This window comes from Candidatus Clostridium eludens, assembly GCF_045310515.1.
GTDB classification, from domain to species: domain Bacteria; phylum Bacillota; class Clostridia; order Clostridiales; family Clostridiaceae; genus Clostridium_B; species Clostridium_B eludens.
Map to the genome: position 1 here is coordinate 1 of NZ_JBJHZX010000011.1, position 57,671 is coordinate 57,671.

Below are 57,671 nucleotides of genomic sequence, written 5' to 3' on the forward strand. Positions count from 1 at the left end.
CAGCGTCATTTAGGCGCTGGAAGTATTACGCCCTTATAGGGCTGAGCAAGCCACCTCTTTTAGGGGTGGTCATGACTATTTTTTTGTGTATCCTTCTCTGTGTGTAATATTTAATGTGAATTATGATGAATTAAATGGTTGAAATGATTTTTGGCAATATCGGGTTAGGATATCCTCATTCCATAAAGTTTAGTGGGCTTTCAGTAGAATTTGATGAGTTAAATTTATAATAAGCAAAGATAAGCCTGTCCAGTTCTTGACTTACAGCCAATATTTCTTCATTAGTAAATTTGTCCGAATCTAACATAGAATTCAATTTATCTCTTACTTTTTCTAATATTTCCTTCATACAATTTACATCCTTACCAATTTATTATTAATTTACAATAACCTAAACATTATATTATAAAAATACAAATTATTCAAAACTATATATAGAAAAAATACAAAAAATTTCCTATTGGGCAATGCATGAGAAGCTTAAAGCTCCCTCTGTCTATATGGCTTTAATAAGTAAATTCGGAAAAGGAAAAATTGAATGGTTTTTAGAATCATGGCAAAAAGCATAAAAATATATTATTACATCAGGTAATAAATATTGAAAAAATAAAATTTTCTTTCTTCTAAGAGAATTTTATGTTATAATATAAAAAATATTATTTTTTAATTATAAATATTAAGGAGGAATAATTATTATGGAAGTTAAACAAGTATACAAATGTGAAGTTTGTGGCAATATAGTTGAGGTTCTTCATAATGGAGGAGGCGCTTTAGCTTGTTGTGGGCAACCAATGAAGCTTATTGAAGAAAATACTGTAGATGCAGCTCTTGAAAAGCATATACCTATAATTGAAGAAATAGATGGAGGTGTAATAGTTAAAGTTGGATCAGTTGAACACCCAATGCTCCCAGAACATTATATTCAATGGATTGAAGTTCATACTGAAGATAAAATTTATAGAAAGTATTTGAAACCAGGAGAAAAGCCAGAAGCTATCTTTAAATTCGATGAAAAAGTAATAATGGCAAGGGAATATTGTAACTTACATGGACTCTGGAAGAAACAATAAAAACTTAAATTTTTAAAAAATAAAGATTTATTATCATAAATTATATATTTTTAACTACAAATAGGAGGTAATTTTATGGCATCTTTGAGAGGTACAAAAACTGCTGAAAATTTAATGAAGGCCTTTGCTGGAGAATCTCAAGCAAGAAATAGATACACTTATTATTCATCTACCGCCAAGAAAGAGGGGTATGTTCAAATTTCTAACATATTTTTGGAAACTGCAGAAAATGAGAAAGAACACGCCAAGAGGTTTTTTAAATTTTTAAATGAAGATTTAGAAGGAGAATCTATAGAAATAAATGCTTCTTACCCAGTTACTCTGGGAGACACTAAAACAGTTCTCAAAGTAGCTGCAAAAGGTGAGAATGAAGAATGGTCAAAACTCTATCCGGAGTTTGCCAATACAGCTGATAAGGAGGGTTTCTCTAAAATAGCTGAAGTTTTCAGGAACATAGCTGAAGTTGAAAAACATCATGAAGAAAGATATTTAGCGTTACTTAAAAATATAGAAGATAATACTGTATTTAAAAAACAAAAAGCACACAAATGGAAGTGCATTAACTGTGGATATATTTATGAAGGAGTATTTGCTCCTGAAATTTGTCCTTCCTGTGCACATTCTCAATCCTACTTTGAAATATTTGTAGAAAATTATTAATACTTTTTTTCTCAAAAACAAAACTGTATAGGATTTACTTTGACATTCCAAAGTTCACAAAGGTTAAAGTGAATCCTATAATAAAATATAAATATTACATATTCAATGTAATACTAAACATTAACAGTTCACTTTTTTGGAGAGCTTAAAAACATCTAGAAAGGAGTATAAAATGATATTTGAACAGTTAAATCCACATGCTTGTCGTACTTATCTTATTGGAAATAACAACCTGGCTGTCATGGTTGATCCAGTTATTGATCACTTTAATGATTACCTACAAACTTTAAAATCAAGGGAGCTAAAATTAACTCACGTAATTGATACTCATACCCATGCTGATCATATTTCTGCATCCTCAGTTCTCAAGGATGCTACTGGCTGTGAGTATATAATGCATGTTAATGCGCCAGCAAAATGTGTAAGCATACATGTTAGTGATGGTGATATGTTAACTTTAAATGGTTTAGAATTTAAGTTTTTATATACTCCAGGTCATACCAAGGATTCTATTAGTATAGTCGTTGGAGATAAGTTTTTAACAGGAGATTTTTTATTTCTTGATGATGGAGGGGCGGGAAGAGATGATCTTCCAGGCGGAGATCCTGAAGAACATTGGGAAAGCTTAAATAAGCTAAGCTTATTACCTGATAGTATTATCATATATCCAGCTCACGAATATAGAAATCGTGTACCATCTTTCTTATCAAAACAAAGAAAAACCAATCCTCATTTGAAAAAATCAAATAAGGAAGAATTTATTGAATATATTGAAGACTTAAAGTTAGGACCAGCCGATTGGATGAAGGATGTTCTAAAAGCCAACTATACTTGTGCTAAAGATCCCAATGCTGCATGGATACCTATAGATGTTCCAGCCTGTGAAGTTAAAGGCACAATGGAAAAGGGTGTTAATGAAATTGATGTCAATTATATTGAAGTAGGAACATTAAAAAATATGATAGAAACTAACCTGAAAAATATTTTTCTTATTGATGTTCGAGAAAAATATGAGCTTTCTGATCAACTTGGCCATATTGAAGGCGTAATTAACATACCTATAGGAAGTCTTTCTCATAAACAAAAAGAATTACATCAGTATAAGGATAAAGATATGATTGTAATTTGTCGCTCAGGTGCACGGGCTACTACTGGAGGTCAAATTTTAATGCAAGCAGGCTTTAAAAATGTTTATGTTCTTCAGGGAGGAATGCTAGCTTGGAAAACAATGCAGGGAGAGTGATAAAAGCATTCTTCTCTCTGACATTGACACTGCATTATAAGTCCCTTGAATTTTATTATAAAATCCTCCTATCTGATGAGACATACAATGAACATATTCTAACCTTGCATTATTGAAAGTAATTCAAGCTATAACATTAGTAAACATCATTTTTTCCCCTAGTCTCTAAATCATTACCATTTTTATATGCTCTCTTTAGATACTCCAAATAATTTTAAAGCATCAATTGCTGGGACACCTATAATGGCTATGCATTAAATAAATGTTTTTAAAAAAAACTTGATATTTAACAATTATTATTGTATAATAATAATTGTTAAAAGATAAAGGAGATGATATTATGTCAGATGATAAAACTAAGAAGAAACCTCAAGATTCTTCAAGAATCAGTTTAGAAGAACCCCATGAAATTATTTATTGGAAAGATAAGTTTGGTTGTACAGAGGAAAAGTTAAGAATAGCAGTAGATGAAATGGGGAATTCTGCTAAAAAGGTAGAAGAATATTTAAAAAATCATTAGAGCCAAAAGAGCTTTATACAAGCTCTTTTGGTACACTAAAAGTGTAATTTCAAATTAACTTACAAAACAAGTTAATTTGAAATTACATACTTTCTTTAAATTGTTATGTTAATTTATTTTATCGAGGAGTGATGTTTATGAAATATACTATAGGTAATAAACCAGGTAAAGGCAGCTATAAATGTACTACATGTGGTGAAATAGTAGTTCTTGAAAAGGATACGGATTTTTTACATCGTTGTCCTAGATGTCATCGTATAGAATTTGAAAAAATTTAAATCATTATTAGGTTATAAATAGGAAATAAGAAAATTAATCTTGTAAATATAGAAAAAATTACTTATATATTTATTTAAACCAATGGATTATATAATTGATTAAACATATTAAAATTTTAATCGAATTAGGGGAATTGCTGATTGCAGATGATTCCTCTAGTTATTGTTTTAACAGCAGTTTATGAACCTTAAAAGAGGAAATGCACCTTTTTCTTGTTGCTTATTATTGTTTCAAAAAATAATCACAATATTTCTTTAATTTTACCTTACTGTTATTCGATACATTTTTAGATGCTTCATGTACTTTTACTGAGGAAAAGGATAAGTTATTAAATGAAGCTATTCAACTTGGTAATTGGGATACCAGAAGATAAACTCTAGGTTATTTTTGATAGATTTAAACAGATAGATAAATCCCTTTCCAGAAATCGTGAAGGAAGTGGTCTAAGTTTATCTATTGCAAAAGTGCTTGTAGAACTACATGATAGAACCATATCTATAAAAAGTAAGATTGATAAGGGCAGTGAGTTTATAATAGATCTTCCTATTAAGTCATTTTTTGATTGTCTTTTATAGTGTTATTATATTTATAAATCTGTTATTTGTACCTATTATGACTATATATGTAAAAATAGTTTTCGACAATCCTAGCTTGACTATTTTGTATATTTATTAATATATCTGATACTTTTATTCCCATAGCTTCACTGATTTGAACAATTCTTTTCTCTGGTACTGATACCGATCCTGTACCAGAAATAGTATTTACTGATATTACTGGCAGGGCAATTTAATAACTTCTTTCGGTTCTTCTTTTATGCTTTTACAGTTATTTGAATAATCTTTTCATTAATATACAATAATAAGAATTATAAGAAAAATTAAAAATTTAGAAAGTATGTTATTATGCAGTCTAACATTGATACTTTCCAGCGGCAACTGAGATTCACTCCAGTACCATGAAATGTTTCACATTAATGAAATATAAAAATAATTATATAAATATTAATAATATTAGAAGGAATTTATAATGAAAAAATTTGTTTGTACAGTATGTGGTTACGTTCATGAAGGAGACACACCGCCTGAAAAATGTCCTGTTTGTGGTGTAACTGCAGATAAGTTTATAGAAAAGACAGAAACTGGAGCAATCAGTTGGGCGGATGAGCATGTAGTTGGGATTGCCAAAGATGCAGATCCAAAGGTAGTAGAAGGGATAAGAGCTAATTTTACAGGAGAATGTTCAGAGATTGGAATGTATTTAGCTATGAGCCGTCAGGCGGATAGGGAAGGATATCCTGAGGTGGCAGAAACATACAATCCAATAGCTTTTGAAGAAGCAGAGCATTCGGCTAAATTTGCGGAATTATTAGGAGAAGTGGTAGTGGCAGATACAAAGAAAAATTTACAAATGAGAGTAGAGGCAGAAGAAGGTGCCTGTAAGGGCAAAAAAGATTTGGCGACCCTTGCTAAAAAATTAAATTACGATGCAATTCACGATACAGTACATGAAATGTGTAAGGATGAAGCAAGACACGGAAGTGTATTTCAGGGACTGTTAAATAGATATTTTAAATAAAGACTAAATGGATTATAGGTTTTTGCTTCTATGGAAATTGTTTTAGAGTGATGTACTAGTTTTATATAAGGTCATTATATAAAACTAGTATACTTAATTAATTTTATGATCCTTCCAATACCATTTAGGAAATTAAATTTACTAACATATCATCTTTATGAATGCATTTCCCAAGGGTTTTTGTCCAACATGTAAAGCATCCGCTGCAGTGTTTAATATTCTTATCTTTAAGATAGATTGTCTCAATTTTTGAGCCTGCTTTTTCTGTACCTTTAAGAAATGGTTTCAAAGAACTTCAGTATTTCCTTTTTCTCCTCTTGGCCTTCCATTTAAAGCCAAAATTTTCATTTAACTTCCTTCCAAAGTTTACTTTTTTATAACTCTTTTAAGGACTTAATAGTTTCTTCACACCACTCTCGACTTTTCTTTCAAGTCTTGTTCTTTCTATAGGTGAAAGTAATGGGGTTGATATTTGGAATAATAAGGATTTTTATTTATTTTGTATAAAATAGTGCTATTATACTGGGATAATGGTAAATTTAAATAAAGGATAATGGTGTTGTATATAAGAATAAAAAATAAGCACTAATTAAAGGGAGCATTAACAAATAAATTGAGTTTTAGAGGCACAGAAAGGAATTATAATAAGTATGGAAGATGGTACAAGTATTTTTTCCGGGTTAGAAGACTTAGGATTTGTGGATATAGACAGTATTGAAGTATATAAAAAATATGAAGAAAAAAAGACAGTGAAAGAAGAACCAAAAATAACAGAAGATATGCTTTTGTATGATAAAGAAGTGACTTGTCCAGTATGTGAACACAAGTTTTTAGTTCGTACAGTGAAAACAACTGGTTATAGAATGAAAAAGAAGGAAAGTGATCTTTATATAAAATATGACATTATAAATCCGTACTTTTATGATGTTTGGGTATGCAATATATGTGGATACGCTTCTATGAAGACTGATTTTCATAAGTTAAGGGAATTTGAGATAGAAATCATACAGAAAAATATTACTCCAAAATGGCGAGGAAGAAAATATCCAGCGATATACGATATTAATATAGCAATAGAGAGATATAAGCTATCGTTACTTAATTATACAATCATTGGCTCGAAATCCAGTAAAAAGGCTATGAATTGTTTGAAAATTTCATGGTTATACAGAGAACTTGGAGACATAAACAACGAGGAACTATTCAGAAAACAAGCTCTTATAGGCCTTAAAGATGCTTATTTAAATGAGCAACTTCCTGTATATGGTATGGATAATTTCACAATCTTGTATTTAATAGGTGAATTAAATAGACGTTCAGGTAATTATGATGAAGCGTTAAGGTATCTAGGGGAGGTAATAGCTTCCAGAAGCGCACATAGGAAGATAAAAAATTTGGCAATAGACCAAAGAGATTTAATAAAAGAAACATTAGAGAATAATGAAGAGAAGAATAATGAAGATGTTGTGGAAAGTAAGAAAAAAGCAGGCTTATTTTCAAGATTTTTTAAATAAGGTTGAATTTAATAATTTAATTATAGGACTACATTATTTATTTATAGAAAAATTATTTAAAAAACTTTTCATTGGAAAGGATAATATTTAGTGATTAATGTATGTGTAATAAGAAAAAGGTTATCTAATAATTTTCCAGCGCTTAAAGAAAAAAATTTCAGGTATTTCTGGATAGGACAATGTGTATCTTTAGTTGGAACTTGGATGCAGAGAACAGCCCAACAATGGTTAGTGTATAGTCTTACAAAATCTTCATTATTGTTAGGAATTTTAGGGGTGGTACAATTTACTCCAATGCTTATATTCTCTCTTTTTGCAGGGGTATTTATAGATAGGTTTAATAAGAAAAGAGTTCTTATTGTCACCCAGAGCATTTTAATGTTGTTGGCTTTTATACTATCTTTTCTAGTATGGAGTGGCGAAGTACGATATTGGCACATACTTGTTCTTGCAGGAATAATGGGTTTTGTAAATACCGTAGATATGCCTACAAGACAATCTTTTATACCAGAAATTGTGGAAAAGGGAAGTATGGTAAATGCTATTGGATTAAATTCTTCAGTAGTAAATGTGGCAAGAATATTAGGTCCGGCAGTGGCGGGATATGTAATGGTACAATTTGGCTCTGCCTTGTGTTTTTTCTTTAACGGAATAAGCTTTATGGCTGTAATTCTAGGCATTGTTTTAATTAAACCAACTCACTTATATATGAGGAAGCAAATTGGAAATGTTTTTTTAGGTGTAAGTGAGGGTATAAAATATATTAGATCAAATAATATAATTCTAGCCGCAATGTTATCTATGTTTGCAGTAGGAACTTTTTCAATGAACTCAGATGTTATTATTCCTGCTTTTGCAAAGGTAGTGCTTCACCAAGAAGCATCAGGTTACAGCATTCTCTTATCTGTAATGGCAATAGGTTCTTTTGTAGGAGCTGTTACTGTTGCGACTAGAGCCAGAAAAGGTCCAAGTAAAAAGTTGCTTTATGGAAGTTCGATATTAGTATGCTTTTTTCAAATCGTTTTGCTATTTGCACATTCCTACGTAATATCGGTAGTACTGTTAGTAGTACTCGGCTTCTTTACAGTAGTTTTTATAACTTCGGTAAATTCAACAATTCAGTTAAATACAAGTAATGATTACAGGGGAAGAGTAATGAGTGTTTATACTTTGGCTTTTAATGGAACCACACCTATTGGCAATCTTTATGCAGGGGACATTACAGAAAAATTTGGACCTAATTTGGGTTTTTTTAGTTGCGGCTTTATAACCTTAGTTCTTGTAATGGTGGTAATTGGATTGTTCAAAGTTAGTGTGTTTTCTAATACTAAAAGTAAGTAGGGTTCAACAAAATATTTGCATTAATAGTAATCCGCTTATAGAAAATTTGAAAAAATTTGAATAATATGCTTGACTTAGAGTTAACTTTAAGTGGTAGAGTATAAATAGTTATATTTTTTTATAAACCTTATAAAAAAGAATAGGAGGACTTAAAGATGCCAAAAAGTCTTATTGCATTTTTTTCATATTCGGGAAACACAGAAGTTATTGCAAATACCATAAAAGAAAATGTTGGTGGTGAGCTTTTTAAAATAGAAACAATTGAATCTTATCCAACTAATTATAATGGAGTTGTGGATAAAGCTAGACAGGAACAAAATGCCCACTACAGGCCGGAACTAGCAGCAAAAGTCACTGATATGGATTCTTATGATATAATTTATATTGGTTATCCTAATTGGTGTAGTACAATACCAATGGCGGTCTTTACATTCTTGGAATCATATGATTTTTCTGGAAAAACGATTATACCATTCTGCACACATGGCGGAGGTGGCATGGGCAGAAGCGCATCAGATATCAAAAAACTTTGTCCGAATTCAAATGTCTTAGAAGGCGTAGCAATCAGCGGAAGTAGTGTTAATAAAGCAGGAAAAGATGTATCAGCATGGTTGAGTGAAATTGGTGTTATTTAAGAACGCTAAGTCAAACCTTAAAAGAACTTATCCAGACCCGTAGCACCTCTTATCCCCCCACTTTGATAGAAAAGCAGAGAACCAAAATTTTTAATTTTGTGTGAATCGCTTTCACAGAGTGCGATGGGGGTTAGCAATGATAGCGATGGGATAAATTTATTAAATCAATATTTTTTAAAACAGGAGTGATTAAATATGGAAAAATCAAAAGTTTATTTTACAGATTTTCGTACAAAACTTGGAGAGGGTCTGCCTACCAAGCTAAAAAGGCTGATTAAAGATGCGGGTATCGGACAAATCGACATGGATAATAAGTTTGTTGCTATCAAGATGCACTTTGGTGAACTTGGTAACTTAAGTTATCTTCGTCCAAATTATGCTAAAGCTGTAGCCGACATGGCGAAAGAGCTGGGCGGTAAACCTTTTCTGACAGACTGCAACACCCTATATCCTGGCAGCCGTAAGAATGCCCTTGAGCATCTAGAGTGTGCATGGGAAAATGGATTCACTCCACTTACAGTAGGATGCCCTGTTATTATTGGAGATGGATTAAAGGGGACCGATGATATCACGGTACCTGTAATAGGTGGCGAATATATAAAAGAGGCTAAAATCGGCCATGCAATCATGGATGCCGATGTGTTTATCAGCTTAACTCACTTCAAAGGTCATGAAATGACTGGTTTTGGTGGTGCCATTAAGAATATTGGAATGGGCTGCGGTTCCCGTGCTGGAAAAAAGGATCAGCATATTAATGGTAAACCTCATATCATAGAGGAGAAATGCCGAGGATGCCAAAGATGCCATCGTGAATGTGCTAATAATGGTCTGTTGTTTGACGATGTAAAAAAGAAAATGACTATCAACACAGAAGATTGTGTTGGTTGCGGTCGCTGCCTAGGTGCATGTAATTTTGATGCAATTCAGTTTGCAAACTGGTCAGCCAGTGAAGAACTGAACTGCCGTATGGCAGAATACACCAAGGCAGTAGTATATGGTCGTCCTTGCTTCCACATTTCTCTTGTGGTAGATGTTTCACCTAACTGTGACTGCCACAGCGAAAATGATGCTCCCATACTTCCTAATCTAGGTATGTTCGCTTCATTTGATCCTTTGGCATTGGATCAGGCATGTGTGGATGCCTGTATGAAGGCTGCCCCACTGGCTAATAGTCAGCTGTCCGATAACATATCAGAACCCCATTTTGTTGATCATCATGATCACTTTACTAATTCCACACCGGAATCAGAGTGGCGTACTTGTCTTGACCATGCAGAAAAAATAGGAATCGGTAATCGTGAATATGAACTGATCATTGTTAAATAAAATATGTACCTCCATTAGAAGATATGGATGAATATATTTTATAAAAATTAATTTGTTATTGACAAGGTAATCAAAAAATTATATTATTAATTATAACTTAAATAGTATGTTTTAGTAGTTGTCCATTTAAAAGTTAACGCTTAAAATTTAATATGAAATTTCTTATCAAGAGTAGTGGAGGGACTGGCCCTATGATGCTCGGCAACCTGAGTATGTTTATCAATATATTCAATGGTGCTAATTCCAGCAGATGAAATCTGAAAGATGAGAGACAAACGGAACACAACTTCCTATATAGTTTCTCTATATAGGAAGTTTTTTATTTGATTAACTAGATAAACTGGAGGTCAAGTCTTGTTTACTATAGAGTTTTGTGTAGTCTCTGTAGTATATGGACTTTGACCTCTTTATTTATTATATGAAATGCCTGGAAGAACTTATTCAGGTGCCCAGTAGTGCTTATCTCCCATTTTCAAGAAGATGGAAGTGTTGGTAATAGCAGCGTTTGGATAAATAATATTATATACCTGACCGGTAAACCGGAGGTTACATTATTAAAAAGATGTAACCTTTTTTTGTATAAATTATCAAAGGCATATATACAAATTGTCTTATAAATATTCATAGTCAAATTGTGCTAGGAGGTGTTCTAATGTTAGAAGAAGATTTGATACAATAATAGGTTGTTAAGTTGAACTGCTTAAAAAAGATAATCTGTGTCAGAAAAATTATTGAATAAATAAAAGTGAAAAATAGGGGGAAAGAAATGAAAAAAAATAAAAAGTTTAAATTATCTTACTATGTAATTATGTTAATTTTATCCACAGCATTTTTTGCGGCGTGCTCAAATACAACAACATCTAATCAAAAGTCTGATGCTGTAAATGAACAAAATGCTTCAAATAATAAGAATTCTGCTAGTTCTGGTGTTACTGATCCTATTGATGGGAAGTCTGTTCCTTCACTTAAAGGTAAGAAGATAGGAGTTGCCATAGAAGGAATAAGCAATAATTGGGAGAGGCAAGCTTATCAAGCTCAAATTGATCGAATAAAACAATTGGGGGGAACAGCCATTGAAGTTAATGGCGAGCGTAATACTCAAAAACATATTTCTGATATTGAGAATTTGATTACTCAAAAGCCTGATGCAATCATTAAGCAACTTGGAGATGCAAAAGTATATGCACCTGTACTTAAGAAGGTACGTGCTGCAAATATTCCGCTTTTTACTGTTGATCATCCTAGTGAAGATAGTATTACTAATGCTTCATCAGATAATTATTTTATTGGTGAAGCATTAGCACGTAAAATGTTTGAAGATATAGGTGGAGAAGGTAAAATTGCAGTTTTTAATGGATTTTATGGAGAGAGAACTTTAGCTATTCGTTATGATGAAATGAAATATGTGGCTAAGGATTATCCTAAAATTCAGTTTATCCAACCTGAGCTGCAGGATATTATTGATGGTACTATAGAAGATTCAAAAAAGAAGGTTCAAGATTTGTTAATAAAGTATCCTAATAAGGGAGATTTAAAAGCTATCTGGGCAGGGTGGGATATTCCTGCAATTGGCGCTTCTCAGGCTTTAGAGGCAGCTGGGAGAACTGATATTAAAGTTTATGCGGTTGATGGAGATCCTAGTGCACTGAAAGTACTTGCGGATAAAAATTCTCCTTTTGCTGCAGATATGGCCCAACAGCCTTATAAAATTGGTCAGGCTGCAGTGGATTCTGCTGCACGATATTTAAATGGTGAAACAGTACCAAGGTCAATTTACGTAGATCCATTACTTGTTACGAAGGATAATGTACAAGATGCAGAAAAGATTTTATTTAAAAAGTAAATAAGAATATCAAGACAGAGGGTAGGAATATTTTCTATTCTCTGAATAATAATTTGTGTGTAAAGGAGGGTGTATTAGTTTATGAATGAAAAATATATTTTAGAAATGATAAATATAGAAAAAGAATTTCCAGGTGTTAAGGCTCTTCAAAATGTTACTTTGCAAATACGTAATGCAGAAATACATGGTATTGTAGGAGAAAATGGAGCAGGAAAATCTACATTGATGAAAATACTGGCAGGAATTTATAATCAAGATAGTGGACAAATAAAATTTGATGGTGAAATACAGGAACACTTAACAACAAAAATGGTAGAAAAGTTGAAAATTCATTTCATTCATCAGGAAAGGTATATAGTCCCTTACCTTACTGTAGCAGAATCTTTATTTTTGGGCATTGAACCTACACATTCTATATTTAAGTTGGTAAATAGAAAATCCTTAAAGCAAGAAGCTGAAAGACTTTTAAAAGAAAAATTAGGAATTTTTATTCGGGGAAATAAATTAATGGGAGATTTAACTGTAGGAGAACAGCAATTAGTTCAAATTTGTCGTGCATTATTGCATAATCCTAAAGTAATTGTTTTTGATGAGCCCACTGCTGTACTTTCAAAGCGTGAAGCAGATGGGTTATTTGAAATTATAAGAGAATTGGGAGAGAAAATTTCAATTATTTATATATCTCACTATTTAGGAGAAATTTTAAATCTGTGTCATAGAATTACGGTATTACGTAATGGTAGAAAAGTTAAAACTATGGATTCTAATGGATTGAATATTAAGGACATTGTTGTAATGATGATTGGACGAAACATAGAAAAACAGTTTCCGCCTAAAAGAAGGTGGAAGAAAGAAATCTTGTTGAATGTGAAAGGATTAACTCATATTACACATTTTAAGGATGTTACTTTTCAAGTTCACGCTGGTGAAATAATTGGCATAACGGGTTTAATAGGTTCCGGACATATTGATGTAGGCAAAGCTATTTATAATAATAATGGGATAATTAGTGGTACCATAGAATTTCAGTGCCATCAATTATCCAATAACAAACCTGAGAAAGCGGTGGCTTCTGGAATGGCATATGTACCAGAGGATAGACGAAATCTAGGTGTAATTCAAAACATGTCTGTGAGAGAAAATATAATGCTTTCGTACTTAAAAAGAGTAAGCAGAAAAGGTGTAATTAATACTAGGGATGAACATAATAAAGTGGACGATATAATAAAAAAATTAAGGATTAGTACTCCAAATCAAGAAATATCAGCAGGACTGCTGAGTGGTGGAAACCAACAAAAGGTTGTAATTGGAAAGTGGCTAAACAGTGAATCTAAGTTGTATATACTAAATGAACTAACTTCAGGTGTAGATATAGGTGCTAAGGTTGAAATTTATTCTATCATAAATAATTTAGCCGGGAATGGTGCAGGAATAATTTTAATTTCACAGGACATACAAGAATTGGTTGGCTTATCTCATCGTATTTTTGTAATGTACCGCGGCAAAATTGTAAATGAGTTTCATGGGAACAATACTACAACAGATGAAGTATTTGTTTCTATGATGGGGGGGAATAAAAATGACTCAGTTAACATCAAACATTAAAATATCAAAACGTACTAATATTTTATTAAAATACAGTGGATATATAGTATTCCTTGTTTTAGCTATATTTTTCTCAATTATTTCACCATCTTTTTTAAAATTACAAAATTTAATCAATATCTTAAATCAATGTAGTGTCTTAGCAATTGCTGCAGCTGGAATGACTATTATATTAATTGGCGGAGGTACTCATGTTATTCAAGGAGGAATTGATTTATCATTAGGAAATAATCTTGCAATTATTAGTACTATTACAGCAGTGTTAATAAGTAAGAACTATTCTTTTTTCACTATACTGGTGATAATTGTATCATGCAGTTTATTTATTGGTTTGATAAATGCTGTTATGATTGTAAGGCTTAGGATAATACCCTTGCTTGCAACATTGTCAATGATGTATTTATTACAAGGGGTAGAACTTTTAATTTCTGGCAACAAACCAATAAATGTATCAAACCCTATGTTGAGTTTTCTTTCAAATGGTAATTTTTTATTTTTGCCAAGCTCTGTATGGGTATTTATATTGGTAGAAATAATATTATATCTACTTTTAAATCGGTCAGTCTTTGGAAATTGGATAAATGCTGTAGGTGGAAATCCTAAGGCAGCGATGGTATCAGGTATTAATGTGAATTTTATTTTATCAGTAACCTATATTATTGCCTCAATTGTGACTCTAATTGCTAGTTTATTAGCTACAGCTAGGTTATCCGGCAGTGTACCAGGTACGGGAGATGTTATGTTGTTTGATATATTACTTGCAGCTTATATGAGTGCTGTTTTTTCACGGACTTTTATACCTAATATTCCGGGAGCGATTCTTAGTTCATTATTTGTTGAAATGCTTACAAATGGGTTTACTTTAATAAATGTCCCCACATACTGGGTCTATGCTGTTAAAGGAGCATTAATATTATTAACTGTAGCAATTAGCAGCAAACAGCAAAGGAGGTTGGAGCAATATGTCTAAATCATCAATTAAAAATTTATCAAACTATAGTAATGGTGTAAGATTGAAAAATAGTTTAGTACGCTATAGTACCATTATAGCATTAGTGATATTGATTATGGGACTTTCTATTGTTACTCCCAAATTTCTTAATCCCGGTAACTTAGTAAATATTTTGAGTCAATCATCTATACTTGCACTGGTAGCAGTAGGATTATGTTTAGTTATTGCTACCGGAGGACTGGACCTTTCTGTAGCAGTAGCATTTGATGTGGGGGGGATGGTATCAGTATTGTTATTACAAGGAGGATTTGGATGGTTAACTGCTATTATTTTTGGACTGCTTGCAGGAGTTGTCATAGGAGTTTTTAATAGCTTTCTAGTATTAAAGATTAAAATTACAGTTTTTTTAGCTACATTAGGAACTCTTTTTATTGTACAGAGCATTGAAAGAATTATTACTGAAGGAGGAACACCGGTATATTTACCAGATATGGATGAAGTCTTCAAATTTTTGGGACGTGGAAGTGTATTTGTCATACAAAAAGGAAGTCAAATCGATTTTAAATTTTCCATAGTTATTGCTCTTCTTGTAGCTTTATTTATACACCTGCTGCTTAAGCGAACTGTGTTTGGCAGATATTTATACGCAATTGGATCTCAAAAAGAAGCAGCAGAACTTTCTGGTGTTCCAGTTGGCAGATATACTCTCTATGCTTTTATACTTTGCAGTGTAATATGTTCATTTGCAGGTATTATTGCTTCGTCCGCTTTGACATCATATGTCCCTCTCAGTGGTAATTACTATTTGATGGACGGCATAGGTGCTGTTTTTATCGGGAGTACTTTAAATGAAAAAGGTTTTGTTGATATACCAGGTACATTAATTGGAGTGTTGTTTTATGGAATTGTATCTAATGGACTTAGTCTGGTAGGGATCAATTTTTACTGGCAAAGTGTAGCTCATGGACTTCTCATGTTTTTTATATTAATATTGAATTCATATAGATTAATTTCTATTAAAAAGATATGTCTTAGTTAGATTATTGTATTTGTTTTACGTGATATTGCTATTATATAAGGAGGTTAAATTAATGGGAAAAATTGTTTTTGCAGGTGGTTGTTTCTGGGGGGTTGAAGCCTATTTTAATACAGTAAAGGGAGTGCTTTTTACTAAAGTTGGATATGCTAATGGTAATACGGAAAATCCAACATACGAACAAGTATGTAAACATACAACAGGCTTTGCAGAAGCTTGCTATATAGAATATGATGACAGCATTATAACACTAGAACAATTACTTGGTGACTATTGGAAAATAGTTGATCCTACAATAAAAGATAGGCAGGGTCACGATATAGGAAATCAGTATCGCACAGGTATTTATTATTTTAATGAAAAAGATGTTGAAATAATAAAAAAATCTAGAGAGAGTGAACAAGAGAAATATGAGAAAGTTATTGTAACTGAAATAGAACCTCTAAAAAATTTTTATGATGCAGAGGAATATCATCAAAAATATTTAGATAAAAATCCAAATGGGTACTGTCATATTCCAAAAGAATTATTAATAAAATGAGGCTATTCTTAGATTCAAGTGGGGGATAAGCACTGCTGCGCACCTGGATAAGTTCTTCTCCTAAAGGATAACGTATTCTAAGTGCTAAAGACACTAAGAATACTGTTAATAAGGTTCAGCTGGAGAGAGTCATCCTTATAAGCAAACTCCATCTGAACCTAAGAATCACTTGATTGAGAACATATATTGATACATTAGTTACCTGTATTTTCGGTGGTTCCACCTGTTGATGTATTTGTATTTCCAGTGGTTCCATTTGTTGATGTGTTCGTGTCTGTATTTTTAGTGGTTCCATCTGTGGATGTATTTTCATCTGCATTCTTAGTTGTTTCGTCTGTAGATGTATTTTTATCTGTATTATCAGTGGTTCCATCTGTGGATGTCTTTGTATCTGTATTTTGGGTGTTTCCGTCTGTAGATGTTTTTGTATCTGTATTTTTGGTAGTTCCATCTGTAGATGTATTTGTATTTTTGGTATTTTCATCTGTGGATGTCTTTGCATTCCCATTTTTAGTTGTTCTACCTGTAGATGTATTTTTACCTGATGAACCCGTTGCATCAGTGGATTGTTCTTGAACAGTGGTTTTTATATCGGGAGTTTGTGTATTAGTAGGTATTCTTTTAAAATAAGATTTTACTAAAACACCGGCAATCATAACTAAAATGATTGATACAATTGTTATTATTGCCTTTTTACTCTTACTAGGTCTCTTATTTCTATTGGGTACTTTTCTATTTCTTTTATTTATTGTTTTTTCAGTCCTTGATACTTTATCCATAACTATTGTAAAGTCATCTTTTTTATTAGGAACCATTGTCTTAGTTTTTTTCGTTCTGTTTAAGATTATTTCATTTATATTTTTAGGTATATTAAACAATAAGGCTAGTATCCCATTTTGTTCTACAGAGTCTATCTCCTTAAAATTTTCAGGTGATCTAATTGTAATAACAGGCTTATTATACACTCCATGTTGATTTTCTACATATAATGTAACTGAAAATTTATCACCCTTACCTAAAAAAGGTATATAGATATCCAAAATGCTATCTTTTATTGAAGAATCAAATTTTAAACCTTTTGTTATTTTGGCATCTGTAATCCTTAAGTTATTTTGTGGACTTTGTATATTTAGAGTTAGTTCATGAATTATTTTGTTTGATATATTGCTAACAGTAATAATGTATGCACGAATCTTTTTACTGTTTATTTCCATAGGTATAGCATTGCCTATGTTACATAGTATTCTGGGTGCTAAATTTTTATAATAATCTAACAATAAACCAGATATAAATGATATTATTATAGTTATAATTGCAGTTTTAATAATGCTTATCATATTAATTTTCGCTTCCTTATTTTTTACCATTATACAACTAAATTATAAAGTAGATAGATATTTGTGTCAAATTTAAAGATTGGTTACTATGAAATGTAATGATTGAATATCTCACTTATATTCAAGGAATGCTTCAAAGTATAAAGAAGTGTAATTATGAAAGTTATAGTTTAACTTAATAATAATTTTAAACTTGAAATTAACTTCTAGATTGGTTTCAGGTTTTATTTTGGTTTGTAAAATATAAAAAGCAAAGGGGCATAAAGATTTACCTTACACCAATATAAATAATTTAATATCTAGTTATAATCCCTTAAATCATATTAAATATGATTTTTAAAACCATAACTAAACAGTTCACCACCCATATTAATGATTCGTTCGACCATACAACATACCTACACAGCTATATACAACCCTCTAGCTGTATATAACCATCTCAGCACCCTGGATGATCTTCGCTGGACCCTATACAATAATTTGGGATCCCATTATAATCAACATAATTAACCATAATGAAACCTTTCATCAACATATAAGATCTACCTTAAACCGTATATACAAGATTTTTAACTCTTAATGTAAATCCTACAAAAATTTGTGATTAAACATATTTTTATTATCTACTCTACTAAAATTATTAAAAAAACATATACAGTTTAGGGCTAGCTTATATATGCTTTTTAGCATATATAAGCTTTGGCTCAATCCTCATGTCCTTTACATTATTTAATATGCCCTAGCATAAAAAAATAATTCAAAAATTTTTATGTAATTTAATCCAAATATTTAAAACTTACTATTTAGCAGGAATTTTTTCTTTTTTAGAGAATTTTAATGTTATATAATTGCAAGTACAATGGCGTTGGTAATCTAGTTTAAAAGGGGTGCTTAATTTGAAATTTGATTGTGAACTTGTTGGTAAAGTGGGTTCAATGGCGTTAATCAGAAAAGGTGAATATGATATAGACTATAATGTTTTTAGCAGATTGGGAAAAGAACTCTTTCCTGGCTGCGTATGGATAAGCTCTGGAGCTGGCGAGATTGGCCGTATAGATTATATGAAACGAAATAATGGTGAAGAAATTGAAAATAATTATGATGAAGATATTAAATCATATTATGCTTCTCAAGGACAGGCTGTACTTATGGAGAATTATAGACGATTTATTAATCAAGATTATTCTGTAAGACAAATTTTAGTTGAACACTATCACTTTAATGATCCAGAAAAAAGACAGTTTATCAGAAAACTATTACTTCAATCGGTAAAGCAAAATGCAATACCAATTATAAATTATAACGATTCTGTAAGCAGTGAGGAAATACGAAAATTAGAACTTTATAATTTAAAACTAAATCACAATAAGGTAGTTGAATGTATTGATAACGATGAAACTGCTTCTCAGGTATCCCTATTAGTGAAGTCAAAATATTTAGTGATATTAACATCAGAGGTAGGATTACTAAAAAATGCAAAAGATCCTTCAACATTAATAAGTGGAGTAGAAGGTAAAAATACCTATGAATTAATAGAACATATAAGGGAAGTACAAGATTATTGTAGTGGTGCAAGTAGAAAAGGTGCAAATGGTATGAGAGCCAAGCTGGAATATTTAATTGAGCCTGTAAAGCAAGGTACTACAGTTATAATAGGCCATTCAAAATATAGGCTTTCAGATTTGATAAATGGGAATGTAGAAAGAACTATTTTTCGTGTGAGATAATTACAATGTTATTTTATCCACAAGTTATAAACAATTTATCCACATTATCCACAATTCATTATTTTTATATCTCTTATCTATTTTTCTATTTTATATAAAAGAGTATATCTGAAAATTAAGTATTAACGTAAAAAATGTATACGTTAAGCAGATATACTCATAGCAAGTAATTAGTTGGGGTTAAATTGCCCTATATATACTTATATGCCTCAACTTTATATTTATACGTTTTTTAATATCTTAACTTTTATTCACAATATATTATTTTATTTATAATATATATATTGTAAGTAGATTCACGGAGGTATTTTATGGATACTAGTTCTTCTAGTGACAACATCAATAAAGAAAATGCTGAAAATTTATATGAATTTGAACAGCCTATATATTGTCCATATTATCGACCAATAAATTATGAATACGTAGATGCCATAGATACAGATTCAGATGATGAGTATTTTGACGATAATGATTTTGATGATTTTGATCTTGGATATAGGCACGGAAGTGGTAGAAGGCGCAGACGCAGAAGACACAGACGTAGGAGGCATAGACCTTTATCTTGCCATCATAAATCTTCTCGTTACAGACCTTGCCCATTCTACTCAAGACCATTTGAACTATATTATGGATGTTGTGATGACTGGTATTAAAAACTTATCCAGGCGCATAGTACTGCTTATCTCCCGCTTTGAAGAAGGTGGGAGTATTAGCTAATTACTGCGTTGGGATAAGGGTATTTTACTAAATCGATTGCTGTTAGTATAATTCATAATTACTTAAATGTACAGTTTCCTCGTATTAAGGCAAAAAGGTGTTGACAAAGAAATGTATACAGTTTAGAATTAAATTCATCAAAGAAAAAATGATGATGGAGACAAGTAAAAAAAATATTTCACCAACAGTGAGCTTGGGGATAGTGTGAACCCAGTGGCAGAGTTTTTTTGAATAACACTCCGGAGATGCAAACTGAAATATTTGTAGACTGTACTTTAAACAAAATGTTTGATACAGGTTCAGTAGATAAAGTAGGGGAGTCGTATTCCATGCGTTATTTGGATACCAGTAGTAGCTGGAAAGAGACCAAATATGGTAAATTAGGTGGCACCACGGATAAGCGTCAATTCGTCCTATTATTAAGACGAATTGACGCTATTTTTATATCTAAGGAGGAATATAATATGTGTACAATTATGTGTTATACGGGAACAGACATAAAACATGAAAAATTTGTAGGGGCATTGCAGAGAACTGAATCCAGGGGACCAGATATGATGGGGATTCTCACTTTACCATCTGGTATTTTGGGGTTCCAAAGACTCTCTATTATGGATTTAAGTTTTAGCGGAATGCAGCCATTTACAAGGAAAATGGATGCCTCCATATGTAACGGTGAAATTTACGGCTTTCGTGAAATTAAAAAGGAACTAATAGAAAAGGGACATAAGTTTATTTCAGATAGTGATTGTGAAATATTACTTCCTATGTATTATGAATATGGACTAGATATGTTTTCAAAATTAGATGCAGAATATGCAGCGATTATCTACGATGGAGAAAAGGACAGTTACATTGCAGCACGGGATCCCATTGGAATTCGTCCTTTATTCTATGGCTATTCTGGAACAGGTAAAATCATATTTGCAAGTGAGGCAAAAAATTTAATTGGTCTTACAGATAAGATTATAGCGTTTCCACCAGGACATTATTATGCTGACGGTAAATTCACATGTTATTGTGATATTGCAGCAACAGAGGGTGATTATTGCAAGGACGACTTGAAAGTTATTTGTAGTGAAATTCATGATAAATTGGTAACTGGTATAGAAAAACGTATGGATGCTGATGCTCCTGTAGGTTTCTTGTTAAGTGGTGGTTTAGACAGCTCATTAGTATGTGCAGTCGCTCAAAAAATGTATCCTGAAAAACCAATTAGAACATTTTCTATAGGTATGACTGAAGATGCAATTGACTTAAAATACGCACAGGAAGTTGCAGATTACATTCACAGTGATCATACCGTTGTGTACATGATAAAAGAAGAAGTGCTTGCATCACTTGATGAGGTTGTTAAAATTCTTGGAACATATGATATTACTACAATAAGAGCAAGTATTGGAATGTATTTGATTTGCAAGAAAATACATGAGATTTCTGATATCAGAGTGCTTCTGACTGGTGAAATTTCTGATGAATTATTTGGCTATAAATATACTGATTTTGCCCCAAGTGCAGAAGAATTTCAAAAGGAATCACAAAAGAGAATACGGGAGCTTTATATGTACGATGTACTTCGTGCAGACCGCTGCATCAGTTCAAATTCTTTAGAAGCAAGGGTACCATTTGGAGATTTAGATTTTGTAAAGTATGTTATGGCCATCGACCCTGAAAAGAAACTAAACAAATACAATATGGGTAAATACCTTTTGAGACATTCATTTGAAGGTGATTATCTGCCACGTAATATTTTATATCGTGAAAAAGCAGCATTTAGTGATGCTGTAGGGCATTCTATGGTAGACTATTTAAAGGAATATGCAGAAACATACTATGGTGATGAAGAATTTGAAAAATCATGTGAAAAGTATAAATATCACTCTAAACCATTCACAAAAGAATCATTATTATACAGAGAAATTTTTGAAAAATACTATCCAGGACAAGCGGAAATGATAGTAGGATTCTGGATGCCAAACAAAGCATGGGAGGGCTGTGACGTAGATGATCCTAGTGCCAGAATATTATCCAATTATGGTGCCAGCGGTAAATAATTAAGAAAATCTAAGTTTATTGATACAGCGTTAGTTCAGCAGGAACCAGCAAAATCTTTAATACTACATAGTGATTTAGGATGTTAGTATTATTGTAAACTCTGCTTTTAAGGAATACATAAATTTTAGCAAGATAATTATTCATTCCTTCAATTCTAAAAGAGTGTCTATATGATAATGATTGTATTAAATAATTTCATGTCCTATAAAAAATAAAGGACTTCATCTTGAATACTTCGCAACCCTCTATCATTTTCATAGAGGGTTTTATATTTAGAGCCTACCCTTAACCTATTTTTGCCATATATTAGATTTCTACCATCACTACTCTTTCTTACCAAGATGATAAAAAATTTTACGATAGAGCGTCCAGTACAGTTATTCAGGAAATTATAAATAGCAAGTCTACAAGCGTTGATTCAGTGTCAGGGGCTACTTTCAGCAGAATGGTATTATGGAAGCTGTAGAGAATGCACTGAGTAATGCTAAGCAATAAAAAGCATATTCAGGTTTGAGATGATATTCTTAACCAATTAAAAGGACTTTGCATATATGTAAATTAGACCTGTAACTATTCATTTAAATATAGCTGAAAATTTAAATTGGCAAAAAACAATAAAACAGATAAAAAGAAAGTTGTTAGAACAATAGATGAACTCAACTGGTATATAGGCGTATGATTGAATATACAGGAGGAATATAAAAATGGGAAAAAAATTAATTTACAAATACAATTTAAAACCAGGAAAGCTAATGAAAAGCGATTTATTGTTTCATAAAGAAGTAAAAAAGACACAACCAGTACCTGCAAGTGCAGATTTGAGATCAGGATATGGTCCAATAAAAGATCAGGGTGAGTTAGGAGCTTGCACAAGTTTTAGTGCTTGTAGTGTATTAGAATATCTATTAAATAAAGATGTCTCTTTGTCAGAACTTTATTTTTATTATCAAGAGCGTAAAGAAGATGGAGATGTTAATGAGGATGCAGGGAGTACAATCTCTAGATCTGCTATAGTTGCAACTACTATAGGTACTTGTACGGAAACTTTGGATCCTTATGCTATAAGTAACTTTACCAATATTCCTACTCCAATTATGGATGCAGATGCTCCAAAGCACAAAGCAGTTAAAAGATATGCAGTTATAACTATAGATGATATTTTATATTCAGTAGGTGTATTAAAAAGACCTGTATTAATAGGTATAGATGTATATGAAAGCTTTGAGAATATAAGTTCTGATGGATATGTACCAATACCTCAACCTGAAGAGCAACTTTTAGGTGGTCATGCTCTTAATATTTGTGGCTACTTCTATAAGAATAATAATGTGTTTGAAAAAGTAGAAAATGAATTTGAAAGGATATTTTCTAAGACTAAATACAATGGCTTATATTTTATAGTTAGAAATAGCTGGGGAAATACTTTTGGTGATAAAGGATATATTTATATGCCAGCACAATACTTGCTTAAATATTCATCTGACTGGTGGCATATTGATTTAAAATAAAATATAGAAGTTTTTGAAATAAAAGCCCTGGTTAATTCCAGAGCTTTTATTGAATTATGGTAAAATATAATTAAGTGAGATATTAAAGGATTAATATGGAGATTGATACAAACATTAATATTATAACCAATTCAGAGTATTTTTATATATTCTTTGTAAATATCCACTCAATTACTTGGAGTATTTTTTATGCAAATGCACAAACTTTAGGTGTAGCAGTAAGGGTTACAAAAAATAAGTATATTTATGAAATGGAAAGTATGTTTAAAATGGTAATGAGTTCAATTATAATAATTTTAGGAATAGTATTTGATTTATGAGATAATTTACTGGGAGGAGTATTATGAAAATTTATGATATTTTATTTGGTCCAAGACCAAAATCTATTTCAGCAATAATAGAAGAGGGAAATTTGGATGAACTTAAAATTTTTATAAAAAATGGAGGTGATGTTAATGTAAAATGTGATGATAAGAGCCTGCTTCATTTTGTCATAGATAATTGTGAAAACAATTATTTTGAAGTAATAGAACTTTTAATCAATAATGGTGCAGACATCAACAGCCATGAAAGTTATTTAAAAGAAACACCTTTGCATAGAATATGTGCAAGAATAAAACCTAAAATTGATGTTGTGCAATTATTATTAGACAGAGGAGCTAAAGTAAATGCTGAAAATATATCAGGTAAAACCCCTATATTTTACTGCAGCTTTAGTTATTCAGTAGAACTTTTAAACCTTCTTGTTGTTAAATATGGAGCAGATATCAAACACACTGACAAATATAACAATACTCTTTTACATGATGATTATTTAAATAATAATACTGAAACTTTTGAAGATTTTTTAAAAGTTCTTATCTCACTTGGTTTTAATATAAACTCAAAAAATAATGCAGGACATACTCCACTGTATATGTGTAAAAATAAATATATTGAAGGTATATTTATAAAATACGGTGGAAAGATAAGTTTTTGATAAGCTAACTTGGGTTATACCACAACTGCAATTTTATATTTAAAAGAAGTTCTGAAACAATAAATAAATCCTTATTTTAAAAATTATAGACTCTGATTTATTTTCGTTAATAAATATATTAAAATATCTTTTTCTTTTGAAGTTAAATTTTTAGTAATACTTTGTTCGGTATCCTCAAATACTGTATTAAAATCTTGTATCAAATCTGCACCTTTTGGCAATACATAAATATTTTTCTGCCTTTGATTGTTATTTGGAGTTCTTCGTTCAATATATCCTTTTCTCTCCAATCCTTGAAGCATACTAGTAATACTTGCTCCTTTACGCTGAAAAACATCTGCAAGATCCTTCTGAATTATTCCATCGTCTTGATGTTCGTAGATGTAACCAATCATACGGCCTTGTTGAGAATTTAGCCCTAATTTATTTATTTTTTGGTCAGATTTTAATTTTATTTTTACAGCAATAGTTCTTATCAAGTTAGAATAGGTAGTTTTCAAGAAAAAATTAGATTTGTTCATTATGAAACCTCCTGCAATTTATAAATTAGAGCTCTAATTATACTATAGTATAATAATTAGAATTCTAATTGTCAATGATTATTTTTTAATACATAGTAAATATTTTTCATCACATAAATAAATTGTAAGAATTGATATTGCTCTAATAGTAGTAGTAAAATAATAGATAATAGGAGGAAAAAAATAATGATTGATATAGTACACAAAATTAATAACTCCGTCTCCCATTTAGCCCCATAAACTTTCTATAATATTCATTTGGAGACTATAAGTAACAATAAATACTAAATTTGTACAAATATTTGGTCAACGATTATAGAAATTCTTGTTTGCATATAGTATCATAAAAATAGAATGTTAAAAATCTAACAAGCGTTATAGTAAAATATAATATAATTGGGGGCAATTTTATGGATGATTTTGAAAGATTTGAAGAAAAAGTATTAAATATAAATTTAAGCCATGCTGTAGAATATGAGAATGCAGACAAGAAAATAGGATTTCAGAACTTTGTACTAGATGGTATTAACAGAATATTTCGTGAAGTGTTGGAGTGTGATACTGAAGAAGCGTTAGGATGCTTATGTCTTAACATTTTGGAAGAGTTAACCCAAAGCAAATTTGGTTTTATTGGAGAATTAAGTCCGGAAGGGAAATTGTATGATATTGCTATGAGTAATTTAGGGCGCGATGTATGGAAAATACCAAATTCAACAGAAATAGAACTTAGAGAAACGTCAACAGGTTTTAATGTACATGACATATATGAACGAATACTTTTTGATGGTAAGCCATCTATTACTAATGATTCTATAATATTATCAAAGGAATATCCTCCTTTGAATGCATTTGTTGGAGTACCATTAAAGGATGGTGTTAAAACTATTGGCATGATTGGTTTAGGCAATCGGGAGGGTGGATATACAATTAAAGAATTAGAGACCATAGAGATGATTTTACCGGCAATTGTACAAGCTTTTAAATATAAAAAGTCTCAGGAAGCATTAAAACGGAATGAGCAGCATTATAGAGAGTTATTTAACAATACATCTGAAGGTATATTCCTGCTGGAAGTAACTGAAGAAGACCAGTTCAAACTTGTAGAAATTAACTTAGTTGAAAAAGAGTTTGTTAAATTAACAAATCATAAAGTAGAAGGAAGAAATATAGATGAAGTTTATTCTAGAGAATTTGTGGAAGTATTAATAGATAAACTTAAAATGTGTATAGAAGCAAGGAATTTGATAGAATTTAAGGAGTGCCAAAAACATAAGTCTGAAGTAGTTTATTTTTCTATTAAGTTAATACCCGTAGAGGATACTACAGGTAGAATATATAGAATTTTGGGCATAAGAAATAACATTACTGAACAAGTTGAAAAAGACAAAATAATAAAGATGCACAGACATCAGTTGGAGGTCATAATTGAAAATATGCCTGATGCCTTTCTTGTTTATAATAAAGAAGGCCATATTACACTATTAAATGCTGAGGCACGTAAACTATATCCTGAATTAAATGCTAAAAAGACAATAGAAGAAGCCCAGAGCTGTTTCAAATATTTTGACTTAGATAATAAAATCATACCTCCAGAGAGCTTTCTAACAAGACGAGCCTTCAGAGGTGAAGAAGTAAGAGACGAAAGAATAGTTGTAAAGCGACCCCATAAGATTCAAATTACAGAAGTCAACACTACCCCTATTTTTGATGAAGAACACAATTTGGTTTCTGTAGTGGTGTCTCATCGTGATATTTCAGATGTTATAAAGAGTCAGGAAGAAATTAAGGTTCAACAAGAAAAACTATTGAATGCAGAGAGAGCTAAGAATGAAGCTCTTGAAGAATCAATAAAGTTAAAAGACGAATTTTTCTATCTTATCACTCATGAGTTCAAAACGCCTATATCAGTTATAAATTTAGCCTTACAAGCAATTAATTTGATGTATAAAGAAGAAATAACTGAAAAGGCAGGTAAATATTTAAATACTATTAAGCAAAACATTAATAGGCAGCTTCGTTTGGTTAATAATTTACTTGATATTGCTCGCATTAATTCAGGCCATTTAAAGATGAATAAAAATTTTTTTGACATTGCGAATGCTGTTGAAACAATTGTAAATTCAGTGGAGGTATATGCAGAGCAAAAAAATGTGACATTGAAATTGAATACTAATTTATCAGCCAATACTATTTATTCTGATGAAGAGAAGCTGGAGCGTATACTACTTAATTTATTGTCTAATGCTTTAAAGTTTACTCCAGGTGGAAAATCAATTACCATAAGCCTCTCTACAAAGAAATATAAAAATGCAGATATGATTTCTGTAAGTGTACAAGATGAGGGCTTGGGAATACCGCGGGATAAACAAAAAACTATTTTTCAACGTTTTGGACAGGTAGATAGTAGCTTGTCACGCCAAGCTGAAGGTACTGGGTTAGGATTACATCTCGTTAACCTTCTTGTTAACCTTCTTGGTGGTGAAATATTATTAGACAGTGTGGTAGATAAAGGCAGCACTTTTACAGTACTGCTTCCTGCAAGTGAGTCTGAGATTTATTATGAAGAGTCGGCATGCAGTAAAATCAATAACAATTTTCTTAGTGATGATGATCGAATTATTCAATCTGCCGCAATTGAATTTTCAGATATGCATTTTCAGTAAAGTAAAAGACTGTAGTGAATTTCTCAAGTAATGTTAAAGGTTTATTATTCCATAATAACAAAATTTAGGAGGTATATTAAATGTCATCAAATTTATTAATTCACTTTGCATTTATAGGAGGCATAATCGTAGGTATATTAGTTTTGATAGTAATTATAGTAAAAGTGGTAGGTATTATAATTATACATAGCGATGAAGTAGGCATAGAGGAAAAATGGTGGTCTCTTAAGGGGACACTAGACAAGCAGATTATTGCTCTTAATGGAGAGTCTGGGTTTCAGCCGGATTTACTCAGGGCTGGTATTTATTTAAGATCCCCCATAATGTATCACATACACAGAGCACCACTTATAACAATACCACAAGGTAAGATTGCCTATGTATTTGCAAGGGATGGTAAATCGCTAGATACAACACAAACATTAGGAAAAGTTATTAAAGAATCAGATAACTTTCAAGATGTTAGAGCATTCTTGGCAAATGGGGGACAGAAAGGGCCTCAAAGGGCAATACTTAGAGAAGGTACTTATGCTATAAATTTAGCTCAATTTATTGTAATTACTGAGGAGCAGGTCTATTCATTAGTAGCAGATACTGAGTATGAACAAATGAAAATTAAGATACAAGCATTAAATGGTTTTACACCTGTAATAATTAACGGCAAGAGTGATTTGATAGGAATAGTAACAGTTAATGAAGGACCTTCTTTACCTAATGGAGAAATCATAGCACCGGTTGTAGCTCAGAATACTTCAGATGAAAATTATCATAATAATTTTCAAGATATAGAAAAATTTTTAGCGGCAGGTGGTCTTAAGGGGAGACAGTACCAAACTTTATCAGATGGTACTTACTTCATAAATAGGTTGTTTGCCACTGTAGAGTTATTACCTAAAACAGTTATTGATGTTACAGAAGTAGGAGTAGTTACTTCTTACTATGGCTCTAAGGGAGAGGATGTTACTGGTTCTAAATATACACACGGTGAGTTAGTATCTCAAGGTTCTAAGGGTATATGGGAAGTTGCACTACAGCCTGGTAAGTATGCTTTTAACACCTATGCAGGCAGGATTATAAAAGTACCAACAATAAATATAATATTAAAGTGGATGCAAAACCAGTCTGGTAATCACAAGCTTGATGAGAATTTAAAAGAAATCAGTTTGATTACTAAGGATGCCTTTGAACCTGTTCTCCCATTAACAGTAGTAATGCACATTGACTATAAAAATGCTTCTAGAGTAATTCAGCGCTTTGGAGATATTAAAATACTTATAGAACAGTCACTTGACCCTATGATTGCAGGATACTTTAAAAATATAGGACAGCAAATGACCTTAATCGAACTTATTCAGAACAGAAATGAGATACAGAGTAGGGCTTCCGAAGAAATGAAAGAGAGATTTTCAAGATATGATTTAGAGCTTGAAGAGGTTCTAATAGGAACTCCAGCAGCTTCTCCTAATGATTCTAGAATAAATACTATTCTACAACAATTAAGAGACAGGCAAGTTGCAAAGGAACAAATCGCAACTTATGATGCACAACAGAAATCAGCAGACAAGATGAAAGAACTTGAAGAAGCTAAGGCCAAAGCTAATGCACAGGCAGCACTTACCCAATCGGATATAGATATTACCATAGCTGATAATAAGGGTAAAGCGGCATTAAAATCAGCAGAGCAAGAAGCGGCTAAGATTAAAGCTTTATCGGAGGCAGATAAGTACAAGAGTAATCAAAAAGCGGAAGCAGATAGATATGCAAGAGAGCAAGATGCAGAAGCTACAGCTAAAACAGTTGAATTGACAGCTAAGGCTAATGCAGAGAAGGTAAAGGTAACAGCAGACGCTGATTCATATGAATTAGAAACAATAGGTAATGCTAAGGCTCTCAATATTAAAGCCGTAGCTTCAGCAGAAGCAGACAAAGAAACTAAGGTTGGTACAGCAAAAGGTATAGCAGCTAAGGCATTAGTTGATGCATATGGGGGACCTGAATTACAGGTAGTGCAGTCAGTATTAACACAATTTGCAGAAGCTTTAAAAGTGTCTAAGTCACCTTTAGTGCCTAATACTATAATAACTGCTGCTGGAGATGGCAAAACTCCCAATGCCATGGAAGGTATTTTAAGCTTGGTATTAGCAAATATAGCTAATGGCAAAGGGTTATTAGTACCAAAAGATATAGAAAGTTCAAAAATTACAGAAAAACAAGATGAAGCAGATAAAACAGATAATCAATAAGATTTAGAGAGAAAACCATATGTAAATTCAAAATATACTTGGCTTGAGGCAGAAAGACCATAATTACAAAAAATTCTTATTTTATTATGACAAAGTAAAAAACTGTACTGTGCCTCAGGACGGTTATATGTATTGTGGGTTTAAGTGGTGGTGCGGGAGGTGGTATTTGGCATTTATAACCCACTACTTTTACTCAATATCTGCTATGTAATATTTATATTTTGACATTCTAAAAATGAATAATAGATCTAGAAATTATAATTATCTTCCAATAAATTATTAAGTTCATTGTTATTAAGCACGCTTAATTCTTCTTCAGTTTCTTTGCTATCCGTATCTAAATCAATAATAACACTTCTTTTTTTATTTCTTGATAATTTTCTTTTATTTTTATCCTCTAATGCCATTTTTATTAAATTTATTGATTCTGTGGGAGTTTCACATCCTCCAAGGACTACTATATTATTTTTCTTATTATATGTTATATATGTACTTCTATAAACTTCAAATAATTTAGTTACTTCATATGGATCATACCCATCAATTTTTAAATTAATTGCCAAATAATCGCAATCATATACATCTTGTTGAACAAACACACTATTTTTTATTGATAAATCAATAGCAGTCTTAACATCTTTTAACCCATCATATAGCTTTAAAATAAGTCCTGATCCATCTGCTGTATTTATTCTGAATGAATCTTTATTATCGATGCTACCATCAGCATGGATACCTACTATGTTATATGCTAGATCTAAACTTTCAATCACTTCATTATTAATTTCTTTATACGTATTTCTTTTATTATTATCTACAAATTTAACGTCATTTATTAAATCCATTATGCTATTTATATCATTCCAACATTCTATTGTATTTTTAAATGCTAACTCATCTTCCTTTAAACTAGGTAAAATAGCTACTACATTTACTTTAGAATTTGGTAATACTTTTTTTACTATTTGTACAAAGGTTTTTATTGCCCCAGAACCCGTTCCTCCAGCCATAGTTGTAAGTACTACGACTACTTCTGTTAAAGGATATTTGCTTAATAATGTTCCTATAGCGTTAGCATTATCTTTTATCATTTCTTTAGACTTAGTTCTATCTCTTCCTGAACCATCTGTTCCTGGATACACATATACATTTTTCGCCATATCTGCATTTTTTAATGGTTTAATATCAAATAAACTGCTATTTATAAATAACCCGTTGTATCTTGAATTTCTACTTAATAATCCATCTACAATATTTCCCGCACCTTGACCTAATGAGACTAATAACATTTTGCCTTTTTCCATAATTACCCTCCCTTAGTGTATTTTATATATCTATTATCGAAAAAAGTCAGAATAACCTTATATTTTTTAAACTAATAATATTTTTTACTTAAGCTTACCTTCTATTTGTTCGAAAAAAGGAGAAGGGGGATTAATTATTATGGATAATAAAGATAAATATATAGATACACAAAAAGTTGATCATAAAATTCAAAATAAAAAAAGAGGCGAAATATTGTACTACTCTATTAATCAGGTTGCTGATTTGTTGAATGAAAATATTAGTAATATAAAATACTATACAAATATATTTGACGATCTTCTAAAAATTGAAATAATAGATAAAGAATTGCGTTATACTAATAATGATATTGATAACTTAGAATTTTTAATAAAATTAAAAAATAGAGGAATGTCTCTTAAAGAAATTCAAGATTATTATAGTAAATTACCTTTAAATGATAATGAAGTCCAGCATCTAGAAAGTAATTTATTATCTGTTGAAGAACTTATTGATTCAATTAAAGAAGAACAACAAATTCAATTTAACAATTTTAAAATTCAATTAAATAATGATATACAAAATGCCAATTTATTATATATTGAAAATATTACCTCAACAATTATTGAGGCTCAAAATAAAAGCCTTAATAAATTCAAACAGGATTTATTTGAGGAAATTAAACAATATCTAAATTCTAAGTTTGATGAAATTAATGAAATTAACCTTGATTTACATAACCAATTTATTTCTAACATTACAGAATTTATATCTGAAAAAATTGACAGTAAAAATGACGAATTAAAACTTAACTTGCAAAGTGATTTTAATGTATTTTCCCAATCATCTTTAACTAATAATGAACGTTTAATAAAGGAAGTTAAGGGTTTTAAAAAAGTTATAGAGAATGCTTATTATATCCAATACCAAGTAGAAATGGATAATGCTAATTCAGGATTTTTGAATAAATTACTTCAAATATTTAAATCTAAATAAAATTTAAAGAGATTAGTTTTATACTCTTGTTTTAAACTATAAAAAGGGAAAATCTTGGATATTTCTTAGGAGTTATTATGGGTATTAGCGATGAGGCTAGAATATTTAATAGTATTTGAATATAGAACAGGATGAAATTGTAAATTATCTCGTGGAGTAAGTAATAACCTGAAATAGAAAATTGATACAACAAATTATATAATACCAGTAACACTCGTATTCTTAGGCAAATCTAAAAGGTGAGTTAATGGTTGATAACCGCAATGCAAGTCTCTAATATCCCACACCAACAGCTTCATAGACTTAAAGATGGTGTATAAAGTCCTGCCCAGCTTTTAAGAATGGTTCTACTATCAGCAACGGTTCCTATCTCTGAGGCTTTTTTAATTTTTTCTTCTGCCCAATCTATGACAGCACTTGTGATGTTTTTGAGTGTGCGTTATCTACGACATGATAGGTGACACCTTGTGAATTGCCACCAGTCTGTGCATACCTGGCAACATAAGGAGATAAGTAAAATTTTTAACAATAAAAAATCCCCGGTTTTATTATAATATGACCGGGGATTTTTATCTGTCTACATTGAATCACATGTATCAGGTTATGGTACTTATAAGTTATTTTGGTCTTAAATTTCTTTCATTGCAGAATCAAATGCATTTTGAATAGCTGTTTCCTGGTCTTGAGTAATTGTTCCAGCAGATACCAAACTATCTAAAGCATTTGCAAATGGGTTGTTTGTTCTGTCCGTTTGTGACTGAGATGACTTCACCGCAGAATCAAATGCACTTTTAATAGCTGTCTCTTGATCCTGTGTGATTGTTCCAGCAGATACTAAACTATCTAGAACGGATGTGCCAGGGTCTCCAGTTGAGTTCTGTGGCTGGGTGGAGTTCATAGCAGATTTAAATGCATTTTGAATAGCTGTTTCCTGGTCTTGAGTAATTGTTCCAGCAGATACCAAACTATCTAAAGCATTTGCAAATGGATTATTTGTTTTATCAGTTTGTGCCTGAGGTGACTTCATAGCAGAATCAAATGCACTTTTAATAGCTGTCTCTTGATCCTGTGTGATTGTTCCAGCAGATACTAAACTATCTAAAACGGATGTGCCAGGGTCTTCAGTTGAGTTCTGTGGCTGGGTGGAGTTCATAGCAGATTTAAATGCATTTTGAATAGCTGTCTCTTGGTCTTGAGTAATTGTTCCTGAAGATACTAGACTATCTAATGGATTTGTAGGTCTTCTATTGTATACTGCTGATGGTTGGGTTGACTGGTTTCTAGATTGAAAAATACTAGTTATAGTATTTGCTTGATCCTGAGTAATTGTTCCTGCTGACACCAAACTATCTAAGGAACTACTGATGCTGTTGGCAATATTTGTTTCTCTCGGCATTAAGTTATTTGCTGTTTGCATCCCACATTGACTTAATTCTATTGAATCTTGTCCATATTTTTTATAATCATTTATTTCTGTATAGTTGTCACCATCTGTATTTTCAGTATTGTTTTGAGTATATAAACTATATAAATTACTTGTGCTTCTAGTATCATATATTGTGTTCATTGGTATTCCTCCTCTATATTAATTTCTTGTTAATCTAACTATAACTAGAAATTGTTGTATAAATGTCAAATGATTATGTGAAAATTATGTGATTTATGTGATGGTAACTATATTTTATATAATCTTTTTGTTGTGTTAGACTATACTTTTAAATAAGATACAGTTATATCTATTTATAATTAAATAGATAAATTATATTCTCTATTTCTTTTGTGTTAAAGTATTAAATGCAGTTTTTTATTTACTTATGATATATAATGTGGTAACATAAATTATATACAAAATATAATTTATTAAAATATGCAAAAAGGGGAATATAATATGACAACTATTCTTGATAATACTGATAAAGCAATCTTAAGAGAATTACAGGAAGACGGTTCAATCTCAAATTTAGATTTATCAAAAAAAATTGGACTTTCACCATCAGCGTGCTTGGCAAGAACAAAAAATTTAGTAGAAACTGGTACTATCAAAAAATTCGCTACTATTATAGACGAGAAAAAATTGGGAATGGAAGTGCTTGCATTTGTTCTGGTCAATATAACACCTCTTAATAGGCAAACAATACATTTATTTTTAGAGGATGTAAATAGATTTCCGCAGATTCAAGAGTGTTACACACTTACAGGAGGCCACGATTATCTGCTTAAAATTATAGCAAAAGATATGGAGAGTTATAGAGATTTTATAATTGATTCATTAATGCAGAATACCACAATCAGCAGTGTTGAAACAAGCATGGTCATGGGGATAGAAAAAAGGACTGTCAATGTACCCATTGATGAGGTTTAGTGAGGTGAAAAATTTGAAAGAAAAAGCTAGTGCGTTAAAGGCTGCCTTTCCCCATACTATCCCTGTATTAACTGGGTTTATTTTCTTAGGCATTGCCTATGGTATCTTGATGAACAGTAAGGGTTATGGTATTGGTTGGGCGGTTTTGATAAGTTTTATGGCATTTGCAGGCTCAGCACAATATGTAGCAATTACCTTTCTTACATCAATTTTTAATCCTATTTATGCATTGCTAATGACATTAATGGTAAATGCTCGTCATTTATTTTATGGAATATCAATGCTGGATAAATATAAAGATACTGGTAAATTAAAACCATATCTTATTTTTGGTTTGTGTGATGAAACATTTTCTATTATCTGCTCGGCCGAGCCACCAGAGGGTATAAATCGAAACTGGTTTAATTTTTTTATTACATTCCTTGACCACAGCTATTGGGTGTTGGGCACAGCTCTCGGCGGGATGCTGGGTTCTATGGTTTCATTTAATACAAAAGGTCTTGATTTTGTCTTGACTGCTCTTTTTGTGGTAATATTTGTGGGACAATGGAAGACTCATAAAAATCACAAACCTGCAATAATCGGAGTTTTATGTTCTATTATTTGTTTGTTTTTGGACAAAGTAATTTCATTATTCCTTCTATGATTGCCATATTGGCAGTATTGACAGTATTTCGAAAAGAATATTTAGAAGAGAAAGAACTGGCCAAGGAGGGAGTATGATGACTTTAACACCTGTTCAAACTTTTATTATTATTTCTATGGTAACTATTGGTACGCTCATAACAAGGTTTTTGCCTTTTATTTTATTTCAAGATGCTAAATTAAATAATTCATATATCAGTTACCTTGGAAAAGTTTTGCCATATTCTGCTATCGGATTATTGGTGGTATATTGCCTTAAAAGCGTCAATTTCAAAAGCCCTACATATGGGATTCCGGAGGCCATAGCTATCATTTGCATTACTGTGCTTCATTATTGGAAAGGTAATACACTTCTGAGCATTGGGATAGGTACAGTTATCTACATGGTACTTGTTCAAGCTGTTTTTATTTAAGAATTGATCAAAGAACTCTCTAAACTAAGACTCATTCTTTTTATTTTTAATGTATGTGTATAGGTTATTTAAAACAGATGGAGGTATGAAATGAAATATTGTATTCTTATGGGAAGCCCACGTAAAAATGGAAATACATTTAAATTATTAAAGCCGTTTGTTGAAGAACTTGAACTTCATCAAGTTCAGTATGATTTGATTTGGCTTTATGATAAACATATTGAGCCTTGTATTGCTTGTCGGAATTGTCAAAAAGACTGGACGATTTTTGGATGTGGATATTCCGATGATGTGCAGGAAATTTTTTATAGAATATATGATTGTGATGTCATTATTTTAGCTACGCCTATTTATTCATGGTACTGCACGCCACCTATGAAATCACTGTTGGATCGCTTGGTGTATGGAATGAATAAGTATTATGGTGATGAAAAAGGTCCTTCTCTTTGGAAGGGTAAAAAGTTAGGTATCATAACAACTTGCGGGTATAGACCTGAAAATGGAGCTGATTTATTTGAAAAAGGTATAAAACGGTATTGTAAGCACTCTCAATTAAAATATATTGGAATGCTTGCTGAAAGAGATTTTGGGTATAAATCTGTCTTTATAACGAATGATAAGATTGAGCATTCCAAATCATTTGCTCGACAGCTAATAAGTGATGGCATATAATATGATATGCTTCAATGAAAAATCTTATTATGAAAATTTAGGTGAAATTTTTTTATTTTTGAGAAGGAATAAGTGTTTTTTAATGCATTCCCGTACCTTGTAAAAATTCTCTTATAATGATATTATGTTAAATAATGTAGACATTGAAAAATTTATAAGTTAGAGTAATATAGAAAAATCTACAATAGGGGCTGATAAAAATGAAGGAAGTTAAAACATATCAAGACTGGCAAGGAGATATAAACGACTATCTACAAGTTGGAGATTTAGTTGATTTTCAAATGGTTGCTTTCTTTCTTCGTGCATTACCTATAACATGTGAAAATGATATAATACAGGGAAGGCAATCTATTAAAGTATATATTGACGGAAAAAAAGAATATGTATATCCAACATTAATGCAAACTAAAGAAGGTTGGGAATATGCTGGAAATTGCCTAAAAGGTGAAACGAAAAATATAGAAATATAGGAAAACTATTGAAGTGAAAAAAACCGTACTGAATTCCAGTACGGTTGTATGTATGGTGGGTTCTAGTGGTGGAGGCGCAAAGCATAGTGTGTGAAATTCACTAATCTTTACATAATTAAAGTAGTCTTCAACAAAACGTCTTTAATACTACTCCTCTAATCTTTTCTTTATCTCTAAAAGGAATTCCTCTGTATTAACTATTTTTTTATTTTCCAGTTCTGAAAGTGGAGCTAAATCCTTAGTCACAACTCCTTCTTCAATAGTTCTGATAGATGCAGCTTCAAGTTTATCTGCAAATTCGACTAATTCATTTATTTCGTCCATTTCTCCTCTTTTTCTCAGAGCTCCTGTCCATGCAAATAAAGTAGCCATGGAATTTGTAGAGGTTAACTGTCCTTTAAGATGCTGATAATAATGTTTTTGTACAGTACCATGAGCAGCCTCATACTCATAATAGCCTTCAGGTGATACAAGTACTGAAGCCATCATTGCAAGACTTCCAAAAGCAGTAGCAACCATATCCGACATTACATCGCCATCATAATTCTTACATGCCCATATAAAACCACCTTCTGATTTTACAACTCTGGCAACAGCATCATCAATTAATGTATAGAAATATTCTATATCCGCATCCTTAAACTTAGCATCGTATTCAGCATCATATATTTCTTGGAATATATCCTTAAATCTGTGATCATAGGTCTTGGAAATAGTATCCTTTGAGGCAAACCATAAATCTTGTTTCATATCTAATGCATAATTAAAGCAGGATCTTGCAAAACTTTCAATAGATTTATCCAGGTTATGCATTCCCATTACAACACCTGGTCCATTGAAAACATGAATTGTTTGCCTTGTTTCTTCACCTGTCTCAGAAGTAAATACTAATTCCATTTTACCAGGTTCTTCTACTTTGTATTCTACATCTCTATATATATCACCATATGCATGTCTTGCAACTGTAATAGGTTTTTTCCATGTTTTCATAAGAGGTTTTATACTGTTCACTATAATAGGTGTACGAAAAACTGTACCATCAAGAATTGCTCTTATTGTTCCGTTAGGACTTTTCCACATACTCTTTAGATTATACTCCTTAACTCTTTCAGCGTTTGGAGTTATAGTAGCACATTTTACACCAACACCATATTTTTTTATTGCATTTGCAGCAGCAACAGTTATTTCATCATTAGTTTCGTCTCTTTTAACAAGTCCAAGATCATAATACTCAGTTTTTAAATCTATATATGGTTTCAAAAGTAAATCTTTAATCATCTTCCAGATGATTCTAGTCATTTCATCTCCGTCCATTTCTACTAAAGGTACGTTCATTTTAATCTTTTCAGTCATTATTAGTCCTCTTTTCATTTATATTTTTTCGTATAAATATAAAATATTTTGATATATTCATGCATTTTTTAACTAAATATACTTTATTATAAAAGAAATGGACAGTACATGCAAGTCGTTCTTCCATTCTACTGGCAGTAATAGTATTCTTTTGAACAGACCATAGTATTCTTTAGGTGCTTTCTTGGTTCTGTTATTCTTCATAGCTACAATTTACGGGGTTGCATCTCTTTGATAAAGTATTATTATATAAGGTAATAAGTGTTAAGTAAGACTAATTCATCCCTTAAAGTTAAGATACAGTATCCTTGTACTCTTGGCAAACAGTATCTAAATTTTGTTTTACCCCAAAGGGGTGTGAAGGAAAGAGATATAAATATGGAGGTATTCTTATGTGTGGGATTGTAAGATTAATAAAGTATGATGAATTGAGAGAATTATTGAATCTTTATAGGCAATTACAACCTAATGACCCAAATGTTTATGAAAATAAAGATTTAAAAGATATATGGGATTCAATATATAATGATCCAAATCTTTGTTATATTGTAGTTGAAGTAGAAGGTAGATTGGTTTCTTCATGCAATATATCTATTATAAAAAATCTTACTCGGAATTTACGACCCTATGGGTTAATAGAAAATGTTATTACTGACTTAAATCATAGAAAAAAAGGATATGCCACAAAAGCACTTAATATGGCAGTTGAAATTGCAAAGGGCAGTAATTGTTACAAAGTAATGCTTTTAACAAGCTCAAAAAAAGAAGAAACACTAAAATTTTATGAACAAGCAGGATTTATAAGAGGAAAGAAAACTGGATTTATTAAAAATCTTTAGATAAAGGCTTAGAAATGATTTCACAGTCTAAATAATAGTGATATGATGGGGGAGTGGTATTTAATGAAAGAGATAAGCAGTAATAGTTCAAAAGTTATAATTAGAAAAGCTGTTAAATCAGATGCTAAAGCATTAATAGAATATCTTAATATAATTGGTGGAGAATCAGATTTTTTAACCTTTGAAATGGGAGAATTCGGAATAAGTATTGAACAGGAAGAAGAATTTATTGCAAATGCCTTAAATAAGCAAAATGCCTTGTTCATTATAGCTGAAATTAACGAAAAGATAATTGGGAATCTAAATTTCTCTGGAGGTCCAAGAAAAAGGAATGCTCATGTTGGCGAATCTGGAGTAAGTGTTCTTAAGAAATATTGGGGAAATGGTATAGGTAAAGAACTCATAAAATATTTAATTGATTGGAGTAAAAATTCAGGAATAATTAGAAAACTTAATTTAAGAGTTAGAAATGATAATATACGAGGTATTTGTCTATACAAGAAACTTGGATTTTCAGAGGAAGGAATATTAAAGAGAGATTTTTTAGTTAATGGCAAGTTCTATGACTCTTTATTAATGGGATTACAAATAGACCAGTAAAAAAGCTGATTTTTGTATAATCAACTTTTAATGGATGGAAGAGGGGCTTTCTACTTTAATATGTGTATGAAACTACAGCATGTCACATGAAGTGTCAACCTTACTATACTGTGACACTTTTTTTGCCCACTTACCCAATTGCATTAAAATAGGTACTAAATCATCTACCAGCTCTGTGGAGGAATATTCCACACGCAGAGGCATAACATTATATTGCTTTCGGTTCACCAGTCCGTCAGCTTCCAATTCTCTCAAAGAACTGGCAAGCATTGTATTCGTAATACCATGCACTTTCTGTTTTAGTTGGCTGTAACGTATTGGTCCATCGTTTTTTAGAACACACAAAATCTGAAGTTTCCACTTACCACCAATAATCTTTATAGCATTGGATAAAGGACATTCTTCCATGCACGGACATATACCACGCAGCTCTTCATCTATATTTTTAGCAGTTGTTTTCTCTGTAATCATATTTTTCTTACCTACCCACATTTTTTTGCGTTATTTACAACATATTCTTGCAGTAGTAAAATTATATCACATAGCAATTACAGAGTAAATATAATATTGATATTGAGGAGGATTTTCTTATTATGGAAGAAGTCTTAAAATTTTTACATGAAAATAGCCCGTTTTATTTTGCAACTGTTGACAAAACAACACCAAAGGTTCGTCCGCTGGGGCTTTGCCTGGAACATAACGGAAAGATTTATTTTGGCATAGGAACATTCAAACAAGCATTTAAACAATTACTGGCAAATCCACAAGTTGAAATCTGTACAACAAACAAAAACAGTGAATGGATTCGCCTGCACGGTACTGCCATTGTGGATGACAATGATGCTGTGTTGGAAAAAGCATTTGCAGCAATACCCTTCCTAAAGAATATGTACAATGAAGAAACCGGCAGGAAACTTGGTTTGTTTTATCTTAAAGATGCTGTTGCTGAAATCGCCGATATGAAGGGCGGATTCAAAGAAATTAAATTATAATACATTTTGATAATCATTTTAGGGCTGTCTTTAGGACAGTCTTTTATTTCTAGTTAACTTTCTTATCACATACAATCTGAGCCATAATCAATTGTGGTTTGAAATACTTTCCCATACATGACATCAAACAGTTTTTCATAAAATTTTTGTTCTGATAGGATAATATTTTTTAGATGTGAACAACTCCTAATTATAAATCACATAAATTTCACATGGTTATTACATATTGTAACTACAATCCAATTACCTAGAGTATTTTTTATAGAAATACACAAACTTTAAGTGTAGCAATAAAGGTTACTATGTGAAGGAGTGTTTATTATGGCACGTAACAGTAATAATTTAGTAGTACCAGAAGCTAGAGAAGCTTTGAATAGGTTTAAGATGGAGTCAGCTCAGGAAGTTGGAGTAAATTTAAAGAATGGCTACAATGGAGATTTAACTGCTAGGGAAGCTGGCTCAATAGGCAGAAATATGGTTAAGAAAATGATTGAAGCTTATGAGCAGGACTTAAAGTAACAATGTGACAAAAACCTGTACCCTAATAAGTAGGGTGCAGGTTTTATGTTGTAATTACAAGTGCATCAGTAATTATTGAAATTTTTCGCCTTAATAAGGAGGAATTTTTTCTTTTTTTGGAGAAATATTAATCCGATATATATTATACAAGTATAATTTACAGTGAGTGTATTTTTATGTCAAATTGTAACAATAGAATATATAGTCGGGAGGAAAATCAATGAAAAGCTATGAGAATATAATTAACGAGAGGGTACATAAGTATTACTGGGAAGATGATATAAATTGTGCAACTACGGTTTTAAAAACTTTAGCACAAATATATGAAATAGATTTAAATCCCCAAGTTATAGATTCTGCAATTGGAATGCATGGTGCAGGAAAATTTGGTGCACAATGTGGATTAGTAGAGGGTTCTCTTATGTTTATAGGTATCTTTGGAAGAAAACTTAAATACAAAAATGAAGAAATTGTAGATTATTGCTACAGCTTTGCAAATGAATTTCAAGATAGCTTTGGAAGTATAGTTTGTAAGGATTTGCGTTCTCAAGGTTTTAAATCAGATGACCCACCTCATATGTGTGAAGAAATCACTAAAAAAGCAATTGAATTTACACATAATTATGTTAATAGGATAAAAGAAAATTAAGTAAGGTAGATTAAACTTCTATATTTTATGTATAATAATTGTATAAAAAATTTAACTACAAAAATATATCTTTAAAAATGGGTTACAAGACAAATATAGTAGTAAAGCTATAGAAAGTCAAAATTAATTATTGAGTTAGTTTTAAGAAGATTATATTTAGGAGGGTGATATTGAGATGAATACTTTAATTAAAATAGGAATAATTGGCGACTTCAATGGAGAATCTCCGACACACAAAGCAACTAATGAAGTATTAAAGTATTGTGCAGATTATATAGATACTGATTTAGAAATACAGTGGCTGCCAACAGAATCACTAGAAAATGATGTGGAAGTGGTCGTTAATAAGGATGGATTATGGTGTGCCCCAGGTAGTCCATATAACAGTATGGAGGGGGCGTTAAATGCTATTAAATTTGCAAGAGAAAATAATTATCCATTTATAGGAACTTGTGGTGGCTTTCAGCACGTTATTTTGGAGTATGCAAGAAATGTTTTAAATTTTAAAGATGCTCAACACGCAGAATATGACCCGTATGCATCCAAATTGTTTATTTCTGCTTTAACTTGTTCTTTAGTTGGGAAAATACTCAAAATCTTCATAGATAAGAATTCAAAGACTTATGGATTTTATAATAAAACTGAAATTGAAGAACATTATTATTGTAATTTTGGTCTTAATACTGAATATGAAAAATTAATTGATGAAGGTGGTTTAAAAGTAGTAGGTACTGATGAACTCCACGAAGCGAGAATAGTTGAATTACCTGAAAATAACTTTTTTGTAGCTACGTTATTTGTTCCTCAGCTTAATTCTTCACCTGAAATACCACATAAACTTATAATTGAATTTTTAAGGTCTGCTAAAGAATTTCATTTATCAAGAAAGTAACTTAAATTTGCAAAATAAATATTTAGGAGGATTATATGAATCTTGTTGTTGGTAGTATTAATTTTTTACGTAAAAGCAGGCATGCAAAATTAATTGCTTCTATAGTTATAGCAGTAATTTTGGCGATATCTGTTTATGCATATTTACCTGTTCTGTCACTAAGATTTTCATCATTATGGTATTGTTTAATTGTAGTTTCTATAATAATAGAACTTGTTTTTTGGAAGCGTAGTACATGGATTAAGTTACTTCCTGCATTAATAATCGCTATATATGTTATTTTAGTAGTAGCTTCTTCGCCTCTATTTAGGTCATATAGTTATAGAAACCTGCTTCCACCCATAGAAGAAAAAAATTTTTCTTCAAGTATTAATCCAGTAGATATTACGCAAGTGCCAACTGTAAATCCAGACTATGCACGCCTATTGGCTGATAAGAAGATAGGTCAAGATGCTACACTAGGTAGTAGGGCAGAACTTGGTGATTTGACACTTCAGAGTATAAACAATAAGTTGTATTATGTAGCTCCATTGTTACATAGTGGATTTTTCAAATGGGCCGTAAATGGATCTACACCAGGTTATATAATGGTATCGGCTACTGATGATCAGGATGTAAAATTGGTCACTAATTACAGTATTGTATATCAGCCTAAAGCATGGTTTGGACAAAATGCATCCAGAAAGATTTACACTTCAGGTAATGAATTTAAAGGATTTTGTGATATGACATTCGAGATAGATAATAGTGGTAAACCTTTCTGGACAGCCTCAATATACGAACATAAAATAGGTTTATCTGGAGTTAAAGTTATAGGTGTAGCAATATTAAATGCCACTACAGGTGAGGTGAAAAATTACTCCTTAAATAATATACCTACTTGGGTTGATAGGGTACAACCTGCAAGTGTTGTTAAGGACAATATAGATTATTATGGTAAATATATACATGGCATTTTTAACTTTAGTGGTAATGATAAGTTCCAGACAACTTCTGATCTATCACTTATCTACAACAAAGGCAAATGCTACTTCTATTCTGGTATAACTTCAATTGGTAGTGACAGTTCAACTATAGGATTTACTCTTACAGATTCAAAAACAGAAAAAACAACAGAGTTTAAAATATCTGGTGCAACAGAAAATTCTGCTATGAAGTCTGCTGAAGGTAAAGTCCAAAATTTAAATTACAGTGCTTCATTTCCTGTACTTATTAATGTGCAAAATGTACCTACATATTTTACAACTCTTAACGATAAGACAGGCCTAACAAAGATGTTTGCTATGGTATCTGTGGTAAATTACAATATAGTTGGTGTAGGTAATTCAATACAAGAATGCCAGTCAAATTACATTGAAACATTATCAGAGAAAGGGAATTCATTAAATGAAAGTTCAGGAAGCATGAAATCTGTTAAAGGTACTATAAATAGAATAGGATCGTATATAAATAATAATTCTACTTATTATACGTTTACGTTAAAAGAACAACCTAACAAAATATACTCAGCTTCACCACAATTGTCAGCTAAATTACCACTTACAGGCATAGGCGATGCTGTAATTATAAAATATGTTGATACAAAGCAACCTGTTCAATCATTAAATTCTTTTGATAATTTATCTATAACAGAAGTTAATACAGGTAAATAGAAGATATGAACAAACAGTAATTTTGTTATAGCAAACAAGTATATAATTATCAAGTGATTCTTAGGTTCAGGTGGAGTTTGCTCATGAGAAATACTTTTCTCCATCTGAACCTTATTAACAGTATTCTTAGTGTCTTTAGCACTTAGAATACGTTATCCTTTAGGGGAAGAACTTATCCAGGCGCGTAGCAGTGCTTATCCCCCACTTTGGAGAAGTTGGGTGTTAGCAATGGTAGCGTTGTTCGGATAAAATATTGGAAATTAAAATATCTGACACATTAATAAAAGTGTCAAATATTTTAATTTTGTTTTTTTGCGAAATAACTATTAAAACTTATAAAAAACAATTATATACCTACTTGACATTACATAGTAGTTAATATATAGTTTATATAGACTATTGTGTAATACAAAGTAGGTGATTATATGACTAATACTACACAAATATTGAAAGGGTTATTAGAAGGGTGTATTTTAAAAGTAGTAAGTAATTATGAAACATATGGCTATAAGATATGTGAAGATTTGGTCAAATATGGATTTAATCAGATCTCGGAAGGTAGTGTTTATCCTATACTTATAAGGTTAGAAAAGAAAAAATTGCTTTATTCTATTATGAAGAAATCCCCTTTAGGTCCTATGAGAAAGTATTATTATCTAACTGAAGAAGGGCGCAGAGAATTAAAGGATTTTATATTCTCGTGGAATGAAATTAAGCAAAGTATTGATAACATACTGGAGGGATAATTTATGTTATTACAATGGCAGTTTAAAAAAATAAGGCTAAAAGAGCAAAAAAAATTAAATGAAACTAACTTATATTTATATAAAGCTATTACCATTTATATTCAAAACAGTAATTTGAGGTTAATTGAGAAAGAAGAAATTCTCCAACAAATTATGGATATGATATTGCAATCACAAGTTGAAAATAGATCTGTAGATTTAATTATAGGCCAAGACTATGAAAAATTTTGCGAATCAATTATTGAAGAATATAGAAGTAGTAAAAATACTGTATATAATGTGTTAAATTGTATGCAGAAATATTTAATATGGATGGTTTCAATTGCATTGTTTATGTCATTATTAAATGGAATAATTATTCATTCACTTAATTTAGGTATTAATATGAACCAATTTGTAATGGCAAATGTTGTAGCGCTTATCATTATTCCTGCATCAAAAAAAGAAAAGCAAAAAAACTCATCAATATTTTATTTACCACAAAGATTATATGCTATGAATAAAGGGCTTGTTCAATCAGGCATTTATGCCATTATTTTAATATCACTTGTTTCTGTCATATTAAAGTTTATACTTCAAAAAGTATTGGACTGGAGGACTTTTAGTTATACAATAATTTTATATAAAGTTCTGCCCTATATGCTAATAATAATTTTGGTAATTACATTAATTGAAATTTATAAGAGGATATATGATAGAGATGTAATAATATAATATGAATGGATTGCATTAAATGGTATTAATTATTATGTAAAAGGAGCATCGCGTTTATATAATTTCAATAATTGGCGTAATTCTAATGTTATGATGAACAATATTCTTAACTTGTGTCACAAGTGTAAAAAATGCGAATTTATTAAAGTCTTTTTATAGGAGAAAAGAGCGATGGATATTATTAAGGGACAGAAGCAAGACCTATCAGACATTCTTGATATAATTTCTAAATGTATAAAGTATATGGAAAGTCAAGACATATACCAGTGGAATAAATTTTATCCAAATTCAGATATTATTGAAAATGATATTAAGAGTGAGGATTGTTACATTTTAAATGATAATGGAAAATGTGTAGCATATGTTGCAATAAATGAAGAACAATCCCCAGAATACAGTCAAATAAACTGGTTTACTGATGGAAGAAAGGTATTAGTTATTCATAGATTATCTGTTGATCCTGAATTTCAAGGGAAAGGTATTGCAAAAAAAGTACTAAAATTTATTGAAGATTTGGCTACTAAAAATAACTATTCATGTATTAGATTAGATGCTTATAGTGGAAATGAGAAAGCACTTAAACTATATGAGAATTTTGGCTATAAGAAAGTGGGACAGTTATATTTTCCACGAAGAGACCTTCCTTTCTATTGCTATGAGAAAAATATTTAAAACTTTTAATATACGATATTTTAACTTGCGCCATAAATAATTTATGAGGTATTTATGGAATATTAGATTATTCATCCAGAAATAAAAGATGTAAGAAGACCACGAATATAATAAATAAAGCTTTTTAAGTATTAATTATATTTTTATAGAAGCAGCTTGACAATAGTTCGATGGTGAACTATATTAATAGTAACAATATAAATTGCAAGAGTGGGAGTATTATTTATGATAAATAAATATTTAGCTATATCTAAAATCTCAAAGATAAGAAATGAGGTTTCTAACTACATTGAGTGCGAACTAAAAAAACGTGGTATTGAGGGGCTTATGGTATCACATGGCAATATATTAGACATACTCTATGAGAACAATGGAAAATTAACTATGAAAGAAATAAGTGAAGGAATTGATCGTTCAAAGTCTACAGTTACTAAATTAGTAGACAGATTATTAAAATCTGGATATGTTACTAAAGAATCAAATTTAGAAGATAAAAGATACTCTTATATAGAGTTAACTGAAAAGGGATTAAATATAAAAGAAGACTTCAAAGATATTTCACAAAATGTAATTAAAAAATTCTTTAAAAATTTTACCGAAGAGGAAGTTGAAATATTACTTTTATTATTAGATCGGGTAATACACAATTTTACCCAATAATTTTTGCAAAAATAGTTCGATGGCGAACTATACGAGTCAGGAAAAAGAGGTTTTTATATGAATAGTAATTTTAAAGCAACTATAAATCTGCCCCAAGCAATAGCACTTTATATAGGAGCAGTACTAGGGGCTGGCATACTTATAGTCCCTGGCATTGCAGCAGAAATTGCAGGACCGGCATCCATATTAGATTGGGGAGTAATGATGATTTTAGTACTTCCACTTGCACTTTGTATGGCTTTTTTATCACAAAGGTATCCAAATGTGGGTGGTGTGTCTTATTTTGTAACTAAAGCATTTGGAGATAAATTAGGAACAATCATTGGTTGGTTTTTTCTTATGTCGGCACCTATAGGAGCTCCAGTAGCATCTTTAACTGGCGGGGGTTATTTAAGTTCTGCTCTTGGTTTGCCACAAAATTCAAAAATCATTATAGCCTGCATAATTCTCATTTTTGCCCTAGTTATTAACTTCATGGGTATGAGTATAGCTGGAAAAGTTCAAGTTGCAGTTGTAATAAGTATTATATCAATACTTATTCTTACCATAATTGGTTCTATGCCAAATATAAAGGCAGTAAATTTTACCCCTTTTATGCCTAATGGTATTACAAGTGTTGGAAAAGCATCTCCAATTTTATTTTGGTGCTTCATTGGTTGGGAGGCAGTCTCTCATTTGTCTGAAGAATTTATTAATCCTGAGAAAGATATTATTAAAGCAACTGTGATTTCTGCCATAATTATAGGGGTTCTTTATTTTATGACGTCTTTAGTTACTGTAGGAACTGATAGCTACGGAATTGAAACACAGGCATCTTTGGTTATTGTAGCACGTAAAATTTTTGGATCATCTGGAGCTATTCTAATAGGAATTACAAGTTTACTTATATGCACTGCCACAGTAATATCTTATATTGGAGCTGCATCAAGATTAGCTTTTTCATTATCTAAAAATAAAGATGCACCTAAAATTCTTGGATATGTTTCAAAAAAGCATAACACACCAATAGGTGGACTCGTATTTTTATTTCTATGTTTTGTTGTGGTAATCACACTATACTATTTTAAGATTGTATCATTTACTCAACTAATACAGATTCCAAATGCAACTTTCATATTGACATATCTAGCTGGATGCGCTGCTGGAGTTGTATTATTTAAAGATAACAAGAAAAAATTTATAATTAGTCTTATTTCATTAGTTACAACAGCCTTTATATTTATTTTTTCAGGTTGGGCTATATTATATCCAATGATAATTCTTATTGGAGTTATTATTAATAAATTAATAAAGAAGTAAAAATAACTTGCACATAATGTAGATAAACAATTTTCATATATTAAGTTGTATAATAGATTAAGGACATATTTGTAAAATATTAAGGATAACAAAGTTATTATGAATCTATTACAATATCTAATTAAGAAATATAATAATGATAAGAACTAAAATAGCTAAAGAATTAGGGGGATGTGTAATTATGTTCAGAGAAATGAGAAGAAAGAAACAATTATTATCCAAAGAAGAGACAATTGAAATTCTAAAGTTATGCACTTCTGGAGTTTTGGGTGTAATTGGCGATGATGATTACCCGTATACCGTTCCAGTAAGTTACGCTTTTAAAGACGACAAACTATTCATTCATAGTGCAAAAGAAGGGCATAAGATTGACAGTATAAAAAGGAATGATAAAGTGACATTTTGTGTGATAGAAAAAGACGAAGTAATACAAAAAACTTTTACTACCCATTTTCGAAGTGCTTCCATCTTTGGTAGAGCAAGGATACTTACAGATGATTCCCATAGACGATATGCACTTGAAAGTTTAATTGAAAAATATTCACCTGACTATATTAAAGAAGGACAGCAAGAAATTGAAAGAGAATGGGATAGAGTATGTTTGGTTGAAATCAAAATCGAACATATGACAGGTAAAGCTGCTATAGAAATTGTCAATAGTAAATGATAATATAAATAAAACTATTGATTGGGTAAAAGAAGAATTAGGTAAAATAGATGCTGATGATTGGTACATATGGGTAATTTTATCTAAGGAAAAGGAATATTTACTTGGAACTGAAATAATTTATGTTGAGGAGGAATATGAAAAGTTTGAAATATGTATAAACATAGAAAAATAAGAGTCACCCCCCCACAACAGGAGGGAACTTTTATTCTGTAAAGTTACAAAATCTGCATTTGGTTTATTAATATTATTTTACAATAGTTTCGCCAATTATAGCTAAAATATCAAAGAGTGAAAATTTGAATAATATAGAATACCTATTCTAAATGAGATTGAAAAGCTCTATGCACAATTGGATTTATGTACACAGGTGGTAATCCTAAATTATCAATTAGCCTCTTACAATTTTCAAGTGTATTTTCCTCTTTGCTTGAATAATACTGTTTTACTCCCATATCCAACTTTATCAAATACTGCTCCCCGTTCATAATTAATTCTTTAATTTTAGCCAAGTTATTTATTGGTTCTGTCCATGATGAAAGTAATATATTATAGTCACTGAAATTTTTAATAGCTTTTAGGGAACTCTTCAATTCATTAAGGTTATCATAATTTGGAATATCATTAACCAAAGGAATGGAATCAGCTGTAAAAAGTATTTTATCTTCTTTGAAAAAAATATTGATTGAGCCTTTTGAATGGCCTGGCGAATGGATTATTTGCAGCGTCAGATTTTCATCTAGTTGTATTTCTTGTTTATCTTTAACTAAATCATCAATTTTTACTGATTCATTTACTAATTCATAAAATCCCGGAACCATTCTTGAATTATACTGAACACTCAAATTCTCTATCCATTCCTTTTCTTCCTTATGTATCATGACTTTACAACCAGTAATAGTTTTGATTTTATTTGCAGAACCAATATGGTCAGGGTGTGAATGAGATAAAATTAAGAACTTAATCTCATCAATGCTCCTACCTTGTTCTTTAATGTACCTAAGGATCTTTTTATAACTATCTTTTACGCCAGTGTCAATTAAAGTAATTTCTTTACCAAATATAATTATTGAGTTAACAAATCTAGATAACTTTTTTTCTTTTGAAACTGAAATCTGAAAATCATGTCTTAACAAATGTATTTTATCTGTAATATTCACTATTTCTCCCCCCAGTTTAATTTGCGTTTACTACGCTGAATTATATACTGGCAATTATATCATATTCTTTAATTGATTTATTAACCCTAATATACATATGCAGTAGTAACTTTGTGTAGTATTACAGGTCTACATAGATTGCGTAATTATGGTTTTTGTAGTTGACAAAAAAATATTTAAATGTTAGTATGTCTATAATATTGATAGACAGGAGAACAAAATGGATGAATTTATTCGTAGTGCAACTATAGGTGATTTTAAAAGAGGCTATGTGTGGGATAGCAAAAAAGAAGAATTTGTTTGTTTGATATGTGGAGAATTTATTGGAGAAAATAATGATAATATAAGTACTCATACTGCTAACCATGGAACCCCTATCGGAAGGTTACTGATGCTGAATAAGAAATACACTGGATTGACGGAAATTCAAAAAGAGCTTTTAGAAATGCTGTCAAATAGATATAGTAATAGTGAAATTGCAATGAAGCTGGGATATACAGAATCCACAGTAAGAAATATGAGATTTGCCTTAAGAGAGAGGGCAAGACAAGCAAGAGCTTTTTTGGCTGTTATGGAATTGGTCGAGGAAGAAGAACCGAAAGTAACAAACCCCAAGATTCGTTTTTTCCCTATCAAAGAAGAAAAAAGAAAAGCACTATTGCCAAGATTTGCTGGTTTGTTTGAGCCTGATAGAGAGTATACGGAAGCTGAATTAAAGAAAATTATTAAAACTATTTATGAAGATGATGCTATAATACGACGATACTTAGTAGATTATGGATACTTGGACAGAACTGATGATGGAAGCAAATATTATAAGAAATGTGAGGCTAATGCTATGAGCAGTGTAAATAAAAAAGAACTTAAAAACAAGTATAAACAGCAAGAAATAGAGATGGGTATAATTCAAGTATATAATACAGTAAATGGATATTCTTTTGTGGATATATGTACAAATTTATATAAGCCCTTTGAATCAATTAAATTTCAATTAAATTTAGGTAGAACGAAATTTAAAAAGTTAAAGGAGGACTGGAATATTTATGGAGAAAATGTTTTTCAGTTTAATGTTGTCGAAAAGCTAAAGCCCAAAGAAGGTGCTGCAGATAAAGAAAAGGTTGATGACTTAAAGGAGCTTTTAAAAATATGGATTGAGAGTCAAGGAGATAATCTGAAGTTATATAAATAAAAGATATCACTACTGCATACTAATTATAGTACGGCAAATGGGATAACTCTTATGTGATAATATGTGCAATAACGTGAAAGGACCAGGACAATATGTAATTAATGATGATAATTTAGTAAAAAATTTTACTAAATATATTCTACAAAAATTATAAGCATAAATTATATCATTGAGAGTAACGATGAAGGAGTGTATTAAATGTTAATTGAACTAGCAACTTTTTCTGTTGGAGTTATAATAGTAGCCTCGGTAGTTACAATGCTCTATGTTATAAAGATTTATAATTTACTTAAGAAGAAATAATATGCAACTTCTTTGTTTTGCTTGAAATGAATAGCTGAACTTGGTTTAAAAACCTTTGTTATTGACTTACGAGGTCATGGTGAAAATATATTAAGCTTAGATGAAGAAGTTATAAGTGAAAAAGGATTATATGAGCTTAATGACATGGCAAGTTCTACAGTAGTTAACAGTGACGTAAGAAAAATTAATAATGCTTCAGGAAAAAATTATGTAAAAGTTCATCCAGAAATAATTAAAATGATAAAAGCTTCACAAAAATACTCAAAAATAAGTAATGGATTGTGGGATATTACCGTTGGTCCTCTAGTAAACCTGTGGGGAATAGAGACTGACAAGGCAAGAAAGCCTTCTGATGCAGAAACTAAGTCAAAATTGCTACTGGTTGGTTATTCTAAGATTAGTATAAATGAGAAAGAGAACCGTGTTATGCTCACTCAGCCAGGTATGGCTATAGACTTAGGTGGTATAGCAAAAGGATTTGCTGCGGATGGAGTACTTAAGATATATAAAAAATACAATATTCAAAGTGGTCTTATAAATTTAGGGTCAAGTTCTATATATGCTGTTGGTGAAAGTGGAACTGGTGATCCGTGGGGAATTGCGATTAAACATCCTAGAAGCGATGAAAATGATAATTATCTCGGCATAATTGAAATCTCAAATGAAGGAATATCTACTTCAGGCTACTATGAGAGATATTTCATGCAAAATGGCAAAAGATATCATTACATACTTAATCCGTCTACAGGATATCCTGTAGATAATGGTGTTATGAGTGTAACGGTAGTAATTGATGGAACTGTTCCAGATAGCTGTATGCTAGCAGATATTTTGTCCTTGACTGTTTTTGAATTGTGATCAAAGAAAGGTATTGATCTTATCAACAGCATCCCAAGGGTATCTTGTGAAGTTACTAAAACAGATTTTAAAGTTTATACATCATCAGGATTTAAAGATAAATTTTTAGACTTAAATAAGGATTTCAAATTTGCAAATTAGTATAGCTGGTTTTTAATAATATTATATAAACAATGGAATAAAATTTGGTAAACTTTCTTCGGCGAAAAAAATAAGAAATGATTAAACTTTTTTATAAAGCTACATCTCAATTAAAATAATTATGAATTACACACAACTATACTTTTGTAGAACTAAAAGAAGTACCTTATTCAATACTATGTTCTGTTTATTGACTAGAGTGAAAAACACTCTAGTTTTGTTTTTTAGAGAGCAACGTAAAACAACCAAGTTCAATAATATAAATATTCTATATATTATTTTTTAACAAAGTTAGATGCATTTAGATATTGTAGTATAGATTTCTATAATATATAATCAAGTAATGATTATTAAACTTAAATGTTTACTAGAGGTGTAGTTATGATTAATAGTATTAAAGAATTTTTAATTGGAAAATCTCTTAGAACAGAACAATTAAAATCAGAAAGATTTAATATCTTTTGGGGGCTGCCAATATTGTCTAGTGATGCTATATCTTCAGTGGCATATGCAGGCCAGGAAATACTTTATATACTTGTGCCGGCAGTAGGCTTTATGGCATTCACCGACATGATTCATGCAGTGCTAATGGTTATACTTCTATTATTTATATTAGTATTTTCATACAGACAAGTTATTGATTGCTACCCAAAGGGTGGAGGAGCCTACATAGTTGCACAAGATAATTTAGGAATAACACCAAGTTTAATAGCTGCAGCAGCTTTGTGTATTGATTATATCTTAACTGTTGCAGTTAGTATTTCAGCAGGTACTGCCGCAATTACTTCAGCATTCCCACATTTATTACCATATAATGTAACTATATGTATTATACTTATTATTTTAATGACTATAGGAAATTTAAGGGGTATTAGCGAATCAGCTAAAGTTTTTGCCATACCACCTTATTTGTTTATTTCTATTATGATCATAATGATTGTATATGGGTTCGTTAAATATAATATAATGGGAATTCATCCTAAGCCAATTTACAAGGTGCCAAACTTTACAAATACACTTTCTTTTTTGGTATTTTTAAAGGCTTTTGCCGCGGGTTGTACAGCACTTACTGGAGTTGAAGCTGTAAGTAACGGAATACCTAATTTTAAAGAACCATCTCAAAAAAATGCAAAGATTGTATTATTATTACTAGGGTGTGTTGCACTTGTATTATTTGGAGGTATCTCATATCTTTCCACAATATATAAGGCAGTATATAATCCTGATGTGACTGTAATAGCACAGGTTGCCATTCAAGTATTTGGAAAAGGTTTTATGTTCTACATTGTCCAAACATTTACGGCCTTAATATTAATTATGGCTGCAAATACTTCATACAATGGATTTCCACTTTTACTTTCAATAATAGCAAAAGATGGTTATGTGCCAAGACAGTTTTCAAAAAGAGGATCTAGACTGAGTTATTCTAATGGAATAATATTTTTGTCTTTAACAGCCATTGTTCTTCTTGTATATTTTAAAGGTGATAATCATAGCTTATTACCACTTTATGCAGTAGGGGTTTTTGTATCATTTACCCTTGCACAAACAGGAATGGTATTAAAATGGCTCAGAAATAAAGATGGAGCATGGAAACATAAAGCATTAATTAATGCAATTGGTGCAATATTATCCTTCAGTACAACTATAGTTCTCAGTATAACAAAATTTAAAGAGGGTGCTTGGCTCGTATGTATTCTAATACCAATTTTAGTATTTATAATGTGGAGAATTAAGGCACATTATAATATAGTTGCAGATGAACTTAAGCTTAATCTATCACAAAAACCAAAATGTATAGATTATAAGAAACAAAAAAATTATATGATAATACCTATTGATTCACTTAATAAGTCATTTTTAAAATCATATAATTATGCTGAAGCTTTTACTAAAGATATTATCGTTTTTCATGTTTCAATTGATGAAGAAGCTACTAAAAAATTACTTGATAGTTGGAAAGAATATGGAATGCAAGTTCCTATAGTTGTAAGAAGATCACCCTATAGAAATTTAATAGGACCACTTGTAAAATTTATAGAATCAGAAGAATTTACAGTAACGCCAGGAGATACAATAACAGTTATAATGCCTCAGCTTGTTGTGAAAAAATGGTGGGAAAATGTTCTTCACAATCAGACTTCACTATTTATTAGAAGTACTCTATTAAAGCGAAGAAATATTGCATTGGTTACTTTGCCTTATATAATAAGCAAATAAAATATAGTTAGATCGTTAAATAACTAAACTTGGGAGTATCAAAAGTATCTACCTGTCAATGATTAAATTCTAGCATCCAGCTCTTATATGAATATATAAGAACTGGATGAATAGTTATATCTTTATATAGTGAACTAGACATTATAAACCTAATGTTTAATTCTTTATATAAATCTATAATAATCTGTCTCAATAATAATTTGTTTATGGTATTATTTACATATGGTTAAGCCACAAATATAAGAAATGACGAAGTAAAGAGTATTTATATAATAAGAGAGGGGTACTATGCAAATAAGGACAATGACTATTGATGATTATGAAGAAGTGTATCAGTTATGGACCAATACGCCTGGAATGGGTATGAGAAGTGTAGATGATTCAAAAGAAGGTATTGAAAAATATCTTAATAGAAATCCTGAAACTTGTTTTATTGCAGAATTTGAAAATAAAATTATTGGTGTCATTTTGAGTGGACATGATGGACGAAGGGGTTATATACATCATACAGCAGTTAATGCTACTGTACGTAAGCAAGGAATAGGTACTGCATTAGTAAATGCTGCAACTGAGGCCTTAAAAAAACAAGGAATTAACAAGGTAGCCTTGGTAGCTTTTCGTACAAATAAATTAGGAAATTCTTTTTGGAAAGCACTAGGGTTTGAATATAGGAATGATTTAGTATATAGAAATAAGAATCTTAATGATAACAATATTTGATTTCATAAAATTCTTATTTCATAAAAGAGACCACTTAAATATAATGGTCTCTAAAACACAATTTTTCTAGGAAATTCTTTGGATATATTAAAACTTCGTAACATTTTATACAATTTTTTTATCATATTCTATTTCACAAGCATCAATATCTTTCTTAATACAAACTATCACATCTTCTTTTCTGGTATTTATAAACAGGCATGTACCTCCAACGGCCATCCAACCTAAAAATGGAAATAAATTGTAAGGATATGTTGGAAGAGGATATACACTGCCAACAACTTATGTCGTGACATAGTAAAGATTGTTCTTGAAGCAGCATTCATACAAGCCGTAACGCATGATCAAAAACTAATTAAAGCACCAATTGCTAAGAAAACGCCTAAGACTTTCATTCCATATTTAGCAGCAAGAAACGCCGGTGGCGCATCAACTTTATCAAGTGTTTGCCCAGTTCCCATGTGAAAAAAATATTTAATGAATTGGGATATGTTTTTGAAATTGGGGAAAAAAATATAGAAAAAGTTACCGCATTTTCTGCTTGTGGTTTAGGCTTTGCTGCATATATATTGAATGCCTTTCAGAAAGTTGGGCAAGCCTTTGGATTTAGTTCAGAAGTAAGTGAGAAAATAGTAGCCAAGACTTTTAATATATAGGTATGTCAGATTATGAAGGAACAGCAAATGCAGTTGCAACAAAAGGAGGAGCAACTAAACAGGGGATAATATGCTTTGAAGAAAATAATTTGAATAGAATTGTCAGTGAGGCAATGAATAAAGCATATGATAAGATGCGATAGGGGCTGAATTATTCATCATGAGTAATAACAGTGCCTCTTGCTATTGGTATTTGGTATTCTCTTTATAGAAGAGGAATAAAATAAGTGAACACGGAGGAAATTGATAATATGATTGAAGATATTAAAACACGTAGAAGTATAAGAAAATACCTCAATAAGTTAGTTGAAGATGAAAAAATAATTCAATTACTTGAGAGTGCAAGACTTGCTCCATCTGGTAGTAACACCCAGCCTTGGCATTTCATTATAGTAAAGTCTGAATTGATTAAACAAAAGTTGGCTGAAGTATCTCATAATCAGCAATGGATGATTTCTGCTCCGGTATTTATTGTATGTATTGCAGATATACGTTGTAGAATGGCAGAAAATGTAGATATATCAATAAAAGAGGATAGCCCACAAGAAGAACTTAAACAGATAATTAGGGATACGTCAATTTCCATAACTCATATACTACTTGAAGCTAATAATTTGGGATTAGGCGCATGTTGGGTTGCATGGTTTACCCAAGAAGAAATTAGACCAATTTTAAATATACCTTCTGATAAATACGTAGTTGGTATTGTCACTCTTGGTTATGCCAATGAAGCACCAGAAGCTCGTCCAAGAAAAAAACTTGAGGAACTAGTACACTATGAAAGTTGGTAAACTACTTTTTACTTCTTAATATATTGCTGTTAGTTAACAACATGGTAATGTCACCACCTAATGTAGTATATTGATATATAGACTTAATATGTTTCTGTAATTATATGAATAACCATACAAAGTATGGAAAATAATATAATTATAAGAAAGAGGTGTATATAGAAATGAAAAATATTTATAAAAGTGCTGTAGTAGTGGTGGCGTTCCTTACTTTAACTGCTGGAGGATATACATATTCAAAGTATCACAATAAGTTAACTGTTAATAAAGCAGTAACCAGTAATACAGTACCAACCAATACAAAAACTTCATCAAATAGTTATACTGAAAATTCTATAGTTCCATTTTCATCAGATATTGTAATCTACAATTCCCATCCAGATGAAACTTATCTATCTGGTAAGAATATAACTGATGTTGGTGCTTTAATTAATGATGAACTTGCTAAAGTAGGATTAAACAGTAGCTTTATAAAAGTTACAGCACCTAAAGAATATACAAAATCATATGAAAATACACGTAATATAATAACAAAGAATGTAAAGAACTATGCTAGCACAACTCTCTTAGATGTATCTCGAGATGAAAGTAATAATGCTACAACAGATACAAAAAAAATAAGGTTAATACTTACTCAGGCCAGT

At 31.0% G+C, this 57,671-nt stretch carries 58 protein-coding genes, 3 pseudogenes, 1 riboswitch and 1 other annotated feature (1 of these 63 running past the window's edge); of the genes and pseudogenes, 52 read left to right on the top strand and 9 right to left on the bottom strand.

Annotated elements, in window-relative coordinates; translation table 11 throughout:
* Positions 1-175 precede the first annotated feature (175 nt).
* The gene (locus ACJDU8_RS08720) at positions 176-349 is read right to left on the bottom strand and encodes a Spo0E family sporulation regulatory protein-aspartic acid phosphatase (RefSeq protein WP_406791766.1); all 174 of its coding nucleotides are present in this window, start codon (positions 347-349) and stop codon (positions 176-178) included.
* A gap of 343 nt (positions 350-692) precedes the next feature.
* Between ACJDU8_RS08720 and ACJDU8_RS08725 the strand changes: the two genes are divergently transcribed.
* From ACJDU8_RS08725 to ACJDU8_RS08755, 7 genes and pseudogenes are all read left to right on the top strand, one after another.
* Positions 693-1,070 (top strand): desulfoferrodoxin, encoded by a 378-nt coding sequence (locus ACJDU8_RS08725; protein WP_406791871.1) that lies wholly within the window; start codon positions 693-695, stop codon positions 1,068-1,070.
* 75 nt (positions 1,071-1,145) lie between these two features.
* Positions 1,146-1,730 carry a rubrerythrin gene (gene rbr, locus ACJDU8_RS08730; RefSeq protein WP_406791767.1) on the top strand — a complete coding sequence of 195 codons (585 nt, stop codon included), beginning with the start codon at positions 1,146-1,148 and terminating at the stop codon, positions 1,728-1,730.
* Positions 1,731-1,902: 172 nt separating this feature from the next.
* Positions 1,903-2,973, top strand: a complete 1,071-nt coding sequence (locus ACJDU8_RS08735; protein ID WP_406791768.1) for an MBL fold metallo-hydrolase — start codon at positions 1,903-1,905, stop codon at positions 2,971-2,973.
* Between the two features lie 340 nt (positions 2,974-3,313).
* Positions 3,314-3,493, top strand: coding sequence for a DUF3606 domain-containing protein (locus ACJDU8_RS08740; protein WP_406791769.1), 180 nt, complete (start codon positions 3,314-3,316; stop codon positions 3,491-3,493).
* Between the two features lie 137 nt (positions 3,494-3,630).
* Positions 3,631-3,771 carry a zinc ribbon-containing protein gene (locus ACJDU8_RS08745; RefSeq protein ID WP_406791770.1) on the top strand — a complete coding sequence of 47 codons (141 nt, stop codon included), beginning with the start codon at positions 3,631-3,633 and terminating at the stop codon, positions 3,769-3,771.
* Positions 3,772-4,125: 354 nt separating this feature from the next.
* Positions 4,126-4,323: pseudogene (locus tag ACJDU8_RS08750) on the top strand (ATP-binding protein); the annotation flags it as partial.
* A gap of 478 nt (positions 4,324-4,801) precedes the next feature.
* Positions 4,802-5,350, top strand: a complete 549-nt coding sequence (locus ACJDU8_RS08755) for an NADH peroxidase (RefSeq protein ID WP_406791771.1) — start codon at positions 4,802-4,804, stop codon at positions 5,348-5,350.
* Between the two features lie 145 nt (positions 5,351-5,495).
* Here ACJDU8_RS08755 and ACJDU8_RS08760 read toward each other — a convergent pair.
* Positions 5,496-5,698, bottom strand: a pseudogene (locus ACJDU8_RS08760) (flavodoxin family protein); the annotation flags it as partial.
* A gap of 302 nt (positions 5,699-6,000) precedes the next feature.
* Here ACJDU8_RS08760 and ACJDU8_RS08765 point away from each other — a divergent pair.
* The 9 genes from ACJDU8_RS08765 to msrA all read left to right on the top strand — a co-directional run bounded on the left by ACJDU8_RS08765 (position 6,001) and on the right by msrA (position 16,143).
* Positions 6,001-6,864 (top strand): DUF2225 domain-containing protein, encoded by an 864-nt coding sequence (locus ACJDU8_RS08765; RefSeq protein ID WP_406791772.1) that lies wholly within the window; start codon positions 6,001-6,003, stop codon positions 6,862-6,864.
* 90 nt (positions 6,865-6,954) lie between these two features.
* Positions 6,955-8,205, top strand: coding sequence for an MFS transporter (locus ACJDU8_RS08770; protein WP_406791773.1), 1,251 nt, complete (start codon positions 6,955-6,957; stop codon positions 8,203-8,205).
* A 155-nt stretch (positions 8,206-8,360) separates the two neighbouring features.
* The gene (locus ACJDU8_RS08775) at positions 8,361-8,840 is read left to right on the top strand and encodes a flavodoxin (protein ID WP_406791774.1); all 480 of its coding nucleotides are present in this window, start codon (positions 8,361-8,363) and stop codon (positions 8,838-8,840) included.
* A 195-nt stretch (positions 8,841-9,035) separates the two neighbouring features.
* A complete protein-coding gene (locus ACJDU8_RS08780; protein ID WP_406791775.1) occupies positions 9,036-10,166 on the top strand; it encodes a DUF362 domain-containing protein in 1,131 nt (376 codons plus the stop codon).
* A gap of 159 nt (positions 10,167-10,325) precedes the next feature.
* A riboswitch (SAM riboswitch) is annotated at positions 10,326-10,437 on the top strand.
* Positions 10,438-10,932: 495 nt separating this feature from the next.
* Complete coding sequence (locus ACJDU8_RS08785; RefSeq protein ID WP_406791776.1) at positions 10,933-12,009, top strand: sugar ABC transporter substrate-binding protein; 1,077 nt, start codon at positions 10,933-10,935, stop codon at positions 12,007-12,009.
* An 81-nt stretch (positions 12,010-12,090) separates the two neighbouring features.
* On the top strand, positions 12,091-13,614 hold the full coding sequence (locus ACJDU8_RS08790) for a sugar ABC transporter ATP-binding protein (RefSeq protein WP_406791777.1): 1,524 nt from the start codon (positions 12,091-12,093) through the stop codon (positions 13,612-13,614).
* Positions 13,589-14,584, top strand: a complete 996-nt coding sequence (locus ACJDU8_RS08795) for an ABC transporter permease (protein WP_406791778.1) — start codon at positions 13,589-13,591, stop codon at positions 14,582-14,584. The genes ACJDU8_RS08790 and ACJDU8_RS08795 overlap by 26 nt, the downstream gene beginning before the upstream one ends.
* A complete protein-coding gene (locus tag ACJDU8_RS08800) occupies positions 14,577-15,605 on the top strand; it encodes an ABC transporter permease (RefSeq protein WP_406791779.1) in 1,029 nt (342 codons plus the stop codon). The genes ACJDU8_RS08795 and ACJDU8_RS08800 overlap by 8 nt, the downstream gene beginning before the upstream one ends.
* A gap of 52 nt (positions 15,606-15,657) precedes the next feature.
* The gene (msrA, locus tag ACJDU8_RS08805; protein WP_406791780.1) at positions 15,658-16,143 is read left to right on the top strand and encodes a peptide-methionine (S)-S-oxide reductase MsrA; all 486 of its coding nucleotides are present in this window, start codon (positions 15,658-15,660) and stop codon (positions 16,141-16,143) included.
* Positions 16,144-16,337: 194 nt separating this feature from the next.
* On the opposite strand, the gene ACJDU8_RS08810 is transcribed toward msrA, so the two are convergent.
* Entirely contained in the window at positions 16,338-17,480 is a 1,143-nt protein-coding gene (locus ACJDU8_RS08810; protein WP_406791781.1) for a hypothetical protein, read from the bottom strand.
* Positions 17,481-18,367: 887 nt separating this feature from the next.
* On the opposite strand from ACJDU8_RS08810, the gene ACJDU8_RS08815 reads away from it, so the two are divergent.
* The 6 genes from ACJDU8_RS08815 (at position 18,368) to ACJDU8_RS08840 (ending at position 24,466) form a co-directional block, all read left to right on the top strand.
* Positions 18,368-19,207, top strand: a complete 840-nt coding sequence (locus tag ACJDU8_RS08815) for an amino acid kinase family protein (RefSeq protein ID WP_406791782.1) — start codon at positions 18,368-18,370, stop codon at positions 19,205-19,207.
* Between the two features lie 311 nt (positions 19,208-19,518).
* Positions 19,519-19,860, top strand: coding sequence for a hypothetical protein (locus tag ACJDU8_RS08820; protein ID WP_406791783.1), 342 nt, complete (start codon positions 19,519-19,521; stop codon positions 19,858-19,860).
* 206 nt (positions 19,861-20,066) lie between these two features.
* Positions 20,067-20,343 (top strand) — a binding site (T-box leader).
* Positions 20,344-20,388: 45 nt separating this feature from the next.
* Entirely contained in the window at positions 20,389-21,978 is a 1,590-nt protein-coding gene (gene asnB, locus ACJDU8_RS08825; RefSeq protein WP_406791784.1) for an asparagine synthase B, read from the top strand.
* A 705-nt stretch (positions 21,979-22,683) separates the two neighbouring features.
* The gene (locus ACJDU8_RS08830; protein ID WP_406791785.1) at positions 22,684-23,487 is read left to right on the top strand and encodes a C1 family peptidase; all 804 of its coding nucleotides are present in this window, start codon (positions 22,684-22,686) and stop codon (positions 23,485-23,487) included.
* A 95-nt stretch (positions 23,488-23,582) separates the two neighbouring features.
* On the top strand, positions 23,583-23,807 hold the full coding sequence (locus ACJDU8_RS08835; RefSeq protein WP_406791786.1) for a hypothetical protein: 225 nt from the start codon (positions 23,583-23,585) through the stop codon (positions 23,805-23,807).
* 23 nt (positions 23,808-23,830) lie between these two features.
* Positions 23,831-24,466 carry an ankyrin repeat domain-containing protein gene (locus ACJDU8_RS08840; RefSeq protein WP_406791787.1) on the top strand — a complete coding sequence of 212 codons (636 nt, stop codon included), beginning with the start codon at positions 23,831-23,833 and terminating at the stop codon, positions 24,464-24,466.
* Positions 24,467-24,549: 83 nt separating this feature from the next.
* On the opposite strand, the gene ACJDU8_RS08845 is transcribed toward ACJDU8_RS08840, so the two are convergent.
* Positions 24,550-24,987 (bottom strand): MarR family winged helix-turn-helix transcriptional regulator, encoded by a 438-nt coding sequence (locus ACJDU8_RS08845; protein ID WP_406791788.1) that lies wholly within the window; start codon positions 24,985-24,987, stop codon positions 24,550-24,552.
* Positions 24,988-25,397: 410 nt separating this feature from the next.
* Here ACJDU8_RS08845 and ACJDU8_RS08850 point away from each other — a divergent pair, with 410 nt between their 5' ends.
* Positions 25,398-27,650, top strand: coding sequence for a sensor histidine kinase (locus tag ACJDU8_RS08850; RefSeq protein WP_406791789.1), 2,253 nt, complete (start codon positions 25,398-25,400; stop codon positions 27,648-27,650).
* 80 nt (positions 27,651-27,730) lie between these two features.
* The gene (locus ACJDU8_RS08855) at positions 27,731-29,893 is read left to right on the top strand and encodes an SPFH domain-containing protein (protein ID WP_406791790.1); all 2,163 of its coding nucleotides are present in this window, start codon (positions 27,731-27,733) and stop codon (positions 29,891-29,893) included.
* Positions 29,894-30,141: 248 nt separating this feature from the next.
* Here ACJDU8_RS08855 and ACJDU8_RS08860 read toward each other — a convergent pair whose 3' ends face one another.
* A complete protein-coding gene (locus ACJDU8_RS08860) occupies positions 30,142-31,197 on the bottom strand; it encodes an FtsZ/tubulin family protein (RefSeq protein WP_406791791.1) in 1,056 nt (351 codons plus the stop codon).
* A 139-nt stretch (positions 31,198-31,336) separates the two neighbouring features.
* On the opposite strand from ACJDU8_RS08860, the gene ACJDU8_RS08865 reads away from it, so the two are divergent.
* Positions 31,337-32,173, top strand: coding sequence for a helix-turn-helix domain-containing protein (locus ACJDU8_RS08865; protein WP_406791792.1), 837 nt, complete (start codon positions 31,337-31,339; stop codon positions 32,171-32,173).
* Positions 32,174-32,801: 628 nt separating this feature from the next.
* Here ACJDU8_RS08865 and ACJDU8_RS08870 read toward each other — a convergent pair.
* Positions 32,802-33,740 (bottom strand): hypothetical protein, encoded by a 939-nt coding sequence (locus ACJDU8_RS08870; protein ID WP_406791793.1) that lies wholly within the window; start codon positions 33,738-33,740, stop codon positions 32,802-32,804.
* A gap of 321 nt (positions 33,741-34,061) precedes the next feature.
* Here ACJDU8_RS08870 and ACJDU8_RS08875 point away from each other — a divergent pair, with 321 nt between their 5' ends.
* The 5 genes and pseudogenes from ACJDU8_RS08875 to ACJDU8_RS08895 all read left to right on the top strand — a co-directional run bounded on the left by ACJDU8_RS08875 (position 34,062) and on the right by ACJDU8_RS08895 (position 36,735).
* Complete coding sequence (locus tag ACJDU8_RS08875) at positions 34,062-34,535, top strand: Lrp/AsnC family transcriptional regulator (RefSeq protein ID WP_406791794.1); 474 nt, start codon at positions 34,062-34,064, stop codon at positions 34,533-34,535.
* Between the two features lie 13 nt (positions 34,536-34,548).
* Positions 34,549-35,258, top strand: a pseudogene (locus tag ACJDU8_RS08880) (AzlC family ABC transporter permease).
* Positions 35,255-35,593, top strand: a complete 339-nt coding sequence (locus tag ACJDU8_RS08885) for a branched-chain amino acid transporter permease (RefSeq protein WP_406791795.1) — start codon at positions 35,255-35,257, stop codon at positions 35,591-35,593. Before ACJDU8_RS08880 ends, ACJDU8_RS08885 begins: the two are co-directional and overlap by 4 nt.
* Before the next feature lie 90 nt (positions 35,594-35,683).
* The gene (locus ACJDU8_RS08890; protein WP_406791796.1) at positions 35,684-36,265 is read left to right on the top strand and encodes a flavodoxin family protein; all 582 of its coding nucleotides are present in this window, start codon (positions 35,684-35,686) and stop codon (positions 36,263-36,265) included.
* Between the two features lie 200 nt (positions 36,266-36,465).
* Positions 36,466-36,735 (top strand): hypothetical protein, encoded by a 270-nt coding sequence (locus ACJDU8_RS08895; RefSeq protein ID WP_406791797.1) that lies wholly within the window; start codon positions 36,466-36,468, stop codon positions 36,733-36,735.
* 147 nt (positions 36,736-36,882) lie between these two features.
* Here ACJDU8_RS08895 and ACJDU8_RS08900 read toward each other — a convergent pair whose 3' ends face one another.
* Positions 36,883-38,088, bottom strand: coding sequence for an NADP-dependent isocitrate dehydrogenase (locus ACJDU8_RS08900; RefSeq protein ID WP_406791798.1), 1,206 nt, complete (start codon positions 38,086-38,088; stop codon positions 36,883-36,885).
* Between the two features lie 392 nt (positions 38,089-38,480).
* Between ACJDU8_RS08900 and ACJDU8_RS08905 the strand changes: the two genes are divergently transcribed.
* Both ACJDU8_RS08905 and ACJDU8_RS08910 read left to right on the top strand, forming a co-directional pair.
* A complete protein-coding gene (locus ACJDU8_RS08905) occupies positions 38,481-38,927 on the top strand; it encodes a GNAT family N-acetyltransferase (RefSeq protein ID WP_406791799.1) in 447 nt (148 codons plus the stop codon).
* 63 nt (positions 38,928-38,990) lie between these two features.
* Entirely contained in the window at positions 38,991-39,527 is a 537-nt protein-coding gene (locus ACJDU8_RS08910) for a GNAT family N-acetyltransferase (RefSeq protein WP_406791800.1), read from the top strand.
* Between the two features lie 72 nt (positions 39,528-39,599).
* On the opposite strand, the gene ACJDU8_RS08915 is transcribed toward ACJDU8_RS08910, so the two are convergent.
* On the bottom strand, positions 39,600-39,998 hold the full coding sequence (locus tag ACJDU8_RS08915) for a winged helix-turn-helix transcriptional regulator (RefSeq protein WP_406791801.1): 399 nt from the start codon (positions 39,996-39,998) through the stop codon (positions 39,600-39,602).
* A 122-nt stretch (positions 39,999-40,120) separates the two neighbouring features.
* On the opposite strand from ACJDU8_RS08915, the gene ACJDU8_RS08920 reads away from it, so the two are divergent.
* From ACJDU8_RS08920 to ACJDU8_RS08975, 12 genes are all read left to right on the top strand, one after another.
* Positions 40,121-40,519 (top strand): pyridoxamine 5'-phosphate oxidase family protein, encoded by a 399-nt coding sequence (locus ACJDU8_RS08920; RefSeq protein WP_406791802.1) that lies wholly within the window; start codon positions 40,121-40,123, stop codon positions 40,517-40,519.
* A 321-nt stretch (positions 40,520-40,840) separates the two neighbouring features.
* Positions 40,841-41,038: an alpha/beta-type small acid-soluble spore protein gene (locus tag ACJDU8_RS08925; protein WP_406791803.1), complete on the top strand. Its 198-nt coding sequence runs from the start codon at positions 40,841-40,843 to the stop codon at positions 41,036-41,038.
* A gap of 220 nt (positions 41,039-41,258) precedes the next feature.
* Positions 41,259-41,687 (top strand): C-GCAxxG-C-C family protein, encoded by a 429-nt coding sequence (locus ACJDU8_RS08930; RefSeq protein WP_406791804.1) that lies wholly within the window; start codon positions 41,259-41,261, stop codon positions 41,685-41,687.
* A gap of 175 nt (positions 41,688-41,862) precedes the next feature.
* The gene (locus ACJDU8_RS08935; protein ID WP_406791805.1) at positions 41,863-42,579 is read left to right on the top strand and encodes a CTP synthase C-terminal region-related (seleno)protein; all 717 of its coding nucleotides are present in this window, start codon (positions 41,863-41,865) and stop codon (positions 42,577-42,579) included.
* A 35-nt stretch (positions 42,580-42,614) separates the two neighbouring features.
* A complete protein-coding gene (locus ACJDU8_RS08940; RefSeq protein ID WP_406791806.1) occupies positions 42,615-44,231 on the top strand; it encodes a cell shape-determining protein in 1,617 nt (538 codons plus the stop codon).
* Positions 44,232-44,656: 425 nt separating this feature from the next.
* Positions 44,657-44,977 carry a PadR family transcriptional regulator gene (locus ACJDU8_RS08945; RefSeq protein WP_406791807.1) on the top strand — a complete coding sequence of 107 codons (321 nt, stop codon included), beginning with the start codon at positions 44,657-44,659 and terminating at the stop codon, positions 44,975-44,977.
* 3 nt (positions 44,978-44,980) lie between these two features.
* The gene (locus tag ACJDU8_RS08950) at positions 44,981-45,691 is read left to right on the top strand and encodes a DUF1048 domain-containing protein (protein WP_406791808.1); all 711 of its coding nucleotides are present in this window, start codon (positions 44,981-44,983) and stop codon (positions 45,689-45,691) included.
* 171 nt (positions 45,692-45,862) lie between these two features.
* Positions 45,863-46,363, top strand: coding sequence for a GNAT family N-acetyltransferase (locus ACJDU8_RS08955; RefSeq protein ID WP_406791809.1), 501 nt, complete (start codon positions 45,863-45,865; stop codon positions 46,361-46,363).
* 225 nt (positions 46,364-46,588) lie between these two features.
* Positions 46,589-47,023 (top strand): MarR family winged helix-turn-helix transcriptional regulator, encoded by a 435-nt coding sequence (locus tag ACJDU8_RS08960; RefSeq protein WP_406791810.1) that lies wholly within the window; start codon positions 46,589-46,591, stop codon positions 47,021-47,023.
* 57 nt (positions 47,024-47,080) lie between these two features.
* Entirely contained in the window at positions 47,081-48,322 is a 1,242-nt protein-coding gene (locus ACJDU8_RS08965) for an APC family permease (protein WP_406791811.1), read from the top strand.
* A 181-nt stretch (positions 48,323-48,503) separates the two neighbouring features.
* Positions 48,504-48,989 carry a pyridoxamine 5'-phosphate oxidase family protein gene (locus tag ACJDU8_RS08970; protein WP_406791812.1) on the top strand — a complete coding sequence of 162 codons (486 nt, stop codon included), beginning with the start codon at positions 48,504-48,506 and terminating at the stop codon, positions 48,987-48,989.
* Positions 48,973-49,164 carry a hypothetical protein gene (locus tag ACJDU8_RS08975; protein WP_406791813.1) on the top strand — a complete coding sequence of 64 codons (192 nt, stop codon included), beginning with the start codon at positions 48,973-48,975 and terminating at the stop codon, positions 49,162-49,164. Before ACJDU8_RS08970 ends, ACJDU8_RS08975 begins: the two co-directional genes overlap by 17 nt.
* A 142-nt stretch (positions 49,165-49,306) precedes the next feature.
* Here ACJDU8_RS08975 and ACJDU8_RS08980 read toward each other — a convergent pair whose 3' ends face one another.
* Positions 49,307-50,149 carry an MBL fold metallo-hydrolase gene (locus tag ACJDU8_RS08980; RefSeq protein ID WP_406791814.1) on the bottom strand — a complete coding sequence of 281 codons (843 nt, stop codon included), beginning with the start codon at positions 50,147-50,149 and terminating at the stop codon, positions 49,307-49,309.
* A gap of 220 nt (positions 50,150-50,369) precedes the next feature.
* Between ACJDU8_RS08980 and ACJDU8_RS08985 the strand changes: the two genes are divergently transcribed.
* The 8 genes from ACJDU8_RS08985 to ACJDU8_RS09020 form a co-directional block, all read left to right on the top strand.
* Positions 50,370-51,338: a DUF2087 domain-containing protein gene (locus tag ACJDU8_RS08985; protein ID WP_406791815.1), complete on the top strand. Its 969-nt coding sequence runs from the start codon at positions 50,370-50,372 to the stop codon at positions 51,336-51,338.
* 414 nt (positions 51,339-51,752) lie between these two features.
* Positions 51,753-52,499 carry an FAD:protein FMN transferase gene (locus tag ACJDU8_RS08990; protein WP_406791872.1) on the top strand — a complete coding sequence of 249 codons (747 nt, stop codon included), beginning with the start codon at positions 51,753-51,755 and terminating at the stop codon, positions 52,497-52,499.
* Positions 52,500-53,021: 522 nt separating this feature from the next.
* A complete protein-coding gene (locus ACJDU8_RS08995) occupies positions 53,022-54,860 on the top strand; it encodes an APC family permease (protein ID WP_406791816.1) in 1,839 nt (612 codons plus the stop codon).
* 288 nt (positions 54,861-55,148) lie between these two features.
* Entirely contained in the window at positions 55,149-55,580 is a 432-nt protein-coding gene (locus ACJDU8_RS09000) for a GNAT family N-acetyltransferase (RefSeq protein ID WP_406791817.1), read from the top strand.
* 461 nt (positions 55,581-56,041) lie between these two features.
* Positions 56,042-56,236 carry a pyrroline-5-carboxylate reductase dimerization domain-containing protein gene (locus ACJDU8_RS09005; RefSeq protein WP_406791818.1) on the top strand — a complete coding sequence of 65 codons (195 nt, stop codon included), beginning with the start codon at positions 56,042-56,044 and terminating at the stop codon, positions 56,234-56,236.
* A gap of 2 nt (positions 56,237-56,238) precedes the next feature.
* Complete coding sequence (locus tag ACJDU8_RS09010) at positions 56,239-56,379, top strand: pyrroline-5-carboxylate reductase dimerization domain-containing protein (RefSeq protein WP_406791819.1); 141 nt, start codon at positions 56,239-56,241, stop codon at positions 56,377-56,379.
* Positions 56,380-56,487: 108 nt separating this feature from the next.
* On the top strand, positions 56,488-57,027 hold the full coding sequence (locus ACJDU8_RS09015) for a nitroreductase family protein (protein ID WP_406791873.1): 540 nt from the start codon (positions 56,488-56,490) through the stop codon (positions 57,025-57,027).
* Between the two features lie 164 nt (positions 57,028-57,191).
* Positions 57,192-57,671, top strand: partial view of a stage II sporulation protein P gene (locus ACJDU8_RS09020; RefSeq protein ID WP_406791820.1) — the 5' portion only. 237 nt of this gene lie beyond the right edge of the window; only the first 480 of its 717 coding nucleotides appear in the window; its start codon is at positions 57,192-57,194; its stop codon lies off the right edge, out of view.

What these genes read in the sequence shown, in the direction of transcription:
- ACJDU8_RS09000 (WP_406791817.1), top strand. Translation starts at nt 55,149, where the DNA reads ATGCAAATAAGGACAATGACTATTGATGATTATGAAGAAGTGTATCAG.
- ACJDU8_RS08850 (WP_406791789.1), top strand. Translation starts at nt 25,398, where the DNA reads ATGGATGATTTTGAAAGATTTGAAGAAAAAGTATTAAATATAAATTTA.
- ACJDU8_RS08740 (WP_406791769.1), top strand. Translation starts at nt 3,314, where the DNA reads ATGTCAGATGATAAAACTAAGAAGAAACCTCAAGATTCTTCAAGAATC.
- ACJDU8_RS08935 (WP_406791805.1), top strand. Translation starts at nt 41,863, where the DNA reads ATGAATACTTTAATTAAAATAGGAATAATTGGCGACTTCAATGGAGAA.
- ACJDU8_RS08765 (WP_406791772.1), top strand. Translation starts at nt 6,001, where the DNA reads ATGGAAGATGGTACAAGTATTTTTTCCGGGTTAGAAGACTTAGGATTT.
- ACJDU8_RS08720 (WP_406791766.1), bottom strand. Translation starts at nt 349, where the DNA reads ATGAAGGAAATATTAGAAAAAGTAAGAGATAAATTGAATTCTATGTTA.
- ACJDU8_RS08820 (WP_406791783.1), top strand. Translation starts at nt 19,519, where the DNA reads ATGGATACTAGTTCTTCTAGTGACAACATCAATAAAGAAAATGCTGAA.
- ACJDU8_RS09010 (WP_406791819.1), top strand. Translation starts at nt 56,239, where the DNA reads ATGTCAGATTATGAAGGAACAGCAAATGCAGTTGCAACAAAAGGAGGA.
- ACJDU8_RS08950 (WP_406791808.1), top strand. Translation starts at nt 44,981, where the DNA reads ATGTTATTACAATGGCAGTTTAAAAAAATAAGGCTAAAAGAGCAAAAA.
- ACJDU8_RS08775 (WP_406791774.1), top strand. Translation starts at nt 8,361, where the DNA reads ATGCCAAAAAGTCTTATTGCATTTTTTTCATATTCGGGAAACACAGAA.
- ACJDU8_RS08780 (WP_406791775.1), top strand. Translation starts at nt 9,036, where the DNA reads ATGGAAAAATCAAAAGTTTATTTTACAGATTTTCGTACAAAACTTGGA.
- ACJDU8_RS09015 (WP_406791873.1), top strand. Translation starts at nt 56,488, where the DNA reads ATGATTGAAGATATTAAAACACGTAGAAGTATAAGAAAATACCTCAAT.
- ACJDU8_RS08930 (WP_406791804.1), top strand. Translation starts at nt 41,259, where the DNA reads ATGAAAAGCTATGAGAATATAATTAACGAGAGGGTACATAAGTATTAC.
- ACJDU8_RS08870 (WP_406791793.1), bottom strand. Translation starts at nt 33,740, where the DNA reads ATGAACACAATATATGATACTAGAAGCACAAGTAATTTATATAGTTTA.
- ACJDU8_RS08885 (WP_406791795.1), top strand. Translation starts at nt 35,255, where the DNA reads ATGATGACTTTAACACCTGTTCAAACTTTTATTATTATTTCTATGGTA.
- ACJDU8_RS08890 (WP_406791796.1), top strand. Translation starts at nt 35,684, where the DNA reads ATGAAATATTGTATTCTTATGGGAAGCCCACGTAAAAATGGAAATACA.
- ACJDU8_RS08875 (WP_406791794.1), top strand. Translation starts at nt 34,062, where the DNA reads ATGACAACTATTCTTGATAATACTGATAAAGCAATCTTAAGAGAATTA.
- ACJDU8_RS08810 (WP_406791781.1), bottom strand. Translation starts at nt 17,480, where the DNA reads ATGATAAGCATTATTAAAACTGCAATTATAACTATAATAATATCATTT.
- ACJDU8_RS08905 (WP_406791799.1), top strand. Translation starts at nt 38,481, where the DNA reads ATGTGTGGGATTGTAAGATTAATAAAGTATGATGAATTGAGAGAATTA.
- ACJDU8_RS08915 (WP_406791801.1), bottom strand. Translation starts at nt 39,998, where the DNA reads ATGATTACAGAGAAAACAACTGCTAAAAATATAGATGAAGAGCTGCGT.
- ACJDU8_RS08785 (WP_406791776.1), top strand. Translation starts at nt 10,933, where the DNA reads ATGAAAAAAAATAAAAAGTTTAAATTATCTTACTATGTAATTATGTTA.
- rbr (WP_406791767.1), top strand. Translation starts at nt 1,146, where the DNA reads ATGGCATCTTTGAGAGGTACAAAAACTGCTGAAAATTTAATGAAGGCC.
- ACJDU8_RS08925 (WP_406791803.1), top strand. Translation starts at nt 40,841, where the DNA reads ATGGCACGTAACAGTAATAATTTAGTAGTACCAGAAGCTAGAGAAGCT.
- ACJDU8_RS08830 (WP_406791785.1), top strand. Translation starts at nt 22,684, where the DNA reads ATGGGAAAAAAATTAATTTACAAATACAATTTAAAACCAGGAAAGCTA.
- ACJDU8_RS08840 (WP_406791787.1), top strand. Translation starts at nt 23,831, where the DNA reads ATGAAAATTTATGATATTTTATTTGGTCCAAGACCAAAATCTATTTCA.
- ACJDU8_RS08860 (WP_406791791.1), bottom strand. Translation starts at nt 31,197, where the DNA reads ATGGAAAAAGGCAAAATGTTATTAGTCTCATTAGGTCAAGGTGCGGGA.
- ACJDU8_RS08900 (WP_406791798.1), bottom strand. Translation starts at nt 38,088, where the DNA reads ATGACTGAAAAGATTAAAATGAACGTACCTTTAGTAGAAATGGACGGA.
- ACJDU8_RS08955 (WP_406791809.1), top strand. Translation starts at nt 45,863, where the DNA reads ATGGATATTATTAAGGGACAGAAGCAAGACCTATCAGACATTCTTGAT.
- ACJDU8_RS08995 (WP_406791816.1), top strand. Translation starts at nt 53,022, where the DNA reads ATGATTAATAGTATTAAAGAATTTTTAATTGGAAAATCTCTTAGAACA.
- ACJDU8_RS08835 (WP_406791786.1), top strand. Translation starts at nt 23,583, where the DNA reads ATGGAGATTGATACAAACATTAATATTATAACCAATTCAGAGTATTTT.
- ACJDU8_RS08960 (WP_406791810.1), top strand. Translation starts at nt 46,589, where the DNA reads ATGATAAATAAATATTTAGCTATATCTAAAATCTCAAAGATAAGAAAT.
- ACJDU8_RS08790 (WP_406791777.1), top strand. Translation starts at nt 12,091, where the DNA reads ATGAATGAAAAATATATTTTAGAAATGATAAATATAGAAAAAGAATTT.
- ACJDU8_RS08795 (WP_406791778.1), top strand. Translation starts at nt 13,589, where the DNA reads ATGACTCAGTTAACATCAAACATTAAAATATCAAAACGTACTAATATT.
- ACJDU8_RS08965 (WP_406791811.1), top strand. Translation starts at nt 47,081, where the DNA reads ATGAATAGTAATTTTAAAGCAACTATAAATCTGCCCCAAGCAATAGCA.
- asnB (WP_406791784.1), top strand. Translation starts at nt 20,389, where the DNA reads ATGTGTACAATTATGTGTTATACGGGAACAGACATAAAACATGAAAAA.
- ACJDU8_RS08910 (WP_406791800.1), top strand. Translation starts at nt 38,991, where the DNA reads ATGAAAGAGATAAGCAGTAATAGTTCAAAAGTTATAATTAGAAAAGCT.
- ACJDU8_RS08945 (WP_406791807.1), top strand. Translation starts at nt 44,657, where the DNA reads ATGACTAATACTACACAAATATTGAAAGGGTTATTAGAAGGGTGTATT.
- ACJDU8_RS08920 (WP_406791802.1), top strand. Translation starts at nt 40,121, where the DNA reads ATGGAAGAAGTCTTAAAATTTTTACATGAAAATAGCCCGTTTTATTTT.
- ACJDU8_RS08845 (WP_406791788.1), bottom strand. Translation starts at nt 24,987, where the DNA reads ATGAACAAATCTAATTTTTTCTTGAAAACTACCTATTCTAACTTGATA.
- ACJDU8_RS08970 (WP_406791812.1), top strand. Translation starts at nt 48,504, where the DNA reads ATGTTCAGAGAAATGAGAAGAAAGAAACAATTATTATCCAAAGAAGAG.
- ACJDU8_RS08755 (WP_406791771.1), top strand. Translation starts at nt 4,802, where the DNA reads ATGAAAAAATTTGTTTGTACAGTATGTGGTTACGTTCATGAAGGAGAC.
- ACJDU8_RS08895 (WP_406791797.1), top strand. Translation starts at nt 36,466, where the DNA reads ATGAAGGAAGTTAAAACATATCAAGACTGGCAAGGAGATATAAACGAC.
- msrA (WP_406791780.1), top strand. Translation starts at nt 15,658, where the DNA reads ATGGGAAAAATTGTTTTTGCAGGTGGTTGTTTCTGGGGGGTTGAAGCC.
- ACJDU8_RS08800 (WP_406791779.1), top strand. Translation starts at nt 14,577, where the DNA reads ATGTCTAAATCATCAATTAAAAATTTATCAAACTATAGTAATGGTGTA.
- ACJDU8_RS08865 (WP_406791792.1), top strand. Translation starts at nt 31,337, where the DNA reads ATGGATAATAAAGATAAATATATAGATACACAAAAAGTTGATCATAAA.
- ACJDU8_RS08940 (WP_406791806.1), top strand. Translation starts at nt 42,615, where the DNA reads ATGAATCTTGTTGTTGGTAGTATTAATTTTTTACGTAAAAGCAGGCAT.
- ACJDU8_RS08745 (WP_406791770.1), top strand. Translation starts at nt 3,631, where the DNA reads ATGAAATATACTATAGGTAATAAACCAGGTAAAGGCAGCTATAAATGT.
- ACJDU8_RS08735 (WP_406791768.1), top strand. Translation starts at nt 1,903, where the DNA reads ATGATATTTGAACAGTTAAATCCACATGCTTGTCGTACTTATCTTATT.
- ACJDU8_RS08855 (WP_406791790.1), top strand. Translation starts at nt 27,731, where the DNA reads ATGTCATCAAATTTATTAATTCACTTTGCATTTATAGGAGGCATAATC.
- ACJDU8_RS08985 (WP_406791815.1), top strand. Translation starts at nt 50,370, where the DNA reads ATGGATGAATTTATTCGTAGTGCAACTATAGGTGATTTTAAAAGAGGC.